The sequence below is a fragment of the Verrucomicrobiia bacterium genome (assembly GCA_035577545.1).
GTDB lineage: Bacteria > Verrucomicrobiota > Verrucomicrobiia > Palsa-1439 > Palsa-1439 > Palsa-1439.
In genome coordinates, this window is the sequence record DATLVI010000022.1 from 57,022 (window position 1) to 114,052 (window position 57,031).

Here is a 57,031-nt window from a genome sequence, read left to right on the forward strand (position 1 = left end):
CATCGTTTCCATTGCACCTGCTGCGTTACGTAGGCATAGGCGGCAGTAACGGTCGTCAATGCCATAAGCGACCGAATCCCACTGCACGGCGCGGCCACATCGAAATGAAATACCCGGGAATAAATCCCGGTGCCAACCCGCGTCGTCTCAATGCCAAACATATTCAACAGTCCCGTGGACGACCGGGCCATCAGCAGCTGCAGCGGGAACCCAACCCGCTCGTCCAGAAAGTTCAACGGGATCATCAATAGTAGAAAGCTGATGGGAAAAAGCAACAGGCGGAAAGCCCCGCGTCCTCCCAGTGCCAGCGCCAACCCATACAGCAGGATCACGAAAGAGAATACCACGATGCGGGGCTGCATCGCTTTCACGCCGAAGTAATACACGGCCATCGCGACCGCAACCACGGCCAGCCCTCGCGGAACTGGGTCGTCCATCGCCTCCCGGATCCCGCCCCACAAGGCCGCCACTTGCCAGAATAAAAGAATGGGAGCAATCTGGAGTACCCGAGGGGTTAACGATTCGGAGATGATGTCCGGAGTCATCAGAATAAAAACGGTGGCTCCCAACGCAATCCAGTAGGGCTGCCAACTTCGCTGCTGGTCAGAATCGCGATTGGAGAGATTCCACCAGAGGAGGCCCAGAGCAATCAATGGGATTAGTGGACCGTGGGAGTAATTCGAAACGTGGTTCCAGTGGCTGACGAGCCAGATATAACAACTCATCTGGTCAACATGCTGGATTTCAACGGTTTGTACGAAATAAGCGTAGTAGACCAGGCCGACCAGAATGACCCCAAGGGCAACCTTCACCCAGTCGATGGAACTGGAGGGGAATCTAACAGCCGCAATCGAGGTCCCGTTACTCATTACAAATAGTGAGCGTAAATCCCTTGAAAATCCCCGCTAGTGTAAGGCCACCCATCATTCTTGTCAAACTCCCCCGCTTGTCGCCGAGTGGCCTGTCAGCTACCATCCCGCAATGAAACAGCGCGCGCTCCTCGCACTCGTCCTCGCATTTGCAAGTTGCCAGCATTCTCACCAACCCGAACCTGCGACCCTGATCTTTGCCCGGGGGGCTGATTCGCAGAAGCTCGACCCCGCCGACGTGGACGACGGCGAATCGATCAAGGTTCTTGTCAACATCAGCGAGGGTCTCGTCCGCTTCAAACACGGCACCACAGAAGCGGAACCCTGCCTGGCGACTTCCTGGACAATCAGTCCTGACGGTCTCACCTACACTTTCAAGCTTCGTCAAGGCGTCCGCTTTCACGATGGCACACCCCTCGATGCGCCGGCTGCCGCGTTCAGTTTCCTGCGCCAAATGGACAAGTCCAACCCTGCACATCTGCCGGACGCGACATTCGCGTACTGGTCGGCCATGTTTAATATGATTACTGCGGTCGAGGTTGTCGACCCCATGACCCTGCGCCTGCGCCTGCGCGAACCGCACGCCCCGCTGCTGGCCAGCCTCTGCATCCCGGCGGCGCACCTCATCAGTCCGAAGTTCATCGACCAGCGCCATCCCGTCGGCACCGGGCCGTTCCGCTTCGTGGAATGGGCGCCCAACGAGCGCATTGTGCTCGAAGCCAATCCCGAGTACTGGGAGGGTAAACCAAAAATACAGCGTCTGGTCTTCAAAGTCGTTCCTGATTCCGCCACGCGCCTTATCCAGCTTCAAACGGGCCAAATCCAGGCGATGGACGGCATCGACCCGAACGATCTGCCCATCGTCAAGCTCGACAAATCGCTGCAGTTGCTCACCGCGCCGGGACTGAATGTTTGCTACCTGTCCTTCAATTGCCAAAAGCCGCCACTTGACAACAAGGTCTTGCGCCGCGCGATCGCCGCCGCCATCAACAAAAAAGACATCATCGACGACGTCTATCGCGGGGCGGCCATCGTCGCCCGAAATCCCCTGCCGCCATTTGTCGCCGGGCACAACGACGAAATCCCGGAGCAGCTTTACGAAACAACCATGCCATGGCCCACCGTGAAGACGCCCTTGCGCCTCGAAGTGATGACCAACCCGCGCCCGTATCTGCCCAATCCGCTCCGGGCCGCCGAGATGATCAAATCCGACCTGGCGAAGATTCAGGTCCCCGTCGAAATCGTCCCGAATGAATGGGGCGCGCACCTCAGCCGCACGAGCCACGGCGACCACCAGATGGCGTTGATGGGCTGGGTCGGCGACAACGGTGATGCGGACAATTTTCTGTATGTGCTGCTCGACAAGGACACCGCGACGCTCGGCTCTGCGCTCAACATCTGTTTCTGGATGAACGACGCCTACCATGATCTCATGGTGGCCGCGCGACGCGAACTCGATCCCGCAAAACGCGCAGCGCTCTATCACAAATCACAGGAGATCATCTTCGAGGAAGCGCCCATGGTTCCGCTCGCTCATGCCGAGTCACTCATGGCCTGTCGCGCAAACACTGACGGCATCTTGTTCGAGGTTAATGGCGACATCCTTTTCTACAAAGCTACGGTGAAGTGAGTACGCGGAACACGGTGAAGCGTCCGCTCTCCATGATTCGTTGGAAATGCCGGAGTTGTTCCGGTTGGTTCTCGAACAACAACGCTGCGCAGTGGGCATCCAGCAGCCCGAGCTTGTCCGCTTTGTAACGCCGCGAATCCTGCCCGTCATAGGAGAACCCGACGTCGTACACGAAATAGTCGGCCTCATACTTGCGCACAAAATCGTAGAATTGATCCTCGCTCCCATAAATCGCTGCCAGCATCTCGCGATAGCGTTCGCGAATCCGTTGGTTCTCGAACTTCGAGTGCATGATGATTGGTCGCCCCGTATGCGCAAGGAACACGGGCGAATCCCCGATCGAGGAGAGCAGAACGGCATTCGTAGGCGTGTTCTCCTGCAGCCATTTCACAATCGGACGATACTCGTCGGGCGATGCCTGCTCTCGTTTCAGGGGCGCAAAGTTCAGCATCGCGAACTGCCATAGGGCGGCGACAAAGACCACCCACTTTCCCCACGTGCGTTCCGCCACCAGGCCTGCCGCGACCACCGCGACCGCAAACCCCAGGAAAACAAAGCTGCGTACTACCATCCACGCCAGCGGCGCGAGCAACAAGGTGAACACGATGAAAATATTCGTGGCGCAAGCGACGCGCTTGCCACTGGTGAACACATACACCACCGTCACCAGCACCAAGGGACCGCACCACAACAAGCTGCGCCAGAACTCGTGCAAAGACGCGGTTTCAAACGCGCCGCCCTCCCACAACAAACGCGCCTCCCATGGCAGGTCCGCGGGATTGACCGGTTTCACTCCCAAAAGGCGCAGCTTGTACATGAAGAGTTGGTACACATGCGCGTACTCCCCGTACGACTTCTGCAACAGCACGCTCGCGAGCAGCAAACCCGCCACCCAACCCGCAAACACCAGCGTCGCCCGCCTCCGTCCTCCGTTGATCCACACGGCCAGCGCCAGCGCGTAGAGCACGCACATCATCGGCGACAGAAAAATCTGTTTCGCCCGCAACACAGGGACCAACACGCAGCCGGCCGCCAGCGTCAGGACAAACCAGGTTAACCGCGGTGTTTCACCCTTGCCGAGGTACACCAGCGTCGTGGCCACCAACAGCGGCGCCATCACAAACTGCGTCAGATGCCAACTCGCCAGCGCCGCGAGCCAGAACAGCGCGCCCAGAAACTGGTCGCGTTTTCGCTGGTCCTGCAACGCGCGCATGGTGAAGAAGAGTGCGAAAATGATGAGCGAAATCGCGAAGTCTTCGCGCAGGAACAGGTTCTTCACCGTCCGCCCATAGCTCGGGTACAATGCCGCGTAGAGCGCGCTGGCAAAGACCCCCGCCCCATCACTGCGCCAGAGCGCCCGCGCCAGGAAGAAGACGCCAAACAATGACAGGCTGGAAACCAGACAGTCGTACCAAACCACAAAGACGTGGAACGCTGGCAGCGGGAGGGCGAGGCTCCTGCCGAGCCGATACAACACCCCCACCGGCACTTCCATCGCCACGGTGAACTCGGCCCAGTCGTCGATCTTGTCGGGATACTGGACCGCGCGGTCCTGCGAGAGTTGACCCCAATCACGGATTGGATGAAACGCGAAAAACTTCGCGAAGCGATACTGAAACGCATTCTCGCTCCAGAATTGCCCGACATCGTCCTGCGCGTCCCACGTCCGATTGGAAAAAATCTTCGCTGTCTTCAGATGGACGTGAAAAGCGTACAGGACCGTGACCACCGCCAGACAAAACACAAGTCGCCGCCACGAGTTCATCGTGGCAGCGATTCTTAACCGCGACGCCTCCTGATTACAAACCCCTTGTGGCTGCATTCGCGTACCCTGTCACACCGTCGTGCCGTTTCACCACAACGCGATTGCTGTCAGGCTCGGCTCGTAGGCAAACGCACCGGCGGGACCGCCCGCTCGATGGCTGCGTGATCGCGCTCCAGCCACGGGGGTAGCTTGAGTTTCGTGCCCAGCTCTTCCGCCGGCTCGTCGACGGTAAAGCCGGGATTGTTGGTGGCGATCTCAAAAAGCACACCGCCCGGTTCGCGATAGTAAATTGAGTGGAAATACGTGCGGTCCATTACCGGCGAAATGTTAAACCCTTTACCGGCAATCTCTTTGTGCCAGGCTTTCTGCTGCGCATCATCTTTCGTGCGGAACGCGACATGATGGACAACGCCCGCTCCCATGCCGCCGTGATGGGCATCCGGTACGCAAAGCAGATCGACCGTGGATGCGAACCCGTCGCCCGTACCGGCACGGTAACGGAAACGATTCTGTTCGTTCCCCATAGACTTGAAACCCATCACGTCTGCCAACAGTTTGGCAGTGTTCTCATAACCCTCCTCGGAAATTGTCACGCTGTGAAACCCACGAATAGCCTGCTCAATGGGAACAGGACCGTTTGCCCACGGCTGGCCCTTCGGTTCCACCACTTCCACCGAGCTGATGATTTCCAACTGCATCCCGTCCGGGTCGGCAAAACCGAGAACACGTTCCCCGAAGCGTTCGACCACCGCCTGCAGTGCCACGCCTTTCTCTTTCAATCGTTTGGACCAATAGTCGATTGCGCCCATGGGAACGGCGAATGCGGTGGCGGTTACCTGCGGCGGGCCGATTCGCCCGCGATACGCGCCGGCCCACGCGAAGAAAGTCATGATTGACCCCGGCCGGCCCAGTTCGTCGCCATAGTAGAGATGATAGCTCCCGGGATCATCAAAGTTCACCGTCAATTTCACCAGTCGCAATCCCAACACGCCGCAGTAGAAATCGATGTTCTTCTGGGCATCGGCGGTGATGGCGGTGACATGATGAAGTCCGCCAATCGTATTCTCAGGGGTCGTCATGGTCGGTCCTTCTGATTGGCAGCGATGACGCCCTTCAGCAACTTTCGGCAGGCATCGAGCTCATCGTCATTGATCGTGTGCGGCATGCCGGGATAACGGCGCAACTCAACCACTGCGCCCATCTGACTTAGTACGGCCTCGGTCTCTTTCACGCGCTCGAACGGGACATGCGGATCGGGATCGCTCGTGCCCAGGAATACCGGGGTGCTGGCCAGCGAGCCCGGATAATTTCTCGGGGTGCCAGGAGGCCCAATGAGCCCACCCGTTAACGCGATCACCGCGCCGTAACGCCGCGGATGCCTCGCGACAAACTCCGATGTGAGGCAAGCTCCCTGCGAGAAACCCAGCAAGATGATCCGGCCGCTCGAAATGCCACGGGCCAGAAGATCATCAACGAGCGAATCAAGTCGACCCAGCGCCGAATCCAGATACGGCTGGTTCGCGTCAAGCGGTGCGAGGAAGGAATGCGGATACCACGTGTTTCCAGCCGCCTGCGGTGCAATGGCCGCGAGTTTTTCGACGCCCAACTCCTCGTACAGCGAGAGCGTGCCCTCCGCGTCCGCACCCCGACCATGGATCAGCAGGATCGTTGCGTCCGCCTTTTCCGGCGTGGGACCGGCAGTAAGGACCGGCTGCTTGGCGTGTGGATCGTTCATGAATTAAGCGGTGGTGTCTAGCGATTGAGGAACTCAAGCAATTTGGGAATGACCTGGTCGGGCGCCTCCTCCATAAGCCAGTGCCCGGCGCCGCGAACAACGACGCCCTCAACGTTGGTCGCCACCAGACGTCCCTGTTGGATCAGGAATTCGCCGGAAGCCTTTTCCCCGGTCAGGACCAACATCGGCATCGGCAACGGCGTTTTGGCGAAGCCGGCAAAATCCTGCGCATCTTTCTCGAACGCGCGAAAGTATTCGAAGCCGGCGCGCATGTGGTCCGGTTGGGCATAGGCGGCCGCGTAAATTCGCCGGTCGCGTTCCGGCACCGAATGGGCGGGGTCCGCGGCGAAATCATTCCAGAAATGCTCGAAATAAATACGTTCGCGACCGTGCACGAGCGCGAGGGGCGTCTTCCCATAGAAATGAAAGTGCCAGAGGTCGCGCATCAGCCATACATCGCGCCAGTTCCCCACACCGGGAAGGAAGGCGTCCATCAATACAGTTCGATCCACCTCGCTTGGATACTGTGCCGCATAGGCGTAGGCGACCATCAGTCCAATGTCGTGCCCGACGATTTGAATGTGGTCGTACCCAAGGTTGTGCACCAGCATATGAATGTCCTGGGCCATTACGGCCTTGGTATAACCCTCGGTCGGCGTGGAAGACTGACCCGCGCCGCGTAGGTCCGGCGCGATGACGGTGTGGGTCTTAGCCAGTTCCTTCATCAGCGGTAGCCACATGTGACTTGTTTCGGCGTACCCATGCAGGAGCACTACGGGGTCACCCTGGCCGGCAATCAGGTAGTGCAGCCGCACGCCGTTGACATCGGCAAACCGACTTTGCGGCGCTGGTTCTGCAAAGGCAGTCGCGGCCAAAAGCACAAACAGATAGAAACTCGAAAGGTGACTTGTGAGTTTGTTCTTCATAACGATGGATCTTCGGTTCAGGCAGCGGCTGTCGTTAACAAGGCTTCAATCTTGGAGTCCAAATCGCGCGCGATCTTCTGCGCCTCCGCGCTTCCGTACGGAGCCAAATAGCTGGCCATCCGGTCGTAGGACAAGTGCACCTCATCCGGACGTTCATCGATCAAAATCGTCACCGGCGCATACGAAGCGGCATCGGGAACATGCACAGCCATTTGTTTCATGATAAGCGGATTGCCGACGACCAGGCGCAAGATACGCGGTGTTTCAGTCCCACTTTCCTTGCGCAAAATTTCGCCGATATCAAAACGGGTGAATTCCATCAATCCTGACGGTCCGACCGCCTTGTGAATGACCTGTTCCAGTTCTTCGAATGTCTTCGCCGTGGTTACGTCCTTCGGAAACGCGCGCATATCCGGATGCCCGATGGTCACACTGAGCTTCGCGACCACATTCTCGAATGGATTGCGAGAGAGCATGCTGAACCGCTGCACGGTAACCTGGATCGTCGGCATCGGGTGTGCCTTCCGTTCAAGCCGGACGAACCGCTTCGTCCCGGAACTTGATCGCCGCAACGATGGTGAGCACAACAAAAAGCGCCATCGCACCGAGTTGCGCGACCAGGAAAGGCGGCTCATGTTGCGTCGGAGCCAGCGCCTTCAATGACGGCACCTTCAGGAACGCCTGCACGATTAAAACGAACACATTTAGATAGAGCGCAATCGTGGCGGTGATCACGTAGGTCTTGCGCCACGCGCCCGCGAGACGACGGCCATAGCGAGCGACAATCGCCACCGTCAGCACCACCAGCGAGATGGCGCCGACCACCTGGGACGGCAACAGGCGATCGGTCGGAAAACCGTACCCGGTCACGCTGGTCGCGACCGTCGTTCCCAGGAAGAGCGCCGTCCAGCCGTCGAACCGTTTCGAGGCCAGCAGCCCGAAAATGACCACGAATCCAGAGAAGATCCCAACCAGGCTAATCGCGACGTGGATGAAGGTGTACGTGGCTGTCGGCATGCCGAATATCATGCTGCGTCTCCTTTCTGTTGGGTTTGGAGTACGAGCGCGCTACGCCTTCGTACTCCTTCAAAGATCGCGGACGATCTCTGATAGAAACCACGTCCGACGTTCCGTCTGGTCAATCCAGACCTCAATCAAGCTGGCGGTGGCGACATCATTATGCTGTTCACAGACTTCATGGGCGGACCGCAGAAATCGTGTCAGGTGCTGGTTGTCGGCCGACAATTCGGTCAGCATGTCTCCCGGGGCAACAAATTCCTCATTGTTGTCCTCCAGGCGTTGGTGTCGTGAAATATCGCTGATGGAATGGAGCGTGGTTCCTCCGATCTTGCGGGCTCGTTCCGCAATATCGTCCGTCATGGCAAAAACCTGGTCGGCATGCTCGTCCAGAAGCAGGTGGTAATCACGGAAATGCGACCCACTCATGTGCCAATGGAAATTCTTTGTCTTGACGTAAAGCGCGAACACGTCCGCGAGCAATTGGCGTAACGCGCTGGAAATCTCCCCAACCCCCTTGCGGCTGAGATCAGTTGGTGTTTTTAGAGCCTCATTTTCCCGCACCTCTAGTGTTGCATCACTCTTTGTCATCGCCTTGTCCTCCTTCCACTACTACTCATAGTTCTCGACGGTTTTTGGCGAACGAACGTGGGCTTTATTCGGGTCCTGCCCCGCGGAGCGCCGGGCCTGCCGCTGGCGCAACAAGTCCCAGCACTGATCCAATTCGACCTGAATTTTTTTGAGTCGCGCCGTCTCCGTGTTGCCAAGGGGCTCTTGCAAATAAAGTTGATGCTCTTCGGCAGCGAGGCTTTGGATATGCTTGAGGACCGATTGATCGGTGTCCTGTTTTTTCATAGCGCTATCTCCATCGCCTTCAAAAGCGTAACGAGATCAAAGGAGTCGTCGTGGCGAACGCCGTTTATGAAGAACGTCGGCGTGCCATTCACACCGCTGCGGGCGCCGCTCATAAAATCTTCACGTACCCGGGCGGCCTTGGTGTGTTTGGCAAGCTCGCTGGTAAATTGGGACGCCTCGAGGCCCAGCCCGGTCGCATACTGAACCAAATCCTCGTCATCAAGCGCTTCTTGATTCTCATACAACGTATCGTGCATCTCCCAGAATTTGCCGTGCGCCCCCGCCGTCTCGGCCGCTTCCGCCGCGTGCTCGGCGTGTGGATGCATCGTCGAGAGCGGGAAATTGCGAAAGACGAAGCGCAATCGCTTCCCAAGGTGCTCTTGCAGTTCTTTCACGACCGGATAAGCCTGCCCGCAATACGGACACTCGTAGTCGCCGTATTCCACAAGGGTGATCGGGGCGGTTGCCGGTCCCTGAATGTGATCGCGTTCTCCCACCGGGAGCGTCAGCTTGGCCACCCATTGTGTTCTCATGCTGCCACCTCTGGCCTGGCCGGGAGGGCTTCAAGTGCCGCAAGGATCCCATCAGCACCGGGATTGACACCGACCGGTGACACGTAGCTCCAGCGAATGGTTCCTTCCGCATCAATCACAAACAAGGCTCGCTCGCAGGTGCCGTCTTGTGGGCGATAGACCCCGAAGGCGCGCGCCACGGCCCCCTTCGGTTCAAAATCGGGAAGCAGCGGGAAACGCAGTTTGCGATCTTTGGCGAATGCCAGGTGACACCAGATGCCATCGACCGAAACGCCAATCAGTTCCGCATTAAAGCGATGAAACTCCGGCAGGAGTTCATTGTAGAGGGCCATCTGGTCCCCGCATACCGGACTCCAATCGGCCGGGTAGAACGCCAGGATAACCGGCTGGCCGCGAAAATCACGCAGCGAGACGCTTTGGTCGGGCGTAGTGTGCAACGTGAAGTCGGGCGCCGGGGTGCCGGCTATGAGTGTCCCTGTTGGATGATGAATCGATGGCTCGTCGATATTCTTTTTCATAAAGCTTCCGTCCCTCCAGGATCAGGATTGGTAAGACAGATGTCACGGAACACACGGTCGTACGAAGAAAAGTCTCTCGCGTACTTTGCGACTTCGCTTCGGCTGCGACCCGATATGTTGAGGGGGGTGTGAAGAATGCCCAACGCGCACCTCAACTCAAGCGGCATATACCGCCGGTTCCAACCCCTGTCAAGTGCATACCGCCCGAGACGAACACCCGGGTGGCTGTCGTCGTTTACGTTGCTGGCCGCGCCCCCGTCTCAGCTCAGGTCTTGGCGCGGAACTTGATGCCGCAGCCCACGAACTTGGTTTCCTTGTTGGCGACCGGCAGGCCGGCAGTCGACGCGTCAATGGCGTCCTGCAGGAAGTGCGCCTTGACGTTCTCCGCGTTCTGCGAATCATCAATGGCGCCGTGGTACACCAGCTTGCCGTCCTTGTCGAAGAGGAACGCCTCGGGTGTGCGGGTAGCGCCAAACGCGCGCGCCACGTCCGACGTCGCATCCACGACGTAGGGGAACGTGAAGCCGAGCTTCTGGGCGCGCTTCTGCATCTCGGGATAGCTGTCTTCGGGATATTCGGCGGGATCATTTGAGTTGATGACAATCACGCCCACGTCCTTGTCCTTGCCGGAATTGCCGATGGCCGCGATGCGGTCCTGCCACGCTTTCACGAACGGGCAATGATCGCACGAGAAGATGACGAGTGTGCCGTTCTTACCCGTGACGTCGGCAATCGACACCTCTTTCCCGTCCACGTTTTTCATCTTCACGGTTGCGGACGGCGCCTTGTCACCGATGTTCAAGCCAAACGCGCTGCCGGCCAGCGACAGCGATACGATCAATGTCCCTAACGAATTTCTCTTCACGGAGTGCCTCCTGCTGGTTTTGTTTGTTTGCCAAGGATTTCGACCACTTTCTGCTCAAAAACGTTGAAAGTGGCTTCGCCTTCCCAAAAATCTCGCAGCTTGCCGGTCCCGTCGAAAAGGAACGTGGCGGGCAACGCGCCCGTCCATTGCTTCCCCATCCCATCAATGAACTCCTGGTCCTTCTCCACCTTCAAGTACGCCGGAAATTCCACGCCGCGCTCGGCCAGGAACTTCTTCACCGCCGGTAGGTCCGTCTCAGTATCCGCCGAGACGAGTAGGACCTTCAAACCCAGCCCCTGATACTTGTGCGCCACGTTCACGAGACCGGGAAATTCCTGCCGACACGGTCCGCACCAGGTCGCCCACATGTTTACCAACACCGCTTTCGCTCCCGAGTCGCGAACCGACTTCTGAATATCAGCGGCGGTGACCGGCGTCACCCGCACGTCTTCGACACGCACCTTGTTCGCCGGCGCACAGGCCGCAAGCCAGGTGCCGGCGCACAGGAGAGCGCCTACCGTAATGTTTCTTCGAATCGCCATCATGACATGTAATAGTACATGAAATCGGTTGCTGCGCCAGTGGGCATTGCGTAGGATTCCGCGTGCTTTCGAGAAGGCGCAATGTACCATGAGCTTCGGGTTGGCCGATTTCGCAGCGGCGGGCTATCTGACTTGGGGCGCTCTCAAGGGCCGGCGTCGCGGCTTGTCCGTCGAACTACCGCGATTCGCCAGTGTGACCCTGGCACTGGTTACGGGCGCGGGGTTGGCGCGTTGGGCGGACCATATATTTGAGGACATTAACAAACTTACGGGCCAGGCGGCCGGCGCGCTGGGCTGGGGTGGAATCCTCGTAGGTGCGTTCTATCTGGCGCGCCAGTTCCGGGCTTGGATGGGGCAATGGATCACGGGCCTGTTGCCGGAAGAAACTGTGCAGAAGCGGGCTGGTATGGCGGCCGGGTTCCTGCGAACGCTCGTCATTAGTTCCATCATCACGATCTGTCTCCTGCACACGCCGCTGGCGTTCCTCGTTCGCGATTCCGTGATGGGCGGTCTCGCAAGAATCGTGCAACCCGTCTATCACGTGGCCAACAAACCGCACCCTTGACCCACCTGCGCGGGGCTTTTGCCAGATAGTGCGCCACGCTGGACAATGCACTGGACACTATGTCCAACGCACTGAACACCTACCACTGGTAACCCGATGCGATTTGCGTCCGTTTAAAAAATAATTGCGCTGCATTGATTGTCCTAACTGCAACGGGGCGCACGCATTTCACGCACGAGCGAATGCGTCGCTTACGACTCTCGTTCTTCTGGCATAGCCTATGCGATCTTAGGTTACCGACGAGCAAGGGTATGTGGAAACGATCGACGCCCCCGCGCGTCCGTATTCGTAAATGAAACCGAAGACAAGAATGGATAGTTTGGTGAACGCGTCAAACACTCTGAGCTTTGGGTCTCCTATTGTTCAGAAGAGTCGTAGAGAACCGCGCCGAACTGCATGGACGTTGATCTGCGCGGGCTTTTTGACAGGCGTGTTGATCTGCGGCCTTGTGCTGTTGATGCGGTAAGGAAACAATGCGAACAACTATGCACCCACACGCGCCAGAAACCAGCGCCGTCGCAATCCACGCCCAAGCGCGGATCGATGAGCTTGGTAACCACATCCTTTTCAGGGCCCTTGTCTTTACCTTGTCTGTCGCGGGAGGATACTATTTGTCGCGTTTCATGTACACGGTCCTGTGCCTGTTGCCATCATGGATCGATTGGGCCCGCACAGAAGCCAGCCCGCTCGCCGACATCGCGCGGTTCCTGCACTCAGCCTTTGGCAACTAAGCCGCTACGGCTTGCTCATCGGGCTTGGCGTTTCAGTGCGTCCCCTCGGCAACGGCCTGGCGCGTCGGGCAATCTTCCAAATGAGCGCCAATCCCGAAAAATAAAACAGCATCCCCAACGTCTCGTGTACGAAGCCGTACGGCAACGTCGTTCGCGGTGCCACGGCGCAAATGCTGACGATCCGCAGGAAATTGAAACTGATGGCGATGGGGACCGATATCGCCACAAGGGACAGCTTCTGCACCCACCGCAGCCGATTCTGGAAGGCCAGGATGGTTGCCACGATCAACGCCGACGTAAGCAACCCGAATCCATTGCACTCCGTCGCGACGACAAACGCATGCCCCTTCACATCCAGGATCAATCGAGGCGGCTGCCCCTGCTCCAGCGCCAGTCTCACCGTCGATCCCATCGCTTCCAGCAACGATCCCGCATATCGCCCCGCCATTGCCCGCAATGGCCAGTCTAGCGTCGGCACCAGCCCGGCCAGGATCCCAAATACAAAGAACGCGCCCAACGCCGGCAGAAATTGCCGGACGCCGCTCTTGCCAAAGAGAAACGAAACCACTCCCGCAAACGCCAGGCACGCCGACAAGACAAACAGCGGCAATAATCCCCCTCGCACGTGCGTCGCCAGCCAGAGGCATCCGAGCGCAAGCGCGACCAAACCAATCCCCTGGTTGCTGATTTGCGGCGCAGGCTGTAGGTCATACATCGCGTCGCGCACGCAAATCGCCAGCGCAATCAGCACCAGCAACGCCCCGTTAAAAAGCTGCTGCGTGTGAATCGTTGTCGACCCCAACCAGTAGAGCAACGGCAGGTACAGTAGCCCGATCAACACACTGACCGCCAGCACCATGGCCATGCTCGTCGAGTACACGGACGGCGCGTCGCCTTTGCCGGCTACCAGTGGTTTTTCAGGGGCGGATTGCATTCGTTGGATTAGACGGTATCACACTTGTTCTGCTCAAGCTTAGAGGGCGCGCTCAAGAATTTCCCGCAATTCCTCGTCGCGCAACGGCAGCGGATTGCCCTTCATGCTGCTCGATGATTTTGATTTCTCGATGATCGCCGCGAAATCGTCGCACGCCACCCCATACTGCCGCAACGGCGGAATTTTCAACACCCGAACCAGCTCGCCCGGATCGCCAACAATCTTTGCCACTTCCTCAAAACGCCGGACAATTTCCGTCGGGGCGGACACCGCACCGCGACCGGCCGGCCCGCGAATCATCCCGCGATTGACCTCCATCACATGCGGCAGCAGCACCGCGCACAACGCGCCGTGTGGGGCATTGAACATTCCTCCCAACGGCCCGGCCAGCCCGTGGACCGCACCCAGTCCTGCGTTCGCCAGCGCCATCCCGCCGAACACACTCGCGACACACATGTCCTGCCGCGCCGCCACATCTTCACCATGCTCATAAGCGCGTCGCAACGACCGGGCCGCACGCGTCATGCCTTCCCGGCAGATCGCGTCCGTCATCGGATTCGCTTTCACCGAAACAAACGCCTCAATCAACTGCGTCAATGCATCCATGCCGGTAGTCGCCGTCAGTTGTGGTGGCAAATCGTAAGTGAGTTCCGGATCGACCAGCGCCATGCGCGGCAGCATGAACACGCTTCGCAGGCTGACCTTCACGCGCTGTTCGGGCGCACCCAGCACTGCGTTGCGGGTGACTTCCGCGCCCGTGCCTGCTGTCGTCGGAATCGCAATGTACGGCGCCGACGCTTTCGTCAGCGGCTGGCCTTTGCCGATCACCTCCACGTAATCCAGCGGATCACCGCCGTTCGTCAGCAACGCCGCGACAGCCTTGCCCGTGTCGATCATGCTGCCGCCACCAAACCCAATCACCAAATCACATTTCTCATCCCGCGCCCGTTGTGTCCCCGCCCGCGCCACGTCGAGCGTCGGCTCGCCCACTACCGAAAACGTCGCATATTCAACCCCCGCTTCCGTCAACGCACTCAGCATCGGCTCCACCCGCTGCACCGCCCCCGCCGACTTCCCAATCACTACCAAGGCCCGCTTCCCCAGGTAAGACGCCAGATCGCCAACCTCCTTCAATTTCCCCGCGCCGAATACAATTCGGTTCGCCGTGGCAAATTCAAAGTTCACGCTCACAATAGAATCGCCGCCTCCATCCGTTGTCGAGCGCAATGAAGGACGCCTTCAGGCCTTTGTAGCGGCGGTCGGCGCCCGCCCTGAGTCGGACCGCAGGGACCGCCGAGTTTTCGATCATAAGGCATCAAAAACACCCCTCCGGTGGGTTCGTTTTCCAAAACGAACCCACCTGCAAAAATGCTCTGCAAACAGCGTAAGTTTCTAACAACAAAATGGATACACAAGAAATCTTCTTCGAAAACGGTGGGTTCGTTTGGTAGAATGGCATGTTTCTTTCGCGTGATACCTTCCCAGCGCTGTCACCCTAAGTCCCGCCACGCGGCGGGATCCTGTAGGATTGCGGGACTTGTCGAGCCGAGTCCGACGGAGCGGAGTCTGACGACACGCCACTCGCCGTACTCCCGTGGCAAACGCTGCTGTTGTTTGCGGCAACGGTCTCTGTCGTTGCCGGACTGATTCTGTAGGGTAGGCGCCCCGCCTGCCGTCGCATATGCCTTCCCCCTTGAGAGTTGCGCGTTGAACGTTGGAAAGCTTGGCCTTCGTAGCCTTCGCGAAGTAGGGTTGAGCGTTCATTTATTCACTCTCCGCATCATACCATTATCGGAATCCGATGTCTAGGGAAAAACTACGCTTTTGTTGTGCTCCAATTCCCCAAGCACCTTGCTTGTCGAACCGTCTCTCTGGCGATACACTCATTGGTCGTAAAGGGAGAGGGGATAACTCGCACATCCGCCTACTAGTAGAAGCCATCTCATAAATGCTTGTAGGCCGCTTCTGCGAAGTGGCGTTCTGTGGTTTCCCGCAGAATTCCGCCGACTCATAGAGTCGGCCTACAGCGAATCGCCGTTTATGAGATGGGTTGTAGAGTTGCCTACTGTCCCACTCAACCTCCCCGCCGTGCTTCATTGTTGTCCGGGTCCTCCCACCCAAAAAATAAATTTGCATCCTCCAAAGAGTTGGGGAAACATACGGTTAAGGCGTTGGTCGCAGAAAAATCTTAACGTAAGGAGCGCACCTTATGGCTACGATTCTCACCAAAGACGGAACGTGATTTCCTCCAGGGACCGTGTCTCGCAGTAAGCCGTGAAACCCAAATTATGTAAAAACAAAATCACCCACCACCCATCACCAAATCAGACGCACCTATGAAGACCAAAAAACAAACCAAGCCCGCTTCAAAAGTTGCTCCCCTGCGAAGTCTTACCGCGCGAGCCGCCGGTGCCGTGCTCGCCTTCGGAACCGCCACCACTCCGGCCCTGGCTGCTGACAGCTCAGGAGCGGCCGACGCCATCCGCCCCTTCCATTTTCATGCCTCGGATAAAGACCTCGCCGATCTTCGCCGACGCATCAAGGCGACCCGCTGGCCCGAGAAGGAGACGGTCGCGGACGCATCGCAGGGCGTGCAGCTCGCGACGATGCAAAAACTCGCGGACTATTGGGCCAACGATTACGATTGGCGCAAGTGCGAGAAGAAACTGGACGCCCTGCCGCAATTCACTACCGTGATCGATGGCTTGGAGATTCATTTCATCCACGTTCGTTCGAAAAATAAAAACGCGCTGCCTATCATCATCACGCACGGCTGGCCCGGCTCGATCATCGAGCAGATGAAAATTATCGGCCCGCTCACCGACCCTGTCGCCTACGGCGGGAAGGCGGAAGACTCCTTTGACGTGGTGATCCCTTCGCTTCCCGGTTACGGTTTTTCCGGCAAGCCGACGAAGCCGGGATGGAATCCTGTTAGCATTGCGAAGGCGTGGGCGACGCTCATGCAACGCCTCGGTTATACAAAATACGTGGCCCAGGGTGGCGATTGGGGCAACGCCATTTCGGAGGTGATGGCGTTACAGCAACCGCCGGGATTGTTGGGCATTCACTCCAACATGGCGGCAACGGTTCCGCCCGATGTTTCGAAGGCGCTTTCCGCGGGCGGCCCCCCGCCCGACGGCCTTTCGCCGGAGGAAAAGTTCGCGTGGGACGGGCTCGCTGACTTCTATAAGAATGGGCTCGGGTACGCCAACGAGATGGCGCTTCGTCCGCAGACGCTGTACGGAATCGTCGATTCGCCGATCGGTCTCGCGGGTTGGATACTGGATCACGACATCCGCAGCTACCAGATGATCGCCCGCGTTTTCGACGGCAAGAGGGAAGGGCTCAGCCGCGATGACGTTCTCAATAACATCACGCTCTATTGGTTGACGGAGACCGCAATCTCTTCGGCGCAACTCTACTGGGACACGGCGCATAATTTGCCGGCCGGCGGCTTCTTCGACGCGAGAGGCGTCAAGCTTCCTGTCGCCGTGAGCGTTTTTCCCGACGAGATCTATGCCGCGCCGAAGAGCTGGACGGAGAAGGCGTATCCCAAACTCATCTACTATAACAGGCTCGATAAAGGCGGCCATTTCGCGGCCTGGGAACAACCGGAGCTTTTTGTCACCGAAATGCGCGCGGCCTTCAAATCACTGCGCTGATACACAACCAACCGTCAAGCCAAGAAAGATTTACCCATGGACACAAACACAATGTCCGAGGAAATCAGCCGTCGCCGCTTTTTGGGCCTTGCGGCTATGAGCATTGCTGCCGCCGAGTTCGGCATGATCGGGTCTGCAAACGCACAATCCGGCAAGACAACCACGGCAGCTGTGCCCCCGATTAAGCCGGGCACAAACACATCGCTTGGCCCGATCAAGCAGATCGACGCCGGCCTCCTGAATGTCGGCTACGCAGAAGCCGGCCCTGCCGATGGTCCCCCTGTAATTCTTCTGCACGGCTGGCCCTACGATATTCATAGCTTCGTCGATGTCGCGCCTTTGTTGGCGTCGGCAGGCTACCGGGTGATCGTCCCGCATTTGCGCGGCTATGGCACGACGCGCTTTCTTTCCAGTGAAACGCTCCGCAATGGCCAGCAATCAGTCGTGGCTCTCGATATCATCGCCCTGATGGATGCTCTCAAGATCAAGAAGGCGATCCTCGCCGGTTTTGATTGGGGAGCGCGGACGGCTGACATCATGGCGGCGCTCTGGCCGGAATGCTGCAAGGCGCTGGTCTCCGTGAGCGGTTATCTGATCGGCAGCCCTGAATCCAACAAGATGCCGTTGCCGCCAAAAGCTGAGCTCGCATGGTGGTACCAATATTATTTTGCCACGGAACGCGGCCGGGCGGGGTACGACAAATACCGGCACGATTTTTCGAAGCTCATTTGGCAGCTCGCCTCGCCGAAGTGGAACTTCGATGATGCCACGTTCGATCGCAGCGCAACGTCCTTCAACAACCCGGATCATGTCAACATCGTGATCCATAATTACCGTTGGCGGCTCGGTCTCGCTGAAGGCGAGCCGAAATATGACGATCTGGAAAAGCGACTTGCTGAGGGCCCGGTCATCACCGTGCCCACCATTACCCTGGAAGGCGATGCCAATGGTGCACCACATGGGGATGCCAGTTCCTATGCCAGGAAATTCTCGGGCAAATATGCGCACCGGATAATCAACGGCGGAGTCGGGCACAATCTGCCACAAGAAGCTCCCGAGGCGTTTGCCAAAGCCGTTGTGGATGTTGACCGTTTCTGAGGAGAGCAACGATGGCCTAACCAAGAAGATCAGTCGCTAATCGTTCTCAACGAAAAGAGCAATCCATGAATCCATCTGGCAACACGAGCACTAAGCTGAAGCAGCATTATATTCCGCGCGCACTGGTGCTTGTGATTTTGTCGTGCCCGCTAACAGCTCTGCCACATGAGCACACTGACCAAACGAATGCGAATCCGCTGTTCGCACAAGAGCTGATGCAGAGCATGGAAGTTATGGACAAGGATATGATGGCCGCGCCGATGACCGGCGACCCCGACCCCGACTTTTGCGCCATGATGATTCCGCACCATCAAGGCGCGATTGATATGGCGAAAGCAATCCTGTTGCACGGCAAAGACGACGTCGTGCAACGGCTGGCGCAAGAAATCATTGTCACACAAGGGCAGGAAATAGAAGTGATGCGCCTGCGGTTGGCCGCAATGCAATCGAATACGACGAACGTGCTGCGAAATCAGCAACCAGAATCGATGTCTTCAATTCCGATTTCCAGTCATGACCGTGTCTACACCGCCGACCAGACTTCGGGCACTGTTTCCGTGATTGACCCCGCTTCAGACAAACTGTTGGGCGTTATCCGTCTTGGCGACCCCGTGCCGGGCGCGCTCAGCCCGCTTTACCGAGGCCAGTTGCTTGTGCATGGCATGGGATTTTCACCAAATCACCGAACGCTGGCGGTAGTGTCCATCGGCTCTAACTCAATCACATTGATTGATACGGCCAGCAACAAAATCATCGGAGTCATCTATATCGGACGCTCACCGCACGAGGCTTTCTTCACGCCTGACGGGAAGGAACTCTGGGTAACGGTGCGCGGCGAAAATTATGTCTCGGTGATTGATCCCGTGGAGATAAAGGAGGTGCGCCGTGTGCAAACTGCCAATGGGCCGGGCATGGTCCTGTTTCGCCCCGATGGACGCTATGCCTTCGTGCCCTCCAGCTTCACGCCGGAACTGGATGTGGTGGACACTCAAAGTTATGAAGTGGTAGCCCGCGTTCCGCAAGCCAGTCCATTCTCACCAAACTTGGCCGTGAGTCGCGACGGAACAGAAGTTTGGTTCACGTTGAAAGACTCCGGCAAAACACAGGTGATGAGCGCGAAGCCGCCATTTGACATTCTTGCTACGCTTGATTGCGGCCCACTCTGCAACCACGTCGCTCTGGTGGACAATGCCAACGGGAAATTCGCGTATGTGACCGTGGGCGGAGAAAACCTCGTGAAAGTTTTTCGCCGTGGCGAAAACCCGAACTTGGTTGCCACCATTCCCACCGGCGATCTTCCGCACGGCATCTGGGGATCGGGGGATGGAACGCGGGTGTATGTCGGATTGGAAAATCAAGATGCGGTCATTGCCATAGATACGCTCAAGTACACAGTTCTCGCCACAATTCCCGTCGGTCAGCAGCCTCAAGCATTGGTCTATGTTCCGCAAGCTGTTACAGATGGCGACGGCACGGCTAATCTTATGCCGCTCGGCGATGCAGGTAATGCGGCACACCTTGCCTTGATTGCACCGGAAGGCAAAGGGAGTTCGGCACACGCGACGGTGTCTGTCAATAATTTGGGTTCACTCGACTTGTTACAGGCTGCGTTCTCCGGCCTTAAACCGGGACAAAAATATACGCTCTGGTTGGTGGAATCTCGAACCGCGCCTTTCGGGCGGAAAGAAGCGCTCATCACCTTTCAAGCAAATCTGGCCGGGGCGCAAGTCGCGCAGGCAATTGGCCCGTTACGCAAGGTTCTTACCTCTGCGAGCGAAACGCCGGTTCAAGAACGGTTTTTGATGCTTGCTCAAGCGGACAGCGATGTGCCGACGCTGATTCAAAAGCAAGGTGATCGAAACCATTAAAAAAATTTCCAGAACATGAGCGCATCCAATCTTTCACACGACGCGGACGAATTCACCGGCAAGCGAATCCTGATTACCGGCGGCATCGGCCACAATCTGCCTCAAGAAGCCACGCAAGTGTTCGTCTAAACGATGATCGACGTCAACCCTATGAAATAAGGAGGATCTCATGCCCCTGCCATCCGATGAAAGAATCGTTCAGCTCGCCAATGAATTGCTTAAGGTCTTTGAGGTCCTTGCCGGAAGCCACCCAGGATATCGGCCCGCGCACGCCAAAGGAATTCTGCTAAAGGGCACCTTCACCCCTGCGCGTGAGGCCGCCTCGCTCACACGCGCGCCACATATCCAGCGGGCTTCCACGCCGGTCGTTGTCCGGTTTTCGGATGGGTCGGGACTTCCCATGATCCCTGACAATGATCCGAACGCCAGCCCCAAGGGCTGCGCCATCCGTTTTTATCTGGCCGAACATGTTCACACGGACATCGTCAGTCACTCCACGGACGGTTTCCCCGCGAAAAATGGCCAGGAGTTCCTGGAGTTCTTGCGAGCGGTGGTGGCGGGTAAGGCACCGGCGTTTTTAGCTGACCACCCGGCCGCCCTCGCCTTCGCGCAAGCCCCGAAGCCAAGCCCGGCTAGCTTCGCCACGGAAGCCTTCTTCGGCGTGACCGCGTTTCGATTCACCAACCGGGATGGTATGGCGCGTTATGGCCGCTATCGCATCGTCCCCCGAGCAGGGCTCCAGCATCTGGACGACGAAACGGCAAAGTCCAAGGGAGCCAATTACTTGTTCGACGAGATTAAGGAACGCGTCGCTCGGAGCCCCATCCGATTCGATATCCAGGTCCAGATCGCTGAAGATGGCGATGTGGTCAATGACTCCACCGTGCACTGGCCGACGTCTCGGCCCGTCATTCCCTTGGGCACGGTCGCTTTGACGGAACTGGCTCCTGATGACGAAACGCACCGAAAAATCATCTTTGACCCGATCCCGCGCGTCGAGGGGATTGAGCCTTCTGACGACCCTCTGCTGGAGTTGCGTGCTGCCGCCTATCTGCTGAGCGGCCGCAAGCGCCGCCAGGCGATTGATTCGCACGCGACCGTGTCGGAGCCAGCGTAAAAAAGGGTCATGACCCTGCTCTTTGAATCTTGGGACCTTAGGACGGTCCGTCAAAAAACATAATTTGCTTCCTTCGAAGAGTTGGGGAAGCTTGTGGCCAGGCGTTGGTCGCGGAAAAATCTTAACGTAAGGAGGGCATCGTAGGTCACTTCGACGCCTGGAAACAACCGGAACTCCGTGGGGCGTTCAAATCATCTCGTTAACACACAACCAACCATCTCTCAGCGAAAGGAATCGCCATGGCAACCAGAACCAGCAACGAACCGGTGAGCGGATTGAAGCAGAAACAGTCGGCGTCTACTACCGTCCGAAGTTTCGGAACAGGAGGCGCGAAGACTTATCAGGCCTGGATTGCGAAGGCAGCAAAACAGCCAATGATGCTCGAAACCGTTGACCTCGGACCGCTCGGGGCCGAGGACGTTGAAGTCGCTGTCGAACATTGCGGTTTGTGTCACTCCGATCTCTCCGCCTTGAATAATGACTGGGGCAACTCGCAGTACCCCGCGATTCTCGGCCACGAGGTCATCGGTCGGGTCGCGGCCCTGGGTCCGAATGCCAAGGGACTCAAAGTCGGGCAGCGCGTCGGTGTCGGCTGGAACTCGGGTAGCTGCATGCACTGTCACCAGTGCCTGTCGGGGAGCCAACACCTTTGCCCGGAGGCGCAACCAACCATCTTCGGTCATCGCGGTGGGTTCGCGACCCACATCCGCGCGCATTGGGCCTGGACCATCCCGCTGCCGGAAAAGCTGAACTTCGCCGACGCTGGGCCGCTCCTGTGCGGGGGTATCACCGTCTTCTCGCCGCTGAGCATGCATGCGAAGCCGACCGACCGGGTGGGAATCATCGGCATCGGCGGGCTGGGACACATGGCCGTGAAGTTCGCCGCCGCGTACGGCTGCGACGTGACCGCGTTCACATCAAACGAGAGTAAGTTCGAGGAAGCGAAGGGTTTCGGGGCAAACCACGTCGTTTCGAGCAGGGACTCGGCGGCGATCAAGAAACTCGCCGGTAGCTTCGACCTCCTGATCAGCACCGTCAACGTGAAGCTCGATTGGGATGCGATGATCGGCGCGCTCGCGCCAAACGGTCGCTTGCACGTCGTCGGTGCTGTCCTTGAACCGATCCCGGTCGCAGCCTTCTCGCTTATCCTGCAGCAGCGTAGTATCTCCGGTTCCCCGGCGGGATCGCCGGTGGCGATCACAACAATGCTCGACTTTGCTTCACGGCACAATGTCGCGCCGCAGACCGAACACTTCCCGATGAGCAAACTCAACGAGGCCTTCGCCCGACTGGAATCAGGCAAGGCCCGTTACCGGATTGTTCTGGACGCGGATTTCCAATCCGTCTGACCACAGCCATGAGCGGCCCACGAAAAACAGCCATCGTGACCGGAGCTTCGCAGGGGATCGGCGCAGGAATCGTGAAAGCGTTTGTCGAACGGGGGTTCAACGTCGTCGCCAATTCCCGGAAGATGACTCAATCCGCCGAGGTCGTGGCTTCCGACCACGTCGCGTTGGTGGACGGCCACATCGGCGATCCGGCCACTGCCGCCCGGATCGTCGAGACAGCCCTGTCTCGCTTTAAGTCGATCGACGCACTGGTCAATAACGCCGGCATCTTCTTCACGAAGCCGTTCACCGACTTCACGGCCGATGACTTCAACTCGCTCGTTTCGACGAACCTCGAGGGCTTCCTGTACGTCACCCAACTCGCGGTCAAACAAATGTTGGCGCAGAAAACCGGCGGGAGCGTTGTGACCATAACCGCTGCGCTGGCCGCAAATCCGATCGCTGGCGTGAAGGCCTCCGTGCCCATGATCACCAAGGGTGGCCTCGATACGATTACGAAACACCTGGCAATCGAGTATGCGAAGGACGGGATTCGCTTCAATGCCGTCGCTCCGGGCGTCGTCGATACTCCGCTTCACAAAAACGACCCGAAGGAGGCTCTTCAATCACTAAGCCCGATGGGTGTTCTTTCCAGTGTTAAAGACGTTGTCGACGCCGTCATGTATTTGACGGAAGCGCGCACGGTTACGGGAGAAATTCTGAACGTCGATAGCGGCGCTCACATCGGCCGTTGGTAATTGAAAGGAGATTCATAATGGCATTGGAGCAGTGTCACAATCTCGTGATCGGAAGCGGTGTGGCGGGAAAGCTCCTCTCTTGGAATCTAGCGAAGATGGGACAGAAAACGGTCGTGGTCGAACGCTCGATGATCGGGGGGTCTTGTCCGAATGTGGCTTGTCTGCCGAGCAAGAATGTCGTTTATAGCGCCAAGACCGTTTCCCTCGTGGATCCAAAGACCGGACTGGGAGTGGTGACCGGTCAGACCCGTGTCGATATGGCCGGCGTCGCTCGCCGCAAACGTAAGATGGTCGAGGATCTGATCAAGCTCCACCTCGACGAGTTCAAAGCCAGCGGTGCGGAGCTGGTCATGGGCGAAGCCCGCTTCACCGAGCCGAAGACCGTGGATGTGACCCTGAACGCCGGCGGGACACGCCGCCTGCGCGGTGAGCGTGTCTTCCTTGATGTTGGCACGCGCGCCACCATACCGCAGGTGCCCGGACTTGACGCCGCCATGCCGATGACGCATGTCGAAGCGCTCAATCTCGAACGGTTGCCCGAACATCTCGTCATTATTGGCGGGGGCTATGTCGGTCTGGAGTTTGCTCAGGCGATGCAGCGCTTCGGCAGCCGCGTCACGATCGTTCAGCACGGGAAACAACTGCTCGAACGAGAGGATCCGGACGTGGCAGAGGCGCTCTTGGAATTGATGAAAGACGAAGGCATCGAGGTACTGCTGGAAGCTGAAGTTCTGCGTGTCACGGGCCGATCCGGTGCCAGTGTCCAATTTCAACTACGCGTTGGAGGATCAGACAAAGCTCTCAATGCCTCCGACATTCTGGTAGCAGCAGGCCGAACACCCAACACGGATCGGCTTGACACGGCCAGGGGAAACATTCGCCTGGATTCACATGGCTATATTCAGGTCAACGAAAGGCTCCAGACGAGCGTCGCGGACGTGTGGGCGATGGGGGAATGCGCCGGCAGCCCGAAATTTACGCACGTCGGCGCCGACGACTGCCGTGTTGTCCTGGATAACCTCGCCGGCGGCAATCGCACGACGCGCGATCGGCTCATTCCTTATTGTCTGTTCACCGACCCGGAACTGGCCCATGTCGGCATGAATGAATCCGAGGCGAAGGCCAGGCACGTTACTTATCGCCTGGTCTCACTTCCAATGTCACACGTGTTGCGAATGCGCACACTTTCACAGACGCGAGGTTTCTGCAAAGCGTTGATCGGGACCGATGATCGTATTCTGGGTTTCACCGCCTTCGGTGCCGAGGCGAGCGAAATGATGGCGGTTGTCCAGACCGCGATCATCGGTGGCATGCCCTACGCCGCCCTCCGGGACGCGATCTTCACCCATCCGACCGCTGCTGAGGGATTGGGAAGCCTGTTCGCGAGCACTCCCATATCCGCGACAACTTAATAAAAGGAGCTATCGTCATGACCACAAGCACAACCACCGCCGAGGGCCGTCTCGCCGAACTCGGCATCAAGCTCCCCACGCCGCCGGAACCGTTTGGCACCTATGCGGAAGCGGTGCAGACAGGCAACCTGCTCTTTCTGACTGGGATGCTTCCTACGGAAGGCCGCGCGCCGAAATTCATCGGGCGCGTCGGTGCGGAGCTAGATGTGGAAGCCGGGCGCAAGGCGGCTCACCTCGCGGCGCTCAACGCCCTCGCGGTTGCGCGACAGCATTTGGGTTCGCTCGATAAAGTGACGCGGATCGTCCGGCTTGGTGTGTCGGTCGCGACTTCGGGTGACGTCCGCGATCAACCAAAAGTCGCCGATGGCGCTTCGGACTTGCTGCAAGACGTTTTCGGAAAAGACAAGAATCCTTGCCGCCTGGTGGTTGGCGTCGCCAGTCTTCCACTCGGCACCCCGGTCGAGTTGGAAGTTATTTTTGAGGTGAAGCTGTGATCCAATGATCTTTGTTCATCCCTGGGCTCGGTGTACTATCGATTAGATTTTGTGGAATTAGCCTCTCCCACAGCCGAGCGCGCAACAAATCGCCGCGGTGCGCGGATCGTCGTCGCCACGTACGGCTCGTTGGGCGACCTGTACCCGTACATCGCCATTGCCCTCGGCCTCAAGGCACGCGGACATGAGGCAATCGTCGCAACCGGCGAATGCTACCGAAAGAAAATCGAGGCGCTGGGAATCGGCTTCCGGCCAGTGCGACCGGACAGTGACTGGGTGACCGACCCCGAGGTGATGCGGCGAATGATGCACCCCCGCTGGGGTCTGGTCCGAGTCATTCGAGAAATCTGGCTGCCGGCGTTGCGAGAGACTTACGGAGATACATTGAAGGCAGCGGAAGGAGCGGACTTTCTGCTTGCGATGCAAGCCAACTATGCCGGTTCGCTTGTTGCCGAGAAGAAAGGTATTCCCTGGGCCTCAGCAATGCACATTCCACTCGGCTTCTCTTCGGCCTACGACCCTTCGCTGCTGCCCGGCTTTGAGGGTCTGTCGAAGCAATTCCGCCGGCTCGGCCCGACCTTCTGGAAGCCGTTGCGAAGTTTTCTCAAGCGGGCGGCGCGGGGCTGGGCCAGGCCGTTGTACCGTTTACGCGATGAAATCGGCCTGCCGCCCGACACGACCGTAAGCCCGCTGACCGATGGCCATGCTCCGTTGCTCCACTTGGCTTTGTTCTCCAAACGGCTCGCCGACAAGCAACCCGACTGGCCACCGCAAACCGTCGTCACCGGATTCCCGTGGTATGACGGGGATGGCGAAGCTGGCTTGCCGCCCGCTCTCAACCGATTTCTGGACGAGGGTCCGCCGCCCATCGTATTCACACTCGGTACGGCCGTGGCGGAAGACCACAGCGCGCGGGAATTCTTCGAACACAGCGCCGCCGCCGCGAAGTTGTTGGGCCGCCGAGCGGTCCTCATCCTCAAAGACCCTCATAACCGACCCGCGACATTGTCAGAGGGTGTCGCGGCCTTCGACTACGCCCGGTTCTCTGAACTGTTTCTGCGCGCAGGTGTCATCGTCCACCACGGCGGGATCGGCACGACGGGGCTGGCGATGCGGTCCGGGCGTCCCATGCTGGTGATGCCCTGCGCGTGGGACCAGCCGGACAATGCCGAGCGCGCCGCCCGGCTGGGCATCGCCCGCATTATTCCCCGCCACCGCTACACCGCCGCCCGCGTTGCGGCCGAGCTACGACACCTGCTCGACGATCCGTCCTACGCACGGCGCGCATCGGAGATCGGCAAGCAGGTAAGCCAGGAAGACGGCGTGCAGCTTGCCTGTGACGCTTTATTAGGAGTGCTTCAGGCGTCCAACTCTAACAGGAAGTTTTCTTAAGATTTGTTTGCATCGTCCAAAAAATTGGGGAATCTTTTTCACTAGGGCCCAAGGAGACAATAATGCTGGCCACTGACGACCTTCGCTATACGAAGATACCTCTCAACAACGGCTCCGGTGCCGTCCCCGCACTCGGCTTTGGCACACTCATTCCCGACTCCGTCGCAACCAGGGTCGCGACCAGGGCGGCGCTGGAAGCAGGATTTCGCCTGCTCGACACTGCGGAACGTTACCGAACCGAAAAAGAGGTCGGGGAAGCGATGCAGGAAGTGTTCAAGGAAGGGAGGGTCAAGCGGGAGGACGTGGTTGTCGTCACGAAGCTCTGGAATACTAATCATCGTCCGGAACGCGTCAAACCCGCTTTCGAGGCAAGTCTCCAGAAACTCCAACTCGAGTTCGTCGATCTCTATCTCATCCACACCCCTTTTGCCTTCCAACCTGGAGACGAGCAAGACCCAAGGGATGCAAACGGCGCGGTGATCTATGACAAAGGGGTGACGTTGCTCGATACCTGGAGGGCGCTGGAGACACTGGTGGACGAAGGCAGGTGCAAGGCTATCGGATTATCCGATGTCAGTCTGGAACAGGCGAAAGGAATCTTTGATGCCGCGAGGATCAAGCCCGCGGTAGTTCACGTCGAATCCCATCCGTACCTTCCGGAATGGGATCTTTTGAACTATTGCAAAAAGAATGGCATCGTGCTGCAAGCATTCGCCGCGCTGGGGCATGGCATGGAGCCCCGGTTGCTGGAAGATCCTGTCATCACCGCCATCGCCAGGCGAGTCAACAAGACCCCGGCGCAGGTTTTGCTCGCTTGGGCTATCCAGCGCGGGACGGCTCTCCTGACCACCTCGAAGACTTCCGCCCGCATCAAGGAGAACTTCGACGTCTCAGCCATTCCTGAAGACGCCATGAGGGAGATCACTGAAGGAATCAAGACTCGGGTCCGGCTTAATTCCGTCGTGGAAACCGGCGTTCCCGGGTTTATTCCAAGAGAAAAGCGATGATGAGAAAGCAATCGCTTCAACTTGGTCTGGTCGCCATGCTCATTCTATGTGGCAATGTGCTCGCTCAGTCAAAGGAGTCTGCCATGACCCAACCCACCTCGTACCGTACCGTAAAAATCGACGGACTCTCCATCTTCTACCGCGAGGCCGGACCGAAAGACGCCCCAACCCTTCTGCTGCTTCATGGACTCCCGTCGTCATCCCGCATGTTCGAACCGCTCTTCGCCCGGCTCTCCGATCGCTATCACCTGGTCGCTCCCGACTATCCGGGCTTCGGACACAGCGACGCGCCGACGCCGAAAGAATTTTCCTACACCTTCGACAACATCGCCAACGTGATGAACCACTTCACCGAGGCCTTGAACCTGACGAAGTACACCCTCTACATGCAGGACTACGGTGGCCCCGTCGGTTTTCGGATGGCGCTCGCCCACCCGGATCGCGTCGAAGCCCTGATCGTCCAGGATGCTGTTGCCCACAACGAAGGCCTCGGCGCGAACTGGAAGACCAGGCGCGCGTTCTGGGCGGACCGCGCCTCAAACGAAGCCGCATTACGTAAGAACCTGCTCTCCCTCGAGACCACACGGACGCGGCATGTGGGCAATGACCCACACCTCGAGAGGTACGATCCCGATCTTTGGACCGACGAATACGCGTTCCTGAACAAGCCCGGCGAAGCCGACATCCAGACCGATCTATTCTACGACTACCGCACCAACGTGGACTCCTACCCCAAGTGGCAGGCCTGGATGCAAAAGACCCAGCCGCGCCTGCTGGTGATCTGGGGGAAATACGAACTCTCGTTCGACCCCTCGGAGCCGGAAGCCTATCGCCGCGACGTGCCGAAGGCGGAAGTGCACGTCGTCGATGGCGGGCACTTTGCCCTCGATACCGCCGCCGATGAAATCGCCAATCTCGTCCGCCGTTTCCTGTCGAACAAACCCTAGGACGGTCCCTCAAAAATAAATTTGCAACCTTCGAAAACTTGAGGAACTGTGCAGAACAAGGCGTTGATCGTGGCGAAAAATCTATTTCGACGAGAGCTAACGAACAAGAAAGGAGAAGTACAATGCCCTACATTACTGTCGGCAAGGAAAACTCGGGGAACATCGATCTCTACTACGAGGACCACGGTTCTGGTCAGCCGGTTGTCTTGATCCACGGATATCCACTGAACGGTGCCTCATGGGAGAAGCAGGTGCCGGCTCTGTTGAGCGCGGGACACCGTGTCATCACCTATGATCGCCGAGGGTTCGGCAAGTCCAGCCAGCCAACAACGGGCTACCACTACGACACCTTCGCCGAGGATTTGCGCAAACTGATAACACATCTCAAATTGCGTGATTTCGTGTTGGTTGGTTTCTCGATGGGTGGCGGCGAAGTGGCGCGCTACCTCGGAAAATACGGATCGAAGGACGTGAGCAAGGCGGTGATCCTTTCCGGAGTGCCTCCGTACCTTCTCAAGACGCCGGACAATCCAGAAGGCGTGGACAAAAAAGTCTTCACGGGGATCGAGACCGCCATCAAGGCCGATCGTTACGCGTTTTTCACCGAATTCTTCAAGAATTTCTACAACACCGATGTGTTGATGGGAAAGCGCGTCAGCGAGCAAACGGTGCAGGCCAGTTGGAATGTCGCAGCCACCTCCTCGGCTACGGCCACGTTCGAGTGCGTGAGCACGTGGTACAGTGACTTCCGTAAAGATGTGGCACGCATCGACGTGCCCACACTGGTCATGCACGGCGATGCCGATCGGATTCTTCCCATCACCGCTGCGGGACCGCGCACCGCCAAACTTATCAAGGGAGCCCTTCTGGTAGTAGTAGAAGGTGGGCCGCACTGTATCACCTGGACGCACCCGGAAATCGTGAACCGCGAGCTGTTGGCTTTTCTGGGAAAGCCAACCGAAACGGCCCGTCAAAGTCCGTTGGGAAAAGTCGAGAGTGGTAAGAAGTCAGCACAGCCGGTGTCGAAACGATAAATGTTCGACGTGCTGACACTCAGACCTGCTCGCGTTCCTCAAGACGTAGCCGCGTGATTAAAAATGATGGACCCGCGAGTAGAGAAAGCCGCGCGTAATAATGCGAAGTGGTGCGACGACGTCTGTCGCGCGCACGGCACATCTGGTGAGTTTCATGACACTCTCTGGCTCAACCACCACACGGTCCCGCGCTTCTATCCCAACGTGGTGACCCTTACTCAAGGCGGCATGACAGCCCAACTGGAAACCATTCAAGCCTTGGTAGCCACAGGCCTGCCCGGCAATTGGGGCGTCAAAGACAGTTTCAACACATTGGATTTAACGGCGCTAGGTTTCCAACTGGCATTTGAAGCCACATGGCTGTGGCGCTCGCGATCGCAACCTCTCCCCAAGCACACGGCTCCCGGTCTCCGCTGGATCTATATCCAGAGCGAGCCTGAACTGGCAAAATGGGAAGCCGCCTGGAACGGCGATCTCGCAAACAATTCATCCACCTCCAAACCGCGGCTCTTTCCACCATCCCTGCTCGCCAATCCGGGAATCGTCTTCATTGCCGCCTACTACGACGAGTCACTCGTGGCCGGCGCTATCGCAAACCACACCGACGATGTAGTCGGCCTGTCGAATGTATTTTCCACACCGGATAACGCGCAGACATTCTGGACCGGCTGCATCACCATGACTCAAGAACGCTTTCCAGATTTGCCGATGGTTGGTTATGAGCGCGGCCCACAACTCGCCCTCGCTCAGGAAATCGGTTTCGAAATGTTACAACCGTTGAAGGTCTGGACCCGACGGGCGTAGCCTGAGCACAGAATCACATGGCGACTCTTTTCCTAATTTGCGGACTACCTGGCGCGGGAAAAACCACCCTTGCCAAACGACTGGAAGTGTCGCGCTCCGTGCTGCGATTTTCGCCTGATGAATGGATCGCGAGGATCATGAAAGATCCCTCGGATACAGTCGAATTGGATCGACTGCGCGACCCGGTGGAATCATTGCAATGGGACGTGGCGCAGAAAGCCCTCAATCTCGGGCTAAGCGTTATCTTGGAAAATGGCTTTTGGGCCAGACAAGAGAGAACGATATTTCAATCCAAAGCCCGCGCGCTGGGTGCAAGTGTCGAACTCCACTTTCTCGACGTCCCCAAGGATGAATTGTGGAATCGATTGAACAAAAGGAATGCCGACCGACTAGAGGGCTCATTCGTCGTCACGAAGCAACAACTTGATTCATGGTGGACTTCCTTCGAGCCGCCAACCACCGACGAATTCAACACCTACGACAATTACCAGGGCGAACAGGTCAATTCCGTGAAGGCGTCGAAAACTGCTCCCTGAGATCGGCGTTACTCCGTCCAAAAAACCTCGCCAAACTTCGCGCTCGTCCGCGGCTCGGCCATCATCGGGGCGACAGTGTCGCGCCACTTGGCGTAGTGCGCGGTCTCCTTGTGTTTTGCGGGCGCGTCGGCCGTGCGATAAACCTCCACCAACACAAAGCGTGTGGGATCGTCGGCTTGCTGCACCACGTCGAAGCGGGCGATGCCGGGCTCCTTCACGCTCTCCCGCGCGTTTTCGACGCAGGCTTGTTTGAAGGCCTCGACGTTTTCCGGTTTCACATGGACGTGAACGTGAACAATCAACATGGCCTCAACGTATAATATTGGGACGTTCTTCGTCAAATACCCAAACATCCCACGAAAATGTTTCGCAGCAACAGCGGCTCATCATTACACTACTCCGCCATGCACGTGTTCCTGCTGCGGCGGGTGGGGTCGCTGGTGGTGGCGCTGTTCGTCGCCAGCATCGCGGTCTTCCTGCTCGTGCGCGCGGTACCTGGGGACCCAGCGCGGTTGCTCCTGAAAAATCCGACACCGGAACGGATCGCGGCGATTCGGCAACGACTTTCCCTTGACCGTCCGCTTGCCGTGCAATACTGGATTTGGTTCAAGAATGCGATCGGGCGCGGGAGTTTTGGTGAGTCCATTGTCACGGGCCGCGATGTGAAGGAAGACTTGGCGCGGACGTGGCCCGCAACGATTGAACTTTCTATTGTGGCCCTCTTGATCGCCACCGCCGCCGGTGTGTGGCTTGGGATCTTTTGCGCGCGCCATGCGGGCACGTGGAAAGACGCGCTTGGGACGACAGTGAGTCTCGTCGGTCTCAGCGTGCCGGTCTTCTGGCTGGGATTGCTCGCGATGTTGCTGTTTTCGCTGCAACTCGGCTGGCTGCCGGCGGGTGAACGCGGCGGCCTCGATCATCTCATTTTGCCGGCGCTCGTGCTGGCGACGATCCCGGCCGCGTTCGTCGCGCGGGTGGCGCGGACCGCCGTGCTGGAAACGCTGGGTCAGGATTTTATCCGAACAGCCCGGGCCAAGGGCGTGAGCGAACACACCGTTCTTTATCGCCACGCGCTGCGCGCGGCGTTGGTTCCGATCGTGACGATGATCGGGGTCGAGTTCGCATATCTGCTGGGTGGCGCGGTATTGACAGAAACAGTGTTCGCCTGGCCGGGAATCGGGCGTTACATCGCCACTGCCGTGCTGGCTCGGGATTACCCCGCGATTCAAGGTGCGCTGCTTGCGCTCGTGGCCATGGTGATGATCGCGAATTTCGCGGTGGACATCGCGCATCACGCACTCGATCCGAAACTACGGCGATGAAGCGCAGGAATTCACTTCTCTGGGTCGGTTCCACGATGCTAACCGTGGTGATTCTCGCGGCAGCACTGGCGGGCGCGATCTCCGCGCATGGGCCAACAGAGCAAGTCTATCGCGACCTCGCTCTCGCCGCGCCGTCGTGGTCGCACTGGGTCGGAGTGGACGGAGTGGGCCGCGACGTACTAACGCGACTGCTGTACGGCGCGCGGGCGACACTGGGCATTGCTCTTGGAGCCACCGCGATTGCAATCTTGCTGGGAACCGTCCTCGGAGCGGCTGCGGGTATTCTGAAAGGATGGTTCGATGCGGCCATCAGCCACGCAACAGATTTCCTGTTGGCATTCCCCTCGATCCTGCTTGTGCTCGTCGCGTTGACAATCCTCTCCCCATCGCCCACGAGCGTTGCCATCGCGGTTGGCATTGCGAGCTTGCCAACCGTCGTGCGACAGGTACGTGCGGCCTTCGTGTCGGAAGGTGCGAAGGAATACGTGCTTGCGGCGCGGGCCACTGGCGCGGGTCAGTGGCGCATCGCCGCCTTGGAAATTCTGCCGAACTGCGCGGGACTGATCCTCGTGCTGACAACCCTCACGCTCGGCAGCGCCGTGCTCGAAGCCGCCGGGTTGGCGTTTCTCGGGTTGACGGGCCAGCCTGACGTGCCGGAATGGGGCATGATGTTGCGCGAAGAACGCAGCACGTTCCGCATCGCACCCTGGCTCTGCGTCGCGCCCGGCCTGGCCATCACCTGGACCGTGTTGTCCTTCAACCTCATCAGTGACGGCTTGCGCCAACGCTGGCGGTGAACGGCCTTATGGGTCCGATTGTCCAATCCGGTTGTAAAACCCAAGTGCTGAATTATAGTGAATTACGGCGTTACGCTGATCAGTCGACGGAGGAACCTATGAAAGAACCGGGCCGAACGATCCATCCCAACACCCACAGGTTGCATTCGATTCTCGCTGTTTTCGCGCTGGCAGGTCTTTGGACCGTATCCATCTTCGGGGCGGATGTGAAGCCGACGGATGCAAAGCCGGTCGTCGATCCCTCAGCGGACAAACTGTTAAAGCGTATGGGTGATTACCTGGCGCAAGCTCCCTTTTTCTCCGTGAACGCGGAGATATGGCAGGACGTGCAATTGGGCTCGGGACAGCAAGTCCAGGCCGGTCGAACCGTTGGACTTCAAGTGCGCCGTCCTGACCGTTTCCACGCGGAGGTGCATTCCACACGTCGCAATCGCGAGTTGTTTTATGATGGCAAGTCGTTAACCCTTCTCGATCGCGTGCAGAATTTCTACGGGAGCGTTCCCGCCCCGGCTTCGCTTGACCAGGCGCTGGACGCCGCCAGCGATCGCTTCGGAATCGAGATGCCGCTGGAAGACCTCATCGTCAGCGATCCTTACGAAAGCGCCGTGCGGAAGATCGTTTCGGGGCGGGACATCGGCCCGGTAACAGTTCTCGGCACGCCCTGTGAACACCTCGCGTTCTCGTTGGGCAGAGTTGATTGGCAGATCTGGATCGAGGATGGTATGAAGCCGGTACCCCGCAAAATCGTCATTACCTATAAGGATGAGGAAGGCACCCCGGAATACACGGCGATTTTCTCCAACTGGGATTTTCAAACCAAACCGCCCGACTTCCTGTTCGTTTTCGAGCCGCCGTCGGGAGCCTCGAAGATCGATGTGGAAGAGATCAAAGCCAGAAATCAAACGCATCAACAAGAGGGCAAATAACCATGAGATTTGCCAATTCCATTTTGCGCCGAAAAATCTGGGTCAGCCTGACTGCGCTTTTGGTCGCATGGCCGCTCCTTTACGCACAGCGCCAGCTACCAGGCGGTCGTCCTGAGCCCGCACAGCGCAGCGAACCCGCGCGTGCACCCGTACAACACAGTCAACCTGCGTTCGTCAACCGTTCCAACCATGGAAGCGTCCGGCATGTGGACGAACATCCCGCTCCCCGACCGGTCCAGCGACCGTTCGACGGGCCCCATAATTTCAACATGCATCACGACGTCTACGTGCATCACGACGTTGATGTGGACTTCCATCACCGGCGGCATTGGAACAACTTTAGGTTTGGTGCGCGGTTTGCCATCCTGCCGGTGGGATGCGTATCGGTCGTGGTGGGTGGGTCCCCCTATTACTACGACGATGGCCTCTACTACCAACCAGCGGATGGGGGCTACCAGGAAGTTTATCCGCCGGTCGGAGCGGACGTGCCGGAATTGCCCGATGGCGCGGTCGCCATCGATGCCGGAGGCCAGACATATTATTATGCCGGCGGCGCGTTTTATGTGCAGCAGGGCGATGGCTATGTCATCGCGCCTACACCAATCGGGGTTACAGTCCCAGAACTGCCGCCCGGGGCCATACAGGTGGTTGTCAACGGCGGCATCGCGTATCAATTCAACGGGATTTACTACCAACCCGTGTTCGTCGACGGCGTGACCCAGTACACGACCTTCCTGCCCTGATGGCTTGCGCCATCGTCAGCACTGCGCTACTCTGGGCCCGGTTTCGGAGGGGTGCCAGAGTGGTTGAACGGGCTGGTCTCGAAAACCAGTAATGCCGTAAGGCATTCGTGGGTTCGAATCCCACCCCCTCCGCCATTTCCCCGATTACATCTCACCGCGATAGGCTCGTGCCAGAAGTGTGACGGGGTGCACGACCTTGATATCCAATCCGGACTCCCGCACCCCGTACCGGATCTGCCCGATGCATCCGGGGTTGCCGGTCGCGACGATCGGCGCGCCGGTTGCGGCAATGTGTTTCACTTTGCGTTCCAACAGCGCCCGGCTCATCTCCGGCTGGGTGATATTATAAATGCCCGCCGACCCGCAGCACCATGTAGCCTCGGGTAACTCAACCAGTTCCACACCGGGAATCGCGCGCAGCAGTTCGCGTGGTTGTTGCGAGATCTTCTGGCCGTGCACGAGATGACACGCCTCGTGGTACGTGACGCGCACCGTTGTAGACCGCGTGCCCTCACGCGGCGTTTGGATGCCAATCTTCACCAGCCACTCATGGATGTCATAGACCTTCTCATCCCAGAGCCTGGCGCGCGGATCGTCCGGTAGCAAATGCCCGTAACGTTTCATGAAAGAACCGCAACCGGCGCTGTTGACGATGATTGCATCGAGCTCTTTAAACGGAAAGGCATCGAGGTTTTGGCGCGCCAGCTTTCTCCCCAAATCGAGTTCGCCGTTGTGTCCCATCAAAGAACCACAGCAAGACTGCTTTCGCGGCGTGAAGACTTCGCAACCGTTCGCCAGCAATACGTCCACGGTATCGCGGTTCACATCCGAGTACGCGACATCCTGCACGCAGCCCACCAGCAAACCGACGCGATAGCGATGAGGAGTCGTGGGTGATTCGGTTTCCCGTATCAAATCGAAGGAGAACTTGTCGCAAATCTTCGGCTGCTGCGCGCGCAGTTCCCGCAGGCGGCGCGGCAGAAGCAATGCGAGGGCCCGGGAAAAACCAACGGCTTCATCGAAACGGAGAAGCTTCGCGATGAACCGCAGCCGGTGGGGCCTGGCGAACAACCACCGCAGCGCGAACGCGCGAATGAGGTTTCGTTGCGCGCCGGCTTTCGCTCCGCTGGATTCCACTTCCGCGCGGGCGTACTCAATCATCTCCGCGTAGTTCACGCCCGCGGGACAAACAGTCTCGCAGGCCAGGCAGCCGAGACAGAAATACATTTCGTCGGCGAACTGCGGGGAATTCGGCGCGAGCCGCCCGTCCGCCACCGCCCGCATCAGCGCAATGCGCCCGCGCGGGCTGCTGGTCTCATGCTTCGTTGCTTCGTACGTGGGACACGTCGGCAAGCACATCCCGCAATGAATGCATTGCTGCAGGACGGAGTAGTCCAGCTGCTGAAGAAGGTTCTGCGAGTGCATTCAGTGGCGTCGCGCTAGTGTGATGACAGTTGCAGTTTCTGCATCTGTTCCTGCAGCGTACGGATTTGTTGGCGTAATTCGATGATGGAGGTGTCCCTCTCCTGCAACATTTGATAAAGGCCCTGGATGGCGGCCAGCGCCACGCCATCGGCGTCCACCGTCGTGATGCGGGTTTCGTCTTCGCCCACGCCAAACGCCGCCTTGAAATCCTGTGCGGTCGGCCCGATGTGACGGATGGATTCGGCTTGCGATTTGTAGTTCCAGGTTTTCACCGGGATGTTAGCCAGCTTCATCAGCAACGCCCGCGCATCCACGTCGGCGAAGTTGGCCTTGGCATTCACGTCGCTGAGCGACGCCCACGCGCCGCCGCCCGCGGCCAGCGTGACGCCTGCCGTTGGTGTGCCGGTATTGTTGATCGCGGAGACAAACCGCACGCCGCCCGTGGCCCGCGCGGTGAACTCGTTGGATGTGGTTGAGGAGATCGCGAAATTATTGTTGTCCGCCCAAACGAACGCGCCTTCGTTGACGGCCTGCGCGCGACGACCTGCGGCAAAACTAGCGGTGCCTGTGGCCTGACAATTCGCGCCGCCCGGCGCTATCGCGTGATCCCCGCTGGCATTGTTGAAGCCGCCTCCACTCACGGTCGCGAAATCACCGCCAGCGCTGTTGCCTTCGCCGCCACCCACCGTCGCCAGCGCCCCGCTGGCCGTGTTGTTGTTGCCCCCGCCCACCGTTGCGGTGACGCCGCTCGCTATGTTGAAATCGCCCCCGCTCACAGTCGAGGCGTCGTTGGTGGCCGTGTTGGCCAGACCGCCGCCCACGGTCGTATGCCCGTCGCTGGCTGTGTTAGCCTGGCCGCCGCCCACCGTCGCGCCGGTACTGCTGGCGATGTTGTTCTCACCACCACCGACTATCGCGCCGGTGCCACTGGCGAGATTGATCTTTCCGCCGCCCACGGTCGCGTGGTCGCCGCCGGCTGTATTAGTAAAGCCGCCACCCACCGTCGCGCTGTTGGTCGTGGCTTGGTTCTGCTGGCCCCCGCCAATGCTTGCAAAGGAGCCGCTGGCACCGTTGTTTGCGCCTCCCCCAATCGTCGCAACAAAACCGCTGGCGATGTTGTTTGCGCCGCCACTCACCGTTGCGGCTACGTCGCCAGCGACATTGTCCTGTCCGCCGCCCACCATCGCGTATTGGTTGCTGGCGATGTTGCCTGCGCCTCCGGCTGCTGTCCCGAGGTCGCCACTGGCCGTGTTGTTTGCGCCACCGCCGACCGCCGCGCCGAAGCCACTGGCGACGTTGCCCTGCCCGCCGCCGACGGTCGTGCTATTGGTGGTGGCCTGGTTCTGCTCACCCCCGCCCACGGTCGCGAAGTCGCCACTGGCCGTATTGTTCCCACCGCCACCTACGGTCGCGGCAATACCGTCGGCGACATTGTTGGTGCCACATAATACCGAGGAAAAATCATTGCTGGCGACGTTGCCGAAGCCACTGACGACGGTCGAATACCGCCCCTTGGCCGCGTTATCATCGCCACCTTTAACAAACGACTTGAAGCCCGTGTGCACGTTCTTGGCGTGTGCCGATAACGCCAGTAGCAGCCCGAACAGGAAGGCAAACGAGAAGATGACTCTGGGGTGTTTCATTGAAGACCTCCATAAAGACCTTGGTTATTTTTGCAGACACTTCACGCGCAGAGGGCGCGGATCATCTGCGGTTCACCCAGCCGACGGAGTAGAGCAAATAGGTGCTTCACAGGCAAGATAACTCTCATTGTGCCTGGCAACCAATCCGCCCTAGTCAAAGATTTTGCCGGGGTTGAGAACATGGTTGGGGTCGAGCGTGTGCTTGAGCGCGCGCATCACGTTCATACCGGCCTGACCAGCGAACTGTTCCAGAAATTCCTTCTTCGCCAGGCCGACGCCGTGTTCGCCGGTGATGGTGCCGCCAAGGGCGACGGTCTTTTCAAAAATCTCACGAAACGCGGTGTGGACACGCTTGATCTCTTCCGGGTTGCGCTCGTCGCAGAGAAATGTGGGATGCAGATTGCCGTCGCCGAAGTGACCGAAAATACCAATGCGCAGTTGATATTTCGCGGCGGTCTGCTGGATGAATGCGATCATTGTAGCCAACTCACTGCGCGGGACGGTGGCATCTTCCAGGATTGTTGTCGGTGACACGCCCGCGAGCGCGCTGAACGCGGCGCGACGGGCCGAGGTGAGTTTTTCAGCTTCGGCGGCATCCTTCGCGATGCGCACGTCGCGGGCGCGGTGGGCCCGCGCAAGTTCGATCATCTGCGTCGATTCTTCCTCGACGACGACAGGATGACCGTCCGTCTCCATCAACAGGATGGCTTCGGCGTCCAACGGCAAACCAATCTTCGCGTAGTCTTCGACACAGGCGATCGTGGTCTTGTCGAGAAACTCCAGAGTGCAGGGGATGATCTTGTGGGCGATAATATCGGAGACCGTCTCGGCAGCGTCGGCCATCGCAGCGAACGTGGCGAGCATCGTCCGGCGCGCGGCGGGGCGCGGGAGAAGCTTCAGTAGAATCTGTGTGACTATCCCGAGGGTGCCCTCGCTGCCAATGAAGAGATCCTTGAGAGAATAACCCGCGACATCCTTGACGCATTTCGTGCCGCACCGTAGCAGTTCACCCGATGGCAGGACCACCTCCAAGCCGAGCACGCAATCGCGCGTGACACCGTATTTAAGTCCGCGCAACCCGCCGGAGTTTTCAGCGACGTTGCCGCCGATGGTCGAAATCTTGATCGAACCGGGGTCGGGTGGATAGAACAGCCCGTGCGCGCCCGCCGCTTCATCAATGCGCGCGGTCAGGACACCGGGCTCGACGAGGGCGGTAAGATTGCGCGGGTCAATCTCCAGGATCTTGTCCATCTTCACCGTGACGAGCACGACGCAGTTTTCCATGGGGATCGTCCCGCCACTGAGATTCGTGCCACTGCCGCGCGGGACGACCTTGAAACCTTCCCCATTCGCCAGTTTCAACACATCGGAGATTTGCGGCGCGGACTCGACAAAGACAATAGCTTCAGGCAGGCGCGCCAGCATGGGTGTCGCGTCGTAACTGTACGCGATCCGCTCTTCAGCCGAATGTTGGAAGTTGGCGGGGCCAACAATTTCCGTGAGGCGACGCAGGGTGTCGGCCGAGAGGCTCATGAATCCAGCTTGCCAAGTTGCCGTAACTCAATTCCCGGCCGCAGGTCGTCACCACCCAATTCATACGCCCGCGCGAAGCTGGCGACGGCATCGTCCATTTCGCCCCAGCGCTGATAGTGCAAAGCCAGTTCGGTGTGATAGGTGGCGTTTTGCGGGTCGGCCAGGATGGCCCGCTGGTAGCGCTCGCTGGCGAGTTCGCGTTTACCGAGCGCGTCGTACACCCGTCCCATTCTAACATTCACATCCGCGTCATGCGGGTTGGCGGTAAGCGTGCGGTCGTACCAGGTGAGCGATTCGTCCAGCAGCGGCTCCCGCCGCGCGATGTCCCACGTGGCGCGGGCACTAAAGAAATCGCCAAGAGCGCGGGTGACCTCGAAGTTGCGGCGGTCAAAATTCCAGGCCCGCCGGTAATGCTCTTCCGCGGCCTGCCAATCACAGCGGCGCCGATCGCGTTCCGCTAGCCGTAAACAAATATCCGACGGATAGCTCTTGCTCAACCGCGACGCCAGCAGCAGGAGGACGCCCGCCAGCGTCGCGACCAGCGCCAGCTTGTTCAGTCCCTTCAACGACCGGGGTGTATAACGGCCCGGCAACTCTTCATCGTCATCCATCTTCCCGCTTGGGTGAACACCGCACGTGAGCGTGGTGGCCATGATGGCGACAACGGTGAACAGGTTCGCCGGCACATGCAAGCTGGAATCGAAGACCGACCCGACGGCAAGGGTCGCAACGGCGGCGAGTCCGCCGACCGTGAAGGCGTAGCGGTTTGACAGCGTGGATGCAGAGTACCGGGAGGCGCGCACGGACAGGATCCGGGTGGCGCCCATCACGAACGCCGCCAGCACCCAGAGCACGAGCGCGAGGCCAATCACGCCATATTCCGCAAACACATTGAGGTATTCATTCTGGGCGGAGTCGAGCACTCCCTGCAGCGCGCGCTGCGTGGGATACAGCCAGCGGAACATACCGGGTCCTGCCCCGATCAAGACGTTACCGCGCGCGATCTCCCAGGCATTCCGCCACAAAACTGCCCGAGATTGCCTCTCCGCGGAGATGAAACCACGTCCCGTGTCGCTTCCCGCCAACAGCCCGATGAGTGCCACGATGAGCAGCAGCCCCAACAATCCGACCCCGACCAGGAGCCAGCGAGATTTCTTGCCGCCGCGCTTGATGATGTAAACGAGCAGGACGATAACGCTGGCCAGCCAGCCCAGCCAACCGTTCGGCGCCGCTGTGAGCAATAGTGCCGCGACGATCAGCAGGCAAGCGATCCCCATCGCGACTTTCTGTTCAAAGCTCCGTCGCGAAAACAGAAAGTTGGCGGCCGCAATCGGGAACACCATTTGCAGGTACGCGGCGCAGTGATACGGACTCACAAACGTGCCGCTGGCGCTGCCGAGATACTGGTCATACTGCGGAAAGGCCCACACCCAGGTTCCGCCCAGCAACACTTGCCACAGCGTGTACACGGCCACGAGCGCCCCCGTGCCGACCAGTGTCCAAACAAACACGGTAACGTGCCAGCGGTGGCGCAAGTTATTGAGGATCAGGAAAAAAAGGAGCCCCGCACCCAACGCCTGCATCATGGCCCCACAAGCGATCGGCTCGATCTCGCTCAAACCATAACGGATGACACCGTACGCGGCGAGGGCGATGACCGGTGGTCCGAGGGCCGAGAAGACCACCGGTATCTCGCGGGTCGAGAGAATACGAACTATCCACAGCACACCTGCCAGACCGATGATAACCAGGATCGGTCCCAGGGCCCAGAACCGGACCGCGCCAAACGCCAGCGGGGCAAACACCAGGATCAAGGCGCCGAGGGCGACAACGGCGGTCTGGCAGGCATGCCCGACGGGAGACTGCGGGCCCGTCCAGACGCTGCGGATTCTCCGATTGGTGGGGTGGTGATTCACCATTGGTCACACATCGCGCGACCCCTCCCGTTGGCACACCGATTCCGGTGCTGATTGGCTAAAAGATGCTGCGAGGAATCGTAATCGTGTCGCCGGGCCGGATGGGCGGATCCTTGACCGGGTTTCGTTGCAGATTCTCGCAGTTGTAAACATCCACATTTCCGCCGCGGGTCAACTGTACTTTCTGACGGTTCGCGTAGTCCGTAAACCCACTGGCGGTATTGATGGCCTTCAGCAACGTCGTGTCTTCGCTCCAGGGAAAACGGCCGGGATTGCGCGCTTCTCCACCAACGTAGAAGAACCGCTGTGCCACCAGCACGGTCGCGTTGCAACGCACGTAATAACGCGGGACGTAATTGGCCTGGATGCGTTCCGCCAGTTCACTTGGGGTGAGTCCCGAAGCCTTGATCGGTCCCACCAGCGGCAGCGAGATATTGCCGTCTTCGTCGACAGTGAGGTCCGACGCGGGGGGGGTTGTCGACTGGGCGCCGCCGCTATCAATGCGGACCGACAGGCTATCACCCGTGCGCAGCCGTCCCGCAATCTCATCGCTGGGAGTGGCCGTAGGGTTCGAATTGGGACGGAAAGAAGAACCAGAACTGCTGGTCGTTGCGGTGTGACCGGGATTGGGAGGGGACGAATCGCCAGACAGGTCGTGAATGGAACTGCACCCCGAGAACAGGCAGAGGGCGACCCCTGTCACAATCAGCCAGGTAAATGATACGTAGCGCTTGAACAATCGAGTTGAGGTTATCAAGTCAGTTTACCTGCGATGTGGTGAATGATTCCATGGCACCGGCGTTGGCGACGAGCCGGCCGCACCTAGTATTTTCCAGACAAATCGATCTCATCACTGTCCAATGGCTTTGCCGCCGCAAGGGGCTGTGGCGCGCGGGCCGGCGTGTGTTGATAATGCTCCACCTGATCGTGATAATAGTAGTACGTCTCATCATGGCCAAGCTGCACATTGTTGACAACGACACCGAGGAGTTTTCCGCCCGCGTTCTGGACCACCTGTATGGCGCGCCGCGCCATGTTGCGGGGGTAGCGGCGATGCTGTATCACGAAGATAGAGTAGCCGACTTCACGGGCCATAATGGCGGCATCACTGACGCCGAGGATTGGCGGCGTGTCGTACAGGACCACATCGAACTGTCGTCCCACCTGTTCGATCAGGTCCGCCATTCGGTGCGACGTCAATAGAGGCAGTGCGTCCTTCGCGGTACCACCGCTGCCCCCCGCGATGGCCGAAACATTTGGGATCTCCGTCGACTGGATGATCTCCGGTACGGTCTTCGTGCCGCCAAGGTAATCGGCCAGGCCGATGGCGTTGGAAATACGCAAGTCCTCGTGCACGTTGGGGCGACGCAGGTCGCTGTCGACGACGAGCACGCGCGCGCCATGTTGCGCGTAGACGAAGGCGAGATTGACGATGGTGAAAGACTTGCCTTCCCCCGCACCCGCGCTGAGCACGCATAGTGAGGTCACTGCGCTATCCGGCTTGGCGAACTCGATGTTCGTACGCAACATGCGGAAGGCCTCGAGGTGCGCCATGGAAACGCTTCCCCGGTGGAGTAATCCCGCCTGCTGTCCAACAACGCCGAGCACCGGCAGTCCAAAATACTTCTCAATGTCTTCAATCTTCTTGATGCTGGTATCGAGGAATTCGATGAAGAACGCCAACGCCACGCCCAGTATCAAGCCGGCCACGCAACCCATCACCGTATTGCTGACAATCGCCGGACTAACGTAGGCTTGCGGCAGGGGCACCTGAGCGTAATCGATCACTTCCACGGGATTACGGGGCAAGTTCATTTCGATCGTCGCTTGCTGGAGACGGGAGTTCACCGCTTCCTCGAGTTTCATCTCCAGATCTTCCTCTCGTTGAGCATTCCGGAAGGGAAGATACTTGTCGCTTTCCAATGAGAAACTGGCGTTCCTGGCCTCGTCATATCGCGTCTGAAGATCGTCGACGCGGGCCTTGGCCACGGCGTATTCAACCTCGAAGCCCTTCTTGATTCCCTCCATGCGCTCGTTGAGCTGGTCATAGAGCTTGTCATGCTGGGCGATCATTGCGAGGACAGTGGGGTGTTCCGGACCAAAATCCTGTTTCAGGATTTCCAGGCTGGTTTCGGTTTCCGTCAGCCGCTGCAATAGCGACTGAACAGTGGCATCGCTGGTCAGCGTGTTGATGGCGTTCCGCAATTGCAGGGGATTGAGTTTCCTTACCTCGTTGAGGCGCGCCTCGGTCGTGATGACCAGGTTGCGCGCATCAGACAACTGGCTCTCCAAATGTTCCATGGTAATGTCGCTCATCTTGACATTTCCCACGACCGGGACACCCAACTCCTTGCGGAGCCGCTCGATTTTCTCCTGCACGACGCGGACCCGTTCCTCCTGCTGGGTCAGTTCCTCACGAAGCTTGTCGATTCCCTTTTGGGTTTGTTGCCGTTTCTCCTCCAGACGGTTGCTTTCAAAAACTTCCGCGATCTTGTTGGCGACATCGGCCGCCAGACGGCCGTCGTGGTCAATCATCCCAATTTCAATAAGCGACGTATCCGGGTATTGGCGGACGAAAAGCTGGCCCTTCAATCGCCGCAAAGCGATGTCCATGGGCAGACCCCACTTGTCCTGCAGTTTGAAGAATTCGATGACCGGATAGAGAATCTTCTGGGATTGGATGATCTGATACTGGGTCCGGAGGAAGTATGGGTCATACCCGGTAGCCTGTGCGGTTGCAAAAAGGTCCACGGTCGGTTTCTCAGCCTCAACTTTAATGCGCGCCGACGCCGAGTATTTCTTCGGTAGGGAAAGCGAAACGGTGAAAGCCGTCAAACCAGACAACAAAAAGAGCAGCAGGACGATCACTTTGCGCGTCTTTATGACCCGCCAGTAGTCGAGAAACTGTAGTCTCGATTCCTGTGATGGCTTTGCGTCGTTTTGCTGCATAAATCCGGTTAAATCTGCCTATCGGAGGCTGGACAATACACACCATGTTCTGTGCCAACGCAAGTAAAAAGTCAGGCCAACCCCATGGCGGAGAGCGGCTAAGGAAGGTTCCGAAGTTCGCAACCGTTGGCTCTGCCCCGTGCTTCCATCAGACCTGCCAGATGGAGCTTGATGTGGATATTCAGTATACCAGGCTGATTCCAGCGCTGGCCTGGTTGCGCGTATACGGTTGAACCAAAGCTGCTTCAGATGAGGTCAGTTGATAGTAATCGTAATTCAGGACAGCCGACACCCAGCTCCTAAAAGCGTAGTTCAGGCCAAGATGGAGTGTGAGGGCCTGATCGTTCGGGCTTATCGTGGCACCACCCACCGGTCCGATAAAAGTCGGGTTCTGAAAGCCACCTACCGCTACCGGGCCAGACGGTCCTCCTCCTCCGCCCAGCGGCTGTGTGAAAGAGCTGTAGACATACGTAATGTCGCCGATGACGCGGAGCCTCGTGGTGAGGCGATGACTGATTTCTGCAACAAAACTTGTGTTTTGCTGGGCACTGAATTGCCCGGTGACGCCCACGGTGGCTTCGCTGAGCGATTGGGCAACGGTGAGCGTAATTGTATTGATTGGGCCGTAATTGTAAACGAGCGATCCATACAATGACGGGGAAGTGCTCTGGGACCCATCCGGTGAATAACGGACCGTATAGCCGCCGTTGATTGAAAGGGACAAGCGTGGATTGAATCTTCGCACGGCGGACAAATACAACGTGTGTGAAATTGCGTTCCGGGCGCTGTTCGTGCCGGGATTGACAAAAACGTTCTCGCCGACTTGATAGTTCAACCCGACCGTGGTGCGTGAGTCGAACAGATAGAGTGCTGACAGCGTTGCCGTGTAATCTTCACGATCGTTGTTGGTCGCGATGGCTGCTTCCTGGTACCTCCAGATGTCCCACGAGCCGTTGGCCGACACGTTCCACCTCGGTGACAATGAATAGACCACGCCCCCTCCCGCGCTGTCGTAAACATATGTACCCGCTTGCACAATTGTAACGGGTGCCTTGGCGGCCCCTTGCACAAGTTGTGGCTCAAGAGAAGTGACAAAGTTCTCGTTGGCGTTGAGTGTCAACCGTGGGTTGACTGTGTAAGTGGCGCCCGCGCTGAGATTGTGGGTCTCATCAATCCCACCCAAATTGATATCGCGCGGGTAGGTGACGCCGTAATCATATTGCATCCCCGCAAAAAAGCGTTCCAAGGGAACATTTGCCCGGAACTTAAGGTCGGAAATATACCTGACACCGGCCTGCGGATTCTTCTCGACTGCGTTGAAATTATCATCGTATCCCACGGTCTCCGTGGCAGTCACTCCCCAGTTTCGGTTGGGGTCGCCCGCATGGGTGAAGTCCCACTGGGCCAAAGAGATGCGAGCAGTCATGAGGAATAAGAGCAGTGCCAGCCCTTGGAAAGGGACTCGCCAGCTTCGTTTTGCGCCCCGCGCTCTTGGTTGCCCGCAGAGCGCCATTATTCGACGAACTCCAAATTCACCGGCCGCGGCACCAACGCCGCATGGTAGGCCCGGGTGAGCAGGAGCGCGATGGCTTCGCGTCCTTTCGGCCCCATGTCCAACGTCAGTGGATTCACGTACATTCCCACAAACCGATCCGTCATAGCCGCGTCCATGCCGCGACCGAACTCACGGGCGTACGCGACGGCTTCCTCGCGATGGTCCAGCGCGTAGCGAATGCTGGCCGTCAATAACTCCGAGATCTTTTGCATCAACTGTTTGCCGAGATCCTTGCGCACGCCGTTCACGCCCAGCGGCACGGGCAACCCCGTGTCCGCATGCCACCACGCGCCGAGATCGACAATCTTGTGCAGTCCCATCGTTTCGTACGTGATCTGTCCCTCGTGTATCAGCAACCCGGCGTCCAATTCGCCGTCCTTGACCACGTCCATGATCTTGTCGAAGGGTACGACCTCGAACTTGAAATTCATCAACAACAGCTTCAACAACAGGTACGCGCTGGTCATCGTGCCGGGTACGGCGATCCGGTCGTCGGCCAGTTCGCCCACGTCCATCGGCTTGCGCGCCACCACGATCGGCCCGCACTTGTCTCCAAAACTCCCGCCGCTCCTCAGCAACGCGTATTTGTCCATCACGTACCCGTACGCATGTACGCTCAACGCCGTGACCTCCAGCTCTCCCTCGACCGCCAGATGGTTCAGGCTCTCGATGTCTTTGATTACGTGTTTGAACGTCAGGCCGGCGGTGTCCAGCTTGCCGTGCGTCAAGGCGTAAAACATGAACGCGTCATCCGGGTCAGGGCTATGGCCGATGCGAATCTCTCGTGGCTCCATGGGATTAGTCCTCCTAAATAGGTTGCCAAAAGTTTGAGTGGTTGTTAATTCTAGGGTCTCACTCGGTCGTTTGCACGAAGAAAAATCTCGATCCCATGAAAAACTCGAACAAATTCCGCCGCTTCTCCCGTCTCGATCCCGGAGCGATCAGCAAGGGGATGAAAGCTTCGCAGCTCGTCGCCGAGACGTTCCAGGCCTACAACGCCGCCCGTCTCCGCGAAGGCTGCGAGCTGTTCGCGGGCAAGATGCTGCCGCGCAACGGTCTCGTCGGTGTCAGCCTCACGGGCGCCCTCGTGCCCGCCGGGCTGGGCAAATCCTGCCTCATCCCGCTCATCAAGGCCGGGTTCATCGACTGGATCATCACTACGGGCGCCAACCTCTACCACGACATTCATTACGGTCTCGACATGAAGCTGTATCGCGGCTCGCCGTTTCTCGATGACGTCGAACTCCGCAAACGCCAGATCATCCGCATCTACGACATCCTGTTCGACTACCGGGTCTTGCTCGATACGGATGCCTTCATCCGCCAGGTGATCAACGGCCCGGAGTTTCAGCGTTCGATGGGGACGGATGAATTTCACTACCTCCTCGGCAAATATGTCTATCGGCGCGAGAAAAAACTCGGCCTGAAGGACACCTCGCTCATTTCTGTCGCCTACCAGTACGGCGTGCCGTGTTTCACTAGTAGTCCCGGCGATAGTTCCATCGGCATGAACGTCGCCGCCATGAGCCTCGCCGGTAACAAGCTTCAATTCGACGTGAACCGCGACGTCAACCAGACTGCCGGGATCGTCTATGACGCCAAGCGCAACGGCCGCAACTCCAGTGTGTTCATCCTTGGCGGCGGGTCGCCCAAAAACTTCATACTGCAAACCGAGCCGCAAATCCAGGAAGTCCTCGGTCTCGACGAGAAAGGTCATGATTACTTTCTCCAGGTCACCGACGCGCGTCCCGACACCGGCGGGCTCTCAGGCGCCACGCCGGCAGAGGCCGTCAGTTGGGGCAAGGTCGACCCCAAGAAACTTCCCGACGCGGTCGTTTGCTACGTCGATAGCACCGTCGCCCTGCCGCTGATCACCTCGTACGCCATCGACAAGGTCAAGCCGCGCAAACCGAAACGGCTCATCGACGAGCGCGACCGCATTATGGAACGGGTCGCCCGCGACTACGAAAAGTCGCCGTTCTACAGGAAGTTTCTCGACAAATAGGGGAGGGCGAGGCTCCCGCCGAGCCGTGACGACTCGATGAAAATCAGCGACATCCTCAAAACCACGCGGCCCACAATCTCCTTTGAGTTCTTCCCCCCGAAGAACGACGAGGCAATGGCCAATCTGCTGGAGACACTCGGCCACCTGCACGAGTTGCGCCCGTCGTTCGCCACGTGCACGTACGGCGCCGGCGGCAGCACCCGCGCCCGAACGCTCGAGGTGACGCTGAAGATCAAGGAACAATTCGGCCTCGAAGCGATGGCGCATTTCACCTGTGTCGGCCAGACACTCAAAGACATCGATGGCGTGTTGGAGAATTTTGCCAAACATAGCATCGAAAACGTCCTCGCCCTCCGCGGCGACCGGCCGGCCAACCAGCCCGAATCGCCCGAAGGCTGGTTTCCCGATTTCAAGAACGCCGTGGACCTGCTGCGCCACCTGCGGAAACAATTCGGCGACACCTTCAGCCTTGGTTGCGCCGGCTATCCGGAGAAACATCCCGAAGCGCCTGATTTTGAGACCGATTTGCGAAGGCTCAAGGACAAGGTGGAAGCCGGTGCTGACTTCATCATCACGCAACTTTACTTCGATAATAAACACTTCTTCCACTTCGTGAAACGCTGCCGGGAAATCGGCATCACCGTGCCCATTATCGCCGGTATCATGCCGGTGACGAACGTCGCGCAGATCAAGAAATTCACCGCGATGTGCGGATCGGTCATCCCCGAAAACATGCTCGCCGATCTCGACTCGATCGCCGACAACCCCGATCTCGTCGCGCAATACGGTATTGACTGGTCCACCCGTCAATGCCGCGAACTCCTCGCCGCCAAGGTCGACGGCCTGCACTTCTACACTCTGAACAAATCCAAAGCCACCCGCCAAATCGTCCAGAACCTCCGGCACGACGGCGCGCTGAAGTAGGACGCGCTGGTCTGACGAACAAGTTGACGAGGATTCATACGCAGGCTGAAACTCGAATGAACGAGAGAGTTGATTCGGCTGTCATTCCTAGAACTGCTAATTCAACTGCCGATTGGGAGACTAGTCCGTGGTTCCGCGGCTCTTTGAGAAGGCTGGCTGCGCTCCTCTCTTGCTCCACGTCGAGTCGTGTTCGCGAATAGACGGCGCTAACTGCTTGGCGACACTGGTTCTTGTTGAGAATCCCGTCGTCCGCATGCGTCGTGCGATCCGATAGGATCTGGACGAAGCGCTCATCAAAAGCTACAGCGATATGGAACGGAGTGACCGGTAGAATAGCGAAGTGACAATCACGCCGATCATTCGTGGTGAAAAGCATCGTTGGATTATCCGAAGTGATTAATTCACTGTTAGAGGTGGGCGCAATAATTCTGACTCGCCAGTGCTTGTGCAAATGTGACTTGAGTTCCTTCTCTGTCGGAATTCCGTCACTCTTGCCAAGCACCATGTCTCTGAGGAAACAAAACAGTCGAGTTCGATAAGCTCCGAGATTGTTTTGGCCCGTCAGATTTTGATGAGATTTATTCCGTAAGCACAAATCAAAAACCATCAGGATTAGCCCGAAGTATTCCTGGAATGTCGGTTCTTGATTCGCTCCGGCTCTAATCTTCTTCAGGCAACCACCATACAAGTTTTCAATCTGTCCGAAATAGCTCTCCGCTTCTTTAGCCGACGCCGCTGTGTAAAAACACTTGTCGTTGCACTGGCTGTCAACCGGGACGAACAGGCTTCGTGATCCATCAAATCGCCACACTTCGGATTTCCGCCCTCGGCAAAAGTCTGGAGAGAATTCCTTTAAGTAAACGCAAGGAAGCCAATGCTGATTCTTCGGTTGATCAGCATTCCTCGAATTCATATTCAATGGATTCGCTGGCTGTCCCAAACAAGTGACACGCTTCATTTTTGTAAGTGAACCTCACCGTAAGGCTTCCGCAAGCTCACGAGCCCTCTTGGGATCAAGTTTCTCCAGTTGCGGAACGATTCCCAGCGCCTTTTCGTGTTGACCGCTTTGAATGTATGTCAGGCCCATGAAATACCACGCGCTTGGATCGTCGGGCTTCAGCTTGATAGATTGTTGCAAGGCCGCCACTGCTTCAGCGTACTTTTGTAGTGCTAGATACGCAACGCCGAGACACTGCCACGATGCCTCATAGTCGGGCTTAAGTTTTATCGATTGGCGAAAGGCTTCAACCGCGTCGGCGTAAAACTCGAGCATATAATAAGTGCCTCCGAGACCATTCCAAACTCTTGGGTTGTTTGGGAATCGGTTCACAAGCACCTTGTCTCGTTTCAACGCTTCGACATAGTCACCCGCCAAGTGAGCACTAACGCAAGCCTTGTAGTCGGGATCAGCTTCCAACTCCTGCACGGCTTCCTTTGAGAGCTCCGATAGCAATTTGATAGTACCGAGGCGCGGAAGCACTCGCTTTACGCTCTCAACGGGCACAGCAAAATTGAGCGATTGGCCTCCCTTCAACACCGAAACAGCCACACCGATGACTTCGCCCTGCATATTGAGCACAGGTGAACCGCTGGAACCCGGCGAAATAGCGGCAGTGATCTGAACTATTCGCGCGTCGCCCATCAACTCCCGGACTGCAGACACGATTCCTTCCGACAGCGTTCCCTCCAATCCCAGTGGGCTTCCGATGACGGCGATACGCGAACCAACTTCGATCTTGTCGCTGCTTCCGAGCGGTAGGAATGGTAGATCCCTGCCTTTGAGTTTTAGCAGCACGAGATCATCCTTCGAATCGTCGGCCAGCACGCCTTCGACGGGGAACAGGCCGCCATTCTCGGCCTTGGCGACTGCGCTGGCGGCACCTTCGATGACGTGATGATTGGTGATGAGCTTGCCGTCGCTGGAGACGAGGAAGCCCGTTCCCGTGGCGATTTCCTTGCCGTCGGCATCGGAGACGACCAGCAGCATGACCGCAGGCCGTGCTTTCTTGGCAAGGGCTTTGAGATCGATCTGCTCGGTTTCGCCACGAGCCTGCAAAGCGAGGAACGGCGTGGCAATCAGCAACAGAAACAGCACGAGACAACGCTTCATGCACGGCAGGATATGACCGCGCCCCGCGTAGGGTCAAGAGGCAACGCCGCGTGAGGGCACGCGGCCTACAACACCTTCGTGTTCTTCGTGACTTCGTGGTGAACCTCCGGAGACTCATCCATCTGATCGCAAGCCTCAAGGTTTCTCGAAGAATTTCAGGAACAGCAGCGCGACGCCGTTGTTCAGGACGTGAATGAGGATTGGCAGGCCGAGCGAGTTGGCTTTCCAGCGGGCCCAACCCAGCACGAGGCCGAGACAAAATATCGGGATGAAATACACCACCTGAAGATGCACTGCGGCAAAGAGGAGTGAACTGACCAGGATCGCCCCGGTAACGCGCAGCCGCTTTTCCAGCGCCCCATAGATCAGGCCGCGAAACAGAATCTCTTCAACAATCGGCCCGACAATGACGACGGACGAAAACGCCGCCAGCGGATTGGCGATCAGCGCGTATTTGATGAGCGGGATCGCTTCTTGAATTGTCACCGGCCGACGGAGCACACGCTCAACCCAGTGCGCGCTCCAGGGGCTTATCCCTGACGCCAGAACCAGCCCGAGTACCGACAGTCCCATCACCTTCAGCGTCCCCAGCCGCAATGGCCAGGAAAAGGGTTGGCCCCAAGGTTGCCGCGCGAATCCCCGCATGGCGGCAAAAATGACCGGGATTCCCGCAAGGGTAATGCCGAACAACAGATTCTCGGATATTTTGATCCACGACAGCAACGCCAGGCAAAAAATCAGGGCGATTTGCCCCTGGAAAAACACGATCATCCACGCAAACGAAAACCCCAGACGAGGAAATGTGTCCGTGGAAATCTTGAAACTGGAACGCAAGAGAGCAGTCAGTCCAATGAGGTAAGAGAGCAGGAGCGCGCTGCCGCCGAGGGTAAAAATTATCGGGTACAGCCGATAGGCCTTCTCGTATTGCGACGAGAGCAGGTAGCAGCAAAACAGCGACCGGCGTACCGTCTTGTCTTCGCCCCTGACCCCGAACGCCTTCTCAAAAGTTGCCGCTGCCTCGTCAAATTGCCCGATCCTCAGGAGGCTTACGCCCCGCCATTCATAGGCTTGGATATCCTCCGGGTCGATTCGAATTGCTTGCTGGAAAGCCCCGGCCGCCTCGTCGTAACGGTTGAGCGCAGCGAAACTCCGACCCAGCCAGTAATTGCCATCACTGTTCGTTGGTTGAAGCGAAATGCTTTTTTGAAGCGAAGAGATCGCCGCCTGATACGCTTTCTCATGGTAATGGTTAATGCCCAACCGGTAGTAGGCGTGTGGGTTTTGTGGATCCAGTGACAGCGCCTTTTCAAAGATCTTGCCGGCTTCGCTGTAACGCCCGAGGTTCTCCAAGCAGTAACCCAGACCGACGTAATAACTCACATTGGTCGGATTGATGACGATCGCCTGTCGACACGCCTTCTCCGCTTCGCCATAACGTCCCAGCCGTTCCAACGAACGATAAAGCCCGTTGTACGCTTGATCATTTCGGGGATTCAGTGAGATGTATTTTTGGTACGCTCCAACGCCTTTGACATACCTTCCCAACGAATAATAGACCTCGCCGAGATACAACCACGTATTCGTCCGCTGGGGATTCAATTCTAGGGCCTTCTCGTAAGCAACGGCCGCTTCTTGCCGCCGGTTCAATCCCGCCAACGTGTACCCTTGCCACGTGTAGGCCGAAGAATTCGTTGGCTCGGTCTCGGTTGCCAGGCGAAACAAACTCTCCGCCGCGTCCCAGTTGTTGGAAGCCAATTCGGCGCGCCCGCGTTGGATCAGTTCCGTCGCCGAGATCGCGACGGTTTCTTCGCCAAAGGCTGGCTGTACTAGCAGCGCCAGATAGAGCAAACCGGACCAGCAGGAAAGGAGTCCCTTCATGACCACGGAAAGTACACTCGTTCGTATCGAATATAGCAAGCGATTCGTGCGCGGATACTACTCGACTGTCAACGCCGTGATCTTCTCCAGAAATTGCGGGTAACTCCCGATCAAATCCCCTCGCCGTCCGTGTTCATAATCGACGAACTCAAACCCCGGCGCGACGGTGCAACCGAGCAACGCGAACTTCCCTCCGTCAACCAGTCGCGAGCCCTGCCAAACGCCGCGTGGGACAACGACCTGCGGTTGCATTCCCGCACGTAGGTCGGTACCAAGCATAACTGTTTTGCCAGAGCCATCGGGCAAAAGCTGCAGCAACTCGACCGGGTCACCGAGATAGAAGTGGAAGATCTCGTCGCTTTGTAGCCGGTGCATGTTGGAGAATGTGCCGGGCGTCAACAGATAGTAGATGCACGTGCCAAACGCCCGCGGTCCCACATAGCGAGGGGACAATATGCCGGACGGGATACTCTCGCCGGCGCGGTAAGTTTCCGAGAAGAATCCGCCTTCCTTCGGATGCGGGCTCAGCTTTAACAACGCAATGATTTCCTCCGCGGTCATCCCGCGCTCGTTTACACGAGCAGACCCGCCGCCGCAAGCCGTTTTGCAAATTACCATCCAAAAAAACCTTTACACGCCGCCGCCAACGAGTACACTACCCGGCAACTGAAATAAACACGCGCGCGGGGCGCAACGCTGGAGTCGGCCCTCGACTCACCCGGACTTCGAAGTTCGACTCAAGCAGTGCTCCCCGGCGAATATCCATTAAGGAAGTATTATGTCCCAATCCAATCCGGACCAGGCTCTCATCCAACAGCTCATCCAACAACATGGCGGCTCCGACAATGCCGACCTCGTGGAAGACATCATTGAGACCGCGTTGCGGCTCGCCGACGACAAGGCGGACCGCCTCGATGTCAAAGTTATCACTTCGGCGCTGAAGGAACTGCGCTACGCCTCGAAAATCTTTGCGCCATTCCGCGGCCAGCGCAAGGTCACCGTTTTCGGCTCGGCGCGCACGAAGCCCGAGACTGCGGAATACAAACAGGCGGTCGCCTTCGGCAAGGTCATTGTCGACCACGGCTTCATGGTAATCACCGGCGGCGGGGAAGGGATCATGGGCGCGGCCCAACATGGCGCGGGCCGCGACAAGAGCTTCGGCCTGAATATCCGGCTGCCCTTCGAGCAGGAGCCGAACATCGATATCGTGGGGGACCGGAAGTTGATCAACTTCAAGTATTTTTTCACCCGCAAACTCTGCTTCATCAAGGAGAGTGATGCCATCGTGCTGTTCCCCGGCGGTTTCGGCACGCATGACGAAGGGTTCGAGGCGCTGACGCTGATGCAGACGGGCAAGAGCCAGCCCAAGCCGCTGGTGTTCGTCGATCGTCCGCGCGGCAACTACTGGAAAACGTGGTGGCGGTTCGTTGAGGACCAGCTCCTGGACGAGGCGTTGATCAGCAAAGAGGACCTCTCCCTCTTCAAGGTCACCGATGACGTGGAAGAGGCCTGCCAGGAAATCATGCATTTCTACAGCAACTACCACTCTTCCCGCTACGTGAAGGACGCGATGGTGCTGCGCGTGAAGTATCCGGTCACGGAGAATCTGTTGCGCACGCTCAACGCGCGCTTCGCCAACATCTGCGTCAACGGCGGGCAGTTCCGCGCCGCCGGCCCGCTGCCCGAAGAAGAGAACGAGCCGGAGTTGAAGGACCTGCACCGCATTGTCTTCCCGTTCAACCGCACCAACTTTGGTCGGCTCCGGTCCTTGATCGACGTGATAAACCATCACTAGGTCGGCAGGGGAAAGCCACTGCGGCAACAGACAACGGTCGGGTGCGGCCCGACCGCCCGATCACGTCCGCTCTTGCAGGCTCTTGCGGTTGGGCGGAATCAACTCGGTCTTGTCGCGGCGCGGTTTGCCCGAGACGAGCCAGCCATCGTGAATGCGCCGAAGTTCCCGGGGCGGGACGCGCAGCATGAAAAGCGCGGTCACCCACCAGTTCACCAGCGTGGTCCGCACCACGCCATTGGTGTTCCAACGCTGTCCGCTGGTAACCAAACCGGAACGAATGAAGGTGAGCCGCCCCGCGCGGCGCAGACGCCGGGCGAAAGCGATGTCTTCCATGATGGCGATCTCAGGGAATCCACCGAGCGCTTCGAAGACCTGACGCCACACGAAAACCCCTTGATCGCCGTACGGCAAATGCAACCACCGCGACCGCCGGCTGGCCACTCGGGCCACGAATCGGCAGAGACGGCGGCGTGAATCGATGTGCAGGTCAAACGCTCCGCCAACCGCCCCGTCGCCAATGATGCGCCGCTGGATTTCATCCAGCGCGCCTGGCAGGAGAAACGTGTCCGCATGCAGGAAGAGGAGGATATCGCCGGTCGCGTGTCGCGCGCCGACGTTCATTTGCTTGGCGCGGCCCGGTGGTGTGCAAAAAACATACGATGTGAACTGTTGGGCGATGTCGATCGTGCGGTCGGTCGAGCCGCCATCGACGACGATGAGTTCAACATCGGGATGGTCCGTAAGCTGGCGCAAGGTAACCGGGAGGTTTACTTCCTCATTCAGAGTCGGAATGATGACGCTGATAACCATGGCTCGCCTGGCTCAATCAACTCTTACCAGAGTTTAGGTCAAAAATCCAACGGAAAATCACCCCGGCCCACGAAATTAATCTTTATCAATGCCGCGGTGCGTGATGTTGTCGAATTCCAGTGTGACAGATGTAACGATACCGTAGTCGGCCGCGGCACCGGTGACGCCAATGGGGACAGCGACGAGAAACTCCAGGTTCTTTCTCGGTTTCCAAATCAGCTCAGGCGTCACGTAATACAGGGTGCGGTCATGGTTCGACTCGCCATTGCCTTCGAGCGCCAGGAACCAATGTTTGATCGGGTAAACCAACGCGACATTGTACTCGAAGTCGTCGCGAGGCTCTTCGCCCGCGTCGGTGACAGCGCGTTGCCACCCGCCATTAAGTTGGACGTTGAGCGGACCGAGCCAGGTGCTTGCGGTGAAGAACGGCTCCAGCGTGAGCCGGCCTTCGCCGAGATCGTGCAAGCGGTCACCGGTCGGGATTCCCACCGCGAGGCCGACATCGAGCGCCAGGGGCTTTTCGCCGACGGGGATGACGCCGTAACGCGTGGCCACTTCGACATCGCCGATGCCATTGGCGGCTCGCGCTGCATTGGGGTTGACGAACTGATAGGGCACCTCGGCATCAAGCTCCCAACGGTCGGTCAAGCCGTATTCGAGCTCGGCCGCCGCGGTGATTTGTTTCTGGTCGTGGAATTTGAAAAACCGGAAATCCGCGGAACTCTGGAATTCATCGGCGTCCTGCAAGGTGATCGAACGGGTGATTGCCAATTCTTCCGGCAATGGTTTCTCGTCCTGCGCCTCCTGCGCCAGGACACAGGAGAGGGGAGCTAGCAACGCAGCGAGCAGCAGCGCCTTCATCCGAGCGTCGCCAGGACCTCGTTAATACTGCCCCGAATGCAGGTAAAGATTGGCGTGTCGCGCAGCGTATACTTGCGCACTTCGTGCTCGCGCATTTCCATGACGAGATCGATGAAGTCCTGGGGTTTGTCGCCCTCGAACGCGACGACGAACTCGGGATCGTCGAGGCCGAAGCAATAAATGGTGTTGATCTTGATGCTGGGGTAGCGATGCCCGGTCTCGATGTGCACATTCATCATCCGCTGGCGTTCTTCCTTCGAGATAAGATACCACTCGCTGGTTTTCCAGAAGGGATAGATGAAGATGTATTTGTTCTGGCCCGGGATGACCCGACCCCGCCGACCCTCGCTGCCTTCATGTTCGTGGTGGTCCACGTACATCGAACGTTTCGTCATGCCGAGATAGCTGTAGGGGGTAGAGCACCACTTACCGAGGCTGGTGTTGAGCAGTTGCGTGCTCATCTCGGTGAAATCTTCCAGCCGCTCGCTGATGCGCCAGAGCACGAAGTCCGTGTCCGCGCGCGTTCCCACCGTTGTAAAGGGGATCATCAGGACGCGGCCTTTCCAGTCCTTGACCACGCCCTCGAATTCACTTCGGCCACGGTCCCGCTCTTCACGGGACAGCCGCCGCCACGCCGGATCGGTTTTGAAGAAAAGGTAATTGACGTACTGCCGTTTGATTTCGTCGCTCATGGTTGTCGAGGACACATTTAATGCTATACTGGCCCCGCGATGCAACGGAAAACAGGTGTCCTGATCTTCACCCACGGCTCGCGGCTCAAGGAAGGCAACGAGATCATGGTCAAACTCGTCGACCAGGTCCGCCAACAACTCGGCTACGACCTCATCGAGCCGTGTTTCATGGAACTCGGCAAACCGCCCATCCCCGTCGCCATCC

56 protein-coding genes and 1 tRNA gene (2 of these 57 running past the window's edge) are annotated in these 57,031 nt (G+C 58.3%); 26 read left to right on the forward strand and 31 right to left on the reverse strand.

Annotated elements, in window-relative coordinates; genetic code table 11:
* Nucleotides 1–869, reverse strand: the 5' portion of a protein-coding gene (locus tag VNL17_07130) for an exosortase/archaeosortase family protein (GenBank protein HXI83848.1). 274 nt of this gene lie to the left of the window's left edge; only the first 869 of its 1,143 coding nucleotides appear in the window; its start codon is at nt 867–869; its stop codon lies beyond the left edge, outside the window.
* Between the two features lie 112 nt (nt 870–981).
* Here VNL17_07130 and VNL17_07135 point away from each other — a divergent pair, with 112 nt between their 5' ends.
* Nucleotides 982–2,499 carry an ABC transporter substrate-binding protein gene (locus VNL17_07135; GenBank protein HXI83849.1) on the forward strand — a complete coding sequence of 506 codons (1,518 nt, stop codon included), beginning with the start codon at nt 982–984 and terminating at the stop codon, nt 2,497–2,499.
* On the opposite strand, the gene VNL17_07140 is transcribed toward VNL17_07135, so the two are convergent.
* The 12 genes from VNL17_07140 to VNL17_07195 all read right to left on the reverse strand — a co-directional run bounded on the left by VNL17_07140 (nt 2,486) and on the right by VNL17_07195 (nt 11,258).
* A complete protein-coding gene (locus VNL17_07140; GenBank protein ID HXI83850.1) occupies nt 2,486–4,264 on the reverse strand; it encodes a hypothetical protein in 1,779 nt (592 codons plus the stop codon). The genes VNL17_07135 and VNL17_07140 overlap by 14 nt on opposite strands.
* A gap of 107 nt (nt 4,265–4,371) precedes the next feature.
* Nucleotides 4,372–5,343 (reverse strand): ring-cleaving dioxygenase, encoded by a 972-nt coding sequence (locus VNL17_07145; protein ID HXI83851.1) that lies wholly within the window; start codon nt 5,341–5,343, stop codon nt 4,372–4,374.
* Entirely contained in the window at nt 5,340–5,999 is a 660-nt protein-coding gene (locus tag VNL17_07150; GenBank protein ID HXI83852.1) for a dienelactone hydrolase family protein, read from the reverse strand. The genes VNL17_07145 and VNL17_07150 overlap by 4 nt, the downstream gene beginning before the upstream one ends.
* A 17-nt stretch (nt 6,000–6,016) precedes the next feature.
* Nucleotides 6,017–6,925 carry an alpha/beta hydrolase gene (locus VNL17_07155; protein HXI83853.1) on the reverse strand — a complete coding sequence of 303 codons (909 nt, stop codon included), beginning with the start codon at nt 6,923–6,925 and terminating at the stop codon, nt 6,017–6,019.
* A gap of 17 nt (nt 6,926–6,942) precedes the next feature.
* Nucleotides 6,943–7,437, reverse strand: coding sequence for a DUF302 domain-containing protein (locus VNL17_07160; protein HXI83854.1), 495 nt, complete (start codon nt 7,435–7,437; stop codon nt 6,943–6,945).
* Between the two features lie 16 nt (nt 7,438–7,453).
* The gene (locus VNL17_07165; protein HXI83855.1) at nt 7,454–7,954 is read right to left on the reverse strand and encodes a hypothetical protein; all 501 of its coding nucleotides are present in this window, start codon (nt 7,952–7,954) and stop codon (nt 7,454–7,456) included.
* Nucleotides 7,955–8,011: 57 nt separating this feature from the next.
* Nucleotides 8,012–8,533 (reverse strand): DNA starvation/stationary phase protection protein, encoded by a 522-nt coding sequence (locus tag VNL17_07170; GenBank protein HXI83856.1) that lies wholly within the window; start codon nt 8,531–8,533, stop codon nt 8,012–8,014.
* Nucleotides 8,534–8,554: 21 nt separating this feature from the next.
* Nucleotides 8,555–8,797: a DUF2630 family protein gene (locus tag VNL17_07175; GenBank protein HXI83857.1), complete on the reverse strand. Its 243-nt coding sequence runs from the start codon at nt 8,795–8,797 to the stop codon at nt 8,555–8,557.
* Nucleotides 8,794–9,330, reverse strand: coding sequence for a DsbA family protein (locus VNL17_07180; GenBank protein ID HXI83858.1), 537 nt, complete (start codon nt 9,328–9,330; stop codon nt 8,794–8,796). The genes VNL17_07175 and VNL17_07180 overlap by 4 nt, the downstream gene beginning before the upstream one ends.
* On the reverse strand, nt 9,327–9,848 hold the full coding sequence (locus VNL17_07185) for a redoxin domain-containing protein (protein HXI83859.1): 522 nt from the start codon (nt 9,846–9,848) through the stop codon (nt 9,327–9,329). The genes VNL17_07180 and VNL17_07185 overlap by 4 nt, the downstream gene beginning before the upstream one ends.
* Nucleotides 9,849–10,113: 265 nt before the next feature.
* Nucleotides 10,114–10,713, reverse strand: coding sequence for a thioredoxin family protein (locus VNL17_07190; GenBank protein HXI83860.1), 600 nt, complete (start codon nt 10,711–10,713; stop codon nt 10,114–10,116).
* Nucleotides 10,710–11,258, reverse strand: coding sequence for a TlpA disulfide reductase family protein (locus VNL17_07195; GenBank protein HXI83861.1), 549 nt, complete (start codon nt 11,256–11,258; stop codon nt 10,710–10,712). Before VNL17_07195 ends, VNL17_07190 begins: the two co-directional genes overlap by 4 nt.
* Before the next feature lie 85 nt (nt 11,259–11,343).
* On the opposite strand from VNL17_07195, the gene VNL17_07200 reads away from it, so the two are divergent.
* Nucleotides 11,344–11,820, forward strand: a complete 477-nt coding sequence (locus VNL17_07200; GenBank protein ID HXI83862.1) for a CvpA family protein — start codon at nt 11,344–11,346, stop codon at nt 11,818–11,820.
* Nucleotides 11,821–12,293: 473 nt separating this feature from the next.
* Complete coding sequence (locus VNL17_07205) at nt 12,294–12,551, forward strand: hypothetical protein (protein HXI83863.1); 258 nt, start codon at nt 12,294–12,296, stop codon at nt 12,549–12,551.
* Between the two features lie 4 nt (nt 12,552–12,555).
* Here the strand turns inward: VNL17_07205 and VNL17_07210 are convergent, their stop codons facing one another.
* A complete protein-coding gene (locus VNL17_07210; GenBank protein ID HXI83864.1) occupies nt 12,556–13,485 on the reverse strand; it encodes an exosortase/archaeosortase family protein in 930 nt (309 codons plus the stop codon).
* Nucleotides 13,486–13,524: 39 nt separating this feature from the next.
* On the reverse strand, nt 13,525–14,670 hold the full coding sequence (locus VNL17_07215) for an iron-containing alcohol dehydrogenase (GenBank protein ID HXI83865.1): 1,146 nt from the start codon (nt 14,668–14,670) through the stop codon (nt 13,525–13,527).
* 1,151 nt (nt 14,671–15,821) lie between these two features.
* Between VNL17_07215 and VNL17_07220 the strand changes: the two genes are divergently transcribed.
* The 14 genes from VNL17_07220 to VNL17_07285 all read left to right on the forward strand — a co-directional run bounded on the left by VNL17_07220 (nt 15,822) and on the right by VNL17_07285 (nt 30,942).
* Nucleotides 15,822–17,147, forward strand: a complete 1,326-nt coding sequence (locus VNL17_07220) for an epoxide hydrolase (GenBank protein HXI83866.1) — start codon at nt 15,822–15,824, stop codon at nt 17,145–17,147.
* Nucleotides 17,148–17,198: 51 nt separating this feature from the next.
* Nucleotides 17,199–18,245, forward strand: coding sequence for an alpha/beta hydrolase (locus VNL17_07225; GenBank protein ID HXI83867.1), 1,047 nt, complete (start codon nt 17,199–17,201; stop codon nt 18,243–18,245).
* 65 nt (nt 18,246–18,310) lie between these two features.
* Entirely contained in the window at nt 18,311–20,113 is a 1,803-nt protein-coding gene (locus tag VNL17_07230) for a DUF305 domain-containing protein (protein HXI83868.1), read from the forward strand.
* Between the two features lie 169 nt (nt 20,114–20,282).
* The gene (locus tag VNL17_07235) at nt 20,283–21,230 is read left to right on the forward strand and encodes a catalase family peroxidase (protein HXI83869.1); all 948 of its coding nucleotides are present in this window, start codon (nt 20,283–20,285) and stop codon (nt 21,228–21,230) included.
* Between the two features lie 374 nt (nt 21,231–21,604).
* On the forward strand, nt 21,605–22,579 hold the full coding sequence (locus tag VNL17_07240) for an NAD(P)-dependent alcohol dehydrogenase (protein HXI83870.1): 975 nt from the start codon (nt 21,605–21,607) through the stop codon (nt 22,577–22,579).
* Between the two features lie 8 nt (nt 22,580–22,587).
* Nucleotides 22,588–23,316: an SDR family oxidoreductase gene (locus VNL17_07245; protein HXI83871.1), complete on the forward strand. Its 729-nt coding sequence runs from the start codon at nt 22,588–22,590 to the stop codon at nt 23,314–23,316.
* A gap of 17 nt (nt 23,317–23,333) precedes the next feature.
* Complete coding sequence (locus VNL17_07250) at nt 23,334–24,728, forward strand: FAD-dependent oxidoreductase (GenBank protein HXI83872.1); 1,395 nt, start codon at nt 23,334–23,336, stop codon at nt 24,726–24,728.
* Nucleotides 24,729–24,745: 17 nt separating this feature from the next.
* Nucleotides 24,746–25,222: a RidA family protein gene (locus VNL17_07255; protein ID HXI83873.1), complete on the forward strand. Its 477-nt coding sequence runs from the start codon at nt 24,746–24,748 to the stop codon at nt 25,220–25,222.
* Between the two features lie 51 nt (nt 25,223–25,273).
* Nucleotides 25,274–26,614 (forward strand): glycosyltransferase, encoded by a 1,341-nt coding sequence (locus VNL17_07260; protein ID HXI83874.1) that lies wholly within the window; start codon nt 25,274–25,276, stop codon nt 26,612–26,614.
* A 62-nt stretch (nt 26,615–26,676) separates the two neighbouring features.
* Nucleotides 26,677–27,621 carry an aldo/keto reductase gene (locus VNL17_07265; protein HXI83875.1) on the forward strand — a complete coding sequence of 315 codons (945 nt, stop codon included), beginning with the start codon at nt 26,677–26,679 and terminating at the stop codon, nt 27,619–27,621.
* Nucleotides 27,622–27,704: 83 nt separating this feature from the next.
* Entirely contained in the window at nt 27,705–28,568 is an 864-nt protein-coding gene (locus VNL17_07270; protein ID HXI83876.1) for an alpha/beta hydrolase, read from the forward strand.
* Nucleotides 28,569–28,690: 122 nt separating this feature from the next.
* Nucleotides 28,691–29,602, forward strand: coding sequence for an alpha/beta hydrolase (locus tag VNL17_07275; GenBank protein ID HXI83877.1), 912 nt, complete (start codon nt 28,691–28,693; stop codon nt 29,600–29,602).
* A gap of 228 nt (nt 29,603–29,830) precedes the next feature.
* On the forward strand, nt 29,831–30,406 hold the full coding sequence (locus VNL17_07280; GenBank protein HXI83878.1) for a hypothetical protein: 576 nt from the start codon (nt 29,831–29,833) through the stop codon (nt 30,404–30,406).
* 17 nt (nt 30,407–30,423) lie between these two features.
* The gene (locus VNL17_07285) at nt 30,424–30,942 is read left to right on the forward strand and encodes an ATP-binding protein (protein ID HXI83879.1); all 519 of its coding nucleotides are present in this window, start codon (nt 30,424–30,426) and stop codon (nt 30,940–30,942) included.
* Between the two features lie 8 nt (nt 30,943–30,950).
* On the opposite strand, the gene VNL17_07290 is transcribed toward VNL17_07285, so the two are convergent.
* Nucleotides 30,951–31,247 carry a putative quinol monooxygenase gene (locus tag VNL17_07290; GenBank protein HXI83880.1) on the reverse strand — a complete coding sequence of 99 codons (297 nt, stop codon included), beginning with the start codon at nt 31,245–31,247 and terminating at the stop codon, nt 30,951–30,953.
* Nucleotides 31,248–31,304: 57 nt separating this feature from the next.
* Here VNL17_07290 and VNL17_07295 point away from each other — a divergent pair, with 57 nt between their 5' ends.
* The 5 genes from VNL17_07295 (at nt 31,305) to VNL17_07315 (ending at nt 34,865) form a co-directional block, all read left to right on the forward strand.
* Nucleotides 31,305–32,264, forward strand: a complete 960-nt coding sequence (locus tag VNL17_07295) for an ABC transporter permease (GenBank protein ID HXI83881.1) — start codon at nt 31,305–31,307, stop codon at nt 32,262–32,264.
* Complete coding sequence (locus VNL17_07300) at nt 32,261–33,061, forward strand: ABC transporter permease (protein HXI83882.1); 801 nt, start codon at nt 32,261–32,263, stop codon at nt 33,059–33,061. Before VNL17_07295 ends, VNL17_07300 begins: the two co-directional genes overlap by 4 nt.
* A 98-nt stretch (nt 33,062–33,159) precedes the next feature.
* A complete protein-coding gene (locus VNL17_07305) occupies nt 33,160–33,987 on the forward strand; it encodes a DUF2092 domain-containing protein (GenBank protein HXI83883.1) in 828 nt (275 codons plus the stop codon).
* 2 nt (nt 33,988–33,989) lie between these two features.
* Nucleotides 33,990–34,730, forward strand: coding sequence for a DUF6515 family protein (locus tag VNL17_07310; GenBank protein HXI83884.1), 741 nt, complete (start codon nt 33,990–33,992; stop codon nt 34,728–34,730).
* A gap of 45 nt (nt 34,731–34,775) precedes the next feature.
* A tRNA-Ser gene (locus tag VNL17_07315) sits at nt 34,776–34,865 on the forward strand.
* 9 nt (nt 34,866–34,874) lie between these two features.
* Here the strand turns inward: VNL17_07315 and VNL17_07320 are convergent.
* From VNL17_07320 to VNL17_07355, 8 genes are all read right to left on the reverse strand, one after another.
* Nucleotides 34,875–36,155 carry a (Fe-S)-binding protein gene (locus tag VNL17_07320; protein HXI83885.1) on the reverse strand — a complete coding sequence of 427 codons (1,281 nt, stop codon included), beginning with the start codon at nt 36,153–36,155 and terminating at the stop codon, nt 34,875–34,877.
* A gap of 14 nt (nt 36,156–36,169) precedes the next feature.
* Nucleotides 36,170–37,798, reverse strand: coding sequence for a tail fiber domain-containing protein (locus VNL17_07325; protein ID HXI83886.1), 1,629 nt, complete (start codon nt 37,796–37,798; stop codon nt 36,170–36,172).
* Nucleotides 37,799–37,948: 150 nt separating this feature from the next.
* Nucleotides 37,949–39,331, reverse strand: coding sequence for an FAD-linked oxidase C-terminal domain-containing protein (locus VNL17_07330; GenBank protein HXI83887.1), 1,383 nt, complete (start codon nt 39,329–39,331; stop codon nt 37,949–37,951).
* Nucleotides 39,328–41,250: an O-antigen ligase family protein gene (locus VNL17_07335; protein HXI83888.1), complete on the reverse strand. Its 1,923-nt coding sequence runs from the start codon at nt 41,248–41,250 to the stop codon at nt 39,328–39,330. The genes VNL17_07330 and VNL17_07335 overlap by 4 nt, the downstream gene beginning before the upstream one ends.
* Before the next feature lie 55 nt (nt 41,251–41,305).
* Nucleotides 41,306–42,004 (reverse strand): polysaccharide biosynthesis/export family protein, encoded by a 699-nt coding sequence (locus VNL17_07340; GenBank protein HXI83889.1) that lies wholly within the window; start codon nt 42,002–42,004, stop codon nt 41,306–41,308.
* A 65-nt stretch (nt 42,005–42,069) separates the two neighbouring features.
* Nucleotides 42,070–44,196 (reverse strand): polysaccharide biosynthesis tyrosine autokinase, encoded by a 2,127-nt coding sequence (locus VNL17_07345; GenBank protein ID HXI83890.1) that lies wholly within the window; start codon nt 44,194–44,196, stop codon nt 42,070–42,072.
* Nucleotides 44,197–44,377: 181 nt separating this feature from the next.
* Nucleotides 44,378–45,622, reverse strand: a complete 1,245-nt coding sequence (locus VNL17_07350) for a hypothetical protein (GenBank protein HXI83891.1) — start codon at nt 45,620–45,622, stop codon at nt 44,378–44,380.
* Nucleotides 45,623–45,708: 86 nt separating this feature from the next.
* Nucleotides 45,709–46,545 carry an MqnA/MqnD/SBP family protein gene (locus tag VNL17_07355; GenBank protein HXI83892.1) on the reverse strand — a complete coding sequence of 279 codons (837 nt, stop codon included), beginning with the start codon at nt 46,543–46,545 and terminating at the stop codon, nt 45,709–45,711.
* Between the two features lie 95 nt (nt 46,546–46,640).
* Here VNL17_07355 and speY point away from each other — a divergent pair, with 95 nt between their 5' ends.
* Nucleotides 46,641–47,756 carry a deoxyhypusine synthase gene (gene speY / locus VNL17_07360; protein ID HXI83893.1) on the forward strand — a complete coding sequence of 372 codons (1,116 nt, stop codon included), beginning with the start codon at nt 46,641–46,643 and terminating at the stop codon, nt 47,754–47,756.
* Between the two features lie 36 nt (nt 47,757–47,792).
* Entirely contained in the window at nt 47,793–48,680 is an 888-nt protein-coding gene (gene metF / locus VNL17_07365; protein ID HXI83894.1) for a methylenetetrahydrofolate reductase [NAD(P)H], read from the forward strand.
* 34 nt (nt 48,681–48,714) lie between these two features.
* Here the strand turns inward: metF and VNL17_07370 are convergent, their stop codons facing one another.
* From VNL17_07370 to VNL17_07385, 4 genes are all read right to left on the reverse strand, one after another.
* Nucleotides 48,715–49,638: a DUF4238 domain-containing protein gene (locus VNL17_07370; protein HXI83895.1), complete on the reverse strand. Its 924-nt coding sequence runs from the start codon at nt 49,636–49,638 to the stop codon at nt 48,715–48,717.
* A gap of 15 nt (nt 49,639–49,653) precedes the next feature.
* Nucleotides 49,654–50,790: a trypsin-like peptidase domain-containing protein gene (locus VNL17_07375; GenBank protein ID HXI83896.1), complete on the reverse strand. Its 1,137-nt coding sequence runs from the start codon at nt 50,788–50,790 to the stop codon at nt 49,654–49,656.
* 135 nt (nt 50,791–50,925) lie between these two features.
* Nucleotides 50,926–52,668 carry a tetratricopeptide repeat protein gene (locus VNL17_07380; GenBank protein ID HXI83897.1) on the reverse strand — a complete coding sequence of 581 codons (1,743 nt, stop codon included), beginning with the start codon at nt 52,666–52,668 and terminating at the stop codon, nt 50,926–50,928.
* A 57-nt stretch (nt 52,669–52,725) separates the two neighbouring features.
* Entirely contained in the window at nt 52,726–53,286 is a 561-nt protein-coding gene (locus VNL17_07385) for a cupin domain-containing protein (protein ID HXI83898.1), read from the reverse strand.
* A 160-nt stretch (nt 53,287–53,446) separates the two neighbouring features.
* Between VNL17_07385 and VNL17_07390 the strand changes: the two genes are divergently transcribed.
* The gene (locus tag VNL17_07390) at nt 53,447–54,463 is read left to right on the forward strand and encodes a TIGR00730 family Rossman fold protein (GenBank protein HXI83899.1); all 1,017 of its coding nucleotides are present in this window, start codon (nt 53,447–53,449) and stop codon (nt 54,461–54,463) included.
* A 60-nt stretch (nt 54,464–54,523) separates the two neighbouring features.
* Here VNL17_07390 and VNL17_07395 read toward each other — a convergent pair whose 3' ends face one another.
* From VNL17_07395 to VNL17_07405, 3 genes are all read right to left on the reverse strand, one after another.
* Nucleotides 54,524–55,273, reverse strand: a complete 750-nt coding sequence (locus tag VNL17_07395) for a TIGR04283 family arsenosugar biosynthesis glycosyltransferase (GenBank protein ID HXI83900.1) — start codon at nt 55,271–55,273, stop codon at nt 54,524–54,526.
* A 75-nt stretch (nt 55,274–55,348) separates the two neighbouring features.
* Nucleotides 55,349–56,134 (reverse strand): transporter, encoded by a 786-nt coding sequence (locus tag VNL17_07400; protein ID HXI83901.1) that lies wholly within the window; start codon nt 56,132–56,134, stop codon nt 55,349–55,351.
* Entirely contained in the window at nt 56,131–56,826 is a 696-nt protein-coding gene (locus tag VNL17_07405; GenBank protein ID HXI83902.1) for a chlorite dismutase family protein, read from the reverse strand. Before VNL17_07405 ends, VNL17_07400 begins: the two co-directional genes overlap by 4 nt.
* 39 nt (nt 56,827–56,865) lie before the next feature.
* Between VNL17_07405 and VNL17_07410 the strand changes: the two genes are divergently transcribed.
* A protein-coding gene (locus VNL17_07410) for a CbiX/SirB N-terminal domain-containing protein (GenBank protein HXI83903.1) crosses the window boundary here: on the forward strand, nt 56,866–57,031 show its 5' portion. Its footprint extends 236 nt past the window's final position; only the first 166 of its 402 coding nucleotides appear in the window; the start codon lies at nt 56,866–56,868; the stop codon falls past the right edge of the window.

Excerpts from the sequence above, each read along its gene's own strand:
- VNL17_07390 (HXI83899.1), top strand. The coding sequence starts at position 53,447 with ATGTCCCAATCCAATCCGGACCAGGCTCTCATCCAACAGCTCATCCAA.
- VNL17_07335 (HXI83888.1), bottom strand. The coding sequence starts at position 41,250 with ATGGTGAATCACCACCCCACCAATCGGAGAATCCGCAGCGTCTGGACG.
- VNL17_07205 (HXI83863.1), top strand. The coding sequence starts at position 12,294 with ATGCGAACAACTATGCACCCACACGCGCCAGAAACCAGCGCCGTCGCA.
- VNL17_07295 (HXI83881.1), top strand. The coding sequence starts at position 31,305 with ATGTTTCGCAGCAACAGCGGCTCATCATTACACTACTCCGCCATGCAC.
- VNL17_07385 (HXI83898.1), bottom strand. The coding sequence starts at position 53,286 with ATGGTAATTTGCAAAACGGCTTGCGGCGGCGGGTCTGCTCGTGTAAAC.
- VNL17_07180 (HXI83858.1), bottom strand. The coding sequence starts at position 9,330 with ATGAGAACACAATGGGTGGCCAAGCTGACGCTCCCGGTGGGAGAACGC.
- VNL17_07270 (HXI83876.1), top strand. The coding sequence starts at position 27,705 with ATGACCCAACCCACCTCGTACCGTACCGTAAAAATCGACGGACTCTCC.
- VNL17_07210 (HXI83864.1), bottom strand. The coding sequence starts at position 13,485 with ATGCAATCCGCCCCTGAAAAACCACTGGTAGCCGGCAAAGGCGACGCG.
- VNL17_07300 (HXI83882.1), top strand. The coding sequence starts at position 32,261 with ATGAAGCGCAGGAATTCACTTCTCTGGGTCGGTTCCACGATGCTAACC.
- VNL17_07160 (HXI83854.1), bottom strand. The coding sequence starts at position 7,437 with ATGCCGACGATCCAGGTTACCGTGCAGCGGTTCAGCATGCTCTCTCGC.
- VNL17_07325 (HXI83886.1), bottom strand. The coding sequence starts at position 37,798 with ATGAAACACCCCAGAGTCATCTTCTCGTTTGCCTTCCTGTTCGGGCTG.
- VNL17_07155 (HXI83853.1), bottom strand. The coding sequence starts at position 6,925 with ATGAAGAACAAACTCACAAGTCACCTTTCGAGTTTCTATCTGTTTGTG.
- VNL17_07310 (HXI83884.1), top strand. The coding sequence starts at position 33,990 with ATGAGATTTGCCAATTCCATTTTGCGCCGAAAAATCTGGGTCAGCCTG.
- VNL17_07240 (HXI83870.1), top strand. The coding sequence starts at position 21,605 with ATGATGCTCGAAACCGTTGACCTCGGACCGCTCGGGGCCGAGGACGTT.
- VNL17_07395 (HXI83900.1), bottom strand. The coding sequence starts at position 55,273 with ATGGTTATCAGCGTCATCATTCCGACTCTGAATGAGGAAGTAAACCTC.
- VNL17_07285 (HXI83879.1), top strand. The coding sequence starts at position 30,424 with ATGGCGACTCTTTTCCTAATTTGCGGACTACCTGGCGCGGGAAAAACC.
- VNL17_07230 (HXI83868.1), top strand. The coding sequence starts at position 18,311 with ATGAATCCATCTGGCAACACGAGCACTAAGCTGAAGCAGCATTATATT.
- VNL17_07175 (HXI83857.1), bottom strand. The coding sequence starts at position 8,797 with ATGAAAAAACAGGACACCGATCAATCGGTCCTCAAGCATATCCAAAGC.
- VNL17_07200 (HXI83862.1), top strand. The coding sequence starts at position 11,344 with ATGAGCTTCGGGTTGGCCGATTTCGCAGCGGCGGGCTATCTGACTTGG.
- VNL17_07370 (HXI83895.1), bottom strand. The coding sequence starts at position 49,638 with ATGAAGCGTGTCACTTGTTTGGGACAGCCAGCGAATCCATTGAATATG.
- VNL17_07375 (HXI83896.1), bottom strand. The coding sequence starts at position 50,790 with ATGAAGCGTTGTCTCGTGCTGTTTCTGTTGCTGATTGCCACGCCGTTC.
- VNL17_07320 (HXI83885.1), bottom strand. The coding sequence starts at position 36,155 with ATGCACTCGCAGAACCTTCTTCAGCAGCTGGACTACTCCGTCCTGCAG.
- VNL17_07405 (HXI83902.1), bottom strand. The coding sequence starts at position 56,826 with ATGAGCGACGAAATCAAACGGCAGTACGTCAATTACCTTTTCTTCAAA.
- VNL17_07145 (HXI83851.1), bottom strand. The coding sequence starts at position 5,343 with ATGACGACCCCTGAGAATACGATTGGCGGACTTCATCATGTCACCGCC.
- VNL17_07195 (HXI83861.1), bottom strand. The coding sequence starts at position 11,258 with ATGATGGCGATTCGAAGAAACATTACGGTAGGCGCTCTCCTGTGCGCC.
- VNL17_07290 (HXI83880.1), bottom strand. The coding sequence starts at position 31,247 with ATGTTGATTGTTCACGTTCACGTCCATGTGAAACCGGAAAACGTCGAG.
- VNL17_07245 (HXI83871.1), top strand. The coding sequence starts at position 22,588 with ATGAGCGGCCCACGAAAAACAGCCATCGTGACCGGAGCTTCGCAGGGG.
- VNL17_07330 (HXI83887.1), bottom strand. The coding sequence starts at position 39,331 with ATGAGCCTCTCGGCCGACACCCTGCGTCGCCTCACGGAAATTGTTGGC.
- VNL17_07170 (HXI83856.1), bottom strand. The coding sequence starts at position 8,533 with ATGACAAAGAGTGATGCAACACTAGAGGTGCGGGAAAATGAGGCTCTA.
- VNL17_07380 (HXI83897.1), bottom strand. The coding sequence starts at position 52,668 with ATGAAGGGACTCCTTTCCTGCTGGTCCGGTTTGCTCTATCTGGCGCTG.
- VNL17_07135 (HXI83849.1), top strand. The coding sequence starts at position 982 with ATGAAACAGCGCGCGCTCCTCGCACTCGTCCTCGCATTTGCAAGTTGC.
- VNL17_07350 (HXI83891.1), bottom strand. The coding sequence starts at position 45,622 with ATGACTGCTCGCATCTCTTTGGCCCAGTGGGACTTCACCCATGCGGGC.
- VNL17_07255 (HXI83873.1), top strand. The coding sequence starts at position 24,746 with ATGACCACAAGCACAACCACCGCCGAGGGCCGTCTCGCCGAACTCGGC.
- VNL17_07275 (HXI83877.1), top strand. The coding sequence starts at position 28,691 with ATGCCCTACATTACTGTCGGCAAGGAAAACTCGGGGAACATCGATCTC.
- VNL17_07225 (HXI83867.1), top strand. The coding sequence starts at position 17,199 with ATGTCCGAGGAAATCAGCCGTCGCCGCTTTTTGGGCCTTGCGGCTATG.
- VNL17_07280 (HXI83878.1), top strand. The coding sequence starts at position 29,831 with ATGACAGCCCAACTGGAAACCATTCAAGCCTTGGTAGCCACAGGCCTG.
- VNL17_07355 (HXI83892.1), bottom strand. The coding sequence starts at position 46,545 with ATGGAGCCACGAGAGATTCGCATCGGCCATAGCCCTGACCCGGATGAC.
- VNL17_07265 (HXI83875.1), top strand. The coding sequence starts at position 26,677 with ATGCTGGCCACTGACGACCTTCGCTATACGAAGATACCTCTCAACAAC.
- VNL17_07345 (HXI83890.1), bottom strand. The coding sequence starts at position 44,196 with ATGCAGCAAAACGACGCAAAGCCATCACAGGAATCGAGACTACAGTTT.
- VNL17_07140 (HXI83850.1), bottom strand. The coding sequence starts at position 4,264 with ATGAACTCGTGGCGGCGACTTGTGTTTTGTCTGGCGGTGGTCACGGTC.
- VNL17_07400 (HXI83901.1), bottom strand. The coding sequence starts at position 56,134 with ATGAAGGCGCTGCTGCTCGCTGCGTTGCTAGCTCCCCTCTCCTGTGTC.
- VNL17_07220 (HXI83866.1), top strand. The coding sequence starts at position 15,822 with ATGAAGACCAAAAAACAAACCAAGCCCGCTTCAAAAGTTGCTCCCCTG.
- VNL17_07250 (HXI83872.1), top strand. The coding sequence starts at position 23,334 with ATGGCATTGGAGCAGTGTCACAATCTCGTGATCGGAAGCGGTGTGGCG.
- VNL17_07185 (HXI83859.1), bottom strand. The coding sequence starts at position 9,848 with ATGAAAAAGAATATCGACGAGCCATCGATTCATCATCCAACAGGGACA.
- VNL17_07235 (HXI83869.1), top strand. The coding sequence starts at position 20,283 with ATGCCCCTGCCATCCGATGAAAGAATCGTTCAGCTCGCCAATGAATTG.
- VNL17_07305 (HXI83883.1), top strand. The coding sequence starts at position 33,160 with ATGAAAGAACCGGGCCGAACGATCCATCCCAACACCCACAGGTTGCAT.
- VNL17_07150 (HXI83852.1), bottom strand. The coding sequence starts at position 5,999 with ATGAACGATCCACACGCCAAGCAGCCGGTCCTTACTGCCGGTCCCACG.
- metF (HXI83894.1), top strand. The coding sequence starts at position 47,793 with ATGAAAATCAGCGACATCCTCAAAACCACGCGGCCCACAATCTCCTTT.
- speY (HXI83893.1), top strand. The coding sequence starts at position 46,641 with ATGAAAAACTCGAACAAATTCCGCCGCTTCTCCCGTCTCGATCCCGGA.
- VNL17_07165 (HXI83855.1), bottom strand. The coding sequence starts at position 7,954 with ATGATATTCGGCATGCCGACAGCCACGTACACCTTCATCCACGTCGCG.